Source organism: Streptomyces sp. NPDC050121 (assembly GCF_044460385.1).
Taxonomy (GTDB): domain Bacteria; phylum Actinomycetota; class Actinomycetes; order Streptomycetales; family Streptomycetaceae; genus Streptomyces; species Streptomyces soliscabiei.
This window is the reverse complement of the sequence record NZ_JBITJV010000002.1, coordinates 1-54,847: the sequence shown is the minus strand read 5'-3', so window position 1 is coordinate 54,847 and position 54,847 is coordinate 1. Positions and strand designations below refer to the sequence as shown.

48 protein-coding genes, 2 tRNA genes and 6 pseudogenes (1 of these 56 cut by a window edge) are annotated in these 54,847 nt (G+C 72.1%); 24 read left to right on the top strand and 32 right to left on the bottom strand.

The features are described 5' to 3' along the window. A protein-coding gene (locus tag ACIBTS_RS02615; protein WP_399315989.1) for a sulfite exporter TauE/SafE family protein crosses the window boundary here: on the top strand, positions 1–572 show its 3' portion. Its footprint begins 202 nt before the window's first position; only the last 572 of its 774 coding nucleotides appear in the window; the start codon falls outside the window, past its left edge; it ends in the stop codon at positions 570–572. A 53-nt stretch (positions 573–625) separates the two neighbouring features. On the opposite strand, the gene ACIBTS_RS02610 is transcribed toward ACIBTS_RS02615, so the two are convergent. The 3 genes from ACIBTS_RS02610 to ACIBTS_RS02600 form a co-directional block, all read right to left on the bottom strand. Beyond that, positions 626–1,039, bottom strand: coding sequence for a PaaI family thioesterase (locus ACIBTS_RS02610; protein ID WP_079664624.1), 414 nt, complete (start codon positions 1,037–1,039; stop codon positions 626–628). Between the two features lie 122 nt (positions 1,040–1,161). Next, positions 1,162–1,836, bottom strand: coding sequence for an enoyl-CoA hydratase-related protein (locus ACIBTS_RS02605; protein WP_399315987.1), 675 nt, complete (start codon positions 1,834–1,836; stop codon positions 1,162–1,164). 77 nt (positions 1,837–1,913) lie between these two features. Beyond that, on the bottom strand, positions 1,914–2,510 hold the full coding sequence (locus ACIBTS_RS02600) for a TetR/AcrR family transcriptional regulator (RefSeq protein WP_399315986.1): 597 nt from the start codon (positions 2,508–2,510) through the stop codon (positions 1,914–1,916). A gap of 424 nt (positions 2,511–2,934) precedes the next feature. On the opposite strand from ACIBTS_RS02600, the gene ACIBTS_RS02595 reads away from it, so the two are divergent. Next, the gene (locus ACIBTS_RS02595) at positions 2,935–3,681 is read left to right on the top strand and encodes a cobalt-precorrin-6A reductase (RefSeq protein ID WP_399315985.1); all 747 of its coding nucleotides are present in this window, start codon (positions 2,935–2,937) and stop codon (positions 3,679–3,681) included. 145 nt (positions 3,682–3,826) lie between these two features. Here the strand turns inward: ACIBTS_RS02595 and ACIBTS_RS02590 are convergent. The 3 genes and pseudogenes from ACIBTS_RS02590 to ACIBTS_RS02580 form a co-directional block, all read right to left on the bottom strand. After that, positions 3,827–4,016, bottom strand: a pseudogene (locus ACIBTS_RS02590) (hypothetical protein); the annotation flags it as partial. A 183-nt stretch (positions 4,017–4,199) separates the two neighbouring features. Further along, positions 4,200–4,973, bottom strand: coding sequence for a precorrin-6A synthase (deacetylating) (gene cobF / locus ACIBTS_RS02585; protein ID WP_399315984.1), 774 nt, complete (start codon positions 4,971–4,973; stop codon positions 4,200–4,202). Between the two features lie 44 nt (positions 4,974–5,017). Then, a complete protein-coding gene (locus ACIBTS_RS02580; protein WP_399315983.1) occupies positions 5,018–5,548 on the bottom strand; it encodes a DUF309 domain-containing protein in 531 nt (176 codons plus the stop codon). A 98-nt stretch (positions 5,549–5,646) separates the two neighbouring features. On the opposite strand from ACIBTS_RS02580, the gene ACIBTS_RS02575 reads away from it, so the two are divergent. Beyond that, positions 5,647–5,720, top strand: a tRNA-Pro gene (locus ACIBTS_RS02575). Between the two features lie 124 nt (positions 5,721–5,844). Here the strand turns inward: ACIBTS_RS02575 and ACIBTS_RS02570 are convergent. Further along, positions 5,845–6,072: pseudogene (locus ACIBTS_RS02570) on the bottom strand (carboxymuconolactone decarboxylase family protein); the annotation flags it as partial. Positions 6,073–6,237: 165 nt separating this feature from the next. Between ACIBTS_RS02570 and ACIBTS_RS02565 the strand changes: the two are divergent. The 4 genes from ACIBTS_RS02565 (at position 6,238) to ACIBTS_RS02550 (ending at position 9,946) form a co-directional block, all read left to right on the top strand. After that, a complete protein-coding gene (locus tag ACIBTS_RS02565; RefSeq protein ID WP_399315982.1) occupies positions 6,238–7,224 on the top strand; it encodes an aldo/keto reductase in 987 nt (328 codons plus the stop codon). A gap of 79 nt (positions 7,225–7,303) precedes the next feature. After that, positions 7,304–7,876 carry a TetR/AcrR family transcriptional regulator gene (locus ACIBTS_RS02560; RefSeq protein WP_079658180.1) on the top strand — a complete coding sequence of 191 codons (573 nt, stop codon included), beginning with the start codon at positions 7,304–7,306 and terminating at the stop codon, positions 7,874–7,876. Positions 7,877–8,006: 130 nt separating this feature from the next. Continuing rightward, entirely contained in the window at positions 8,007–9,185 is a 1,179-nt protein-coding gene (locus ACIBTS_RS02555) for an acyl-CoA dehydrogenase family protein (RefSeq protein ID WP_399315981.1), read from the top strand. A 2-nt stretch (positions 9,186–9,187) separates the two neighbouring features. Further along, positions 9,188–9,946 (top strand): SDR family NAD(P)-dependent oxidoreductase, encoded by a 759-nt coding sequence (locus ACIBTS_RS02550; protein ID WP_099935443.1) that lies wholly within the window; start codon positions 9,188–9,190, stop codon positions 9,944–9,946. Between the two features lie 9 nt (positions 9,947–9,955). Here ACIBTS_RS02550 and ACIBTS_RS02545 read toward each other — a convergent pair whose 3' ends face one another. Both ACIBTS_RS02545 and ACIBTS_RS02540 read right to left on the bottom strand, forming a co-directional pair. Further along, positions 9,956–10,741, bottom strand: coding sequence for a GntR family transcriptional regulator (locus tag ACIBTS_RS02545; RefSeq protein WP_399315979.1), 786 nt, complete (start codon positions 10,739–10,741; stop codon positions 9,956–9,958). 60 nt (positions 10,742–10,801) lie between these two features. After that, a pseudogene (locus tag ACIBTS_RS02540) lies at positions 10,802–10,918 on the bottom strand (5-dehydro-2-deoxygluconokinase); the annotation flags it as partial. Positions 10,919–11,228: 310 nt separating this feature from the next. On the opposite strand from ACIBTS_RS02540, the gene ACIBTS_RS02535 reads away from it, so the two are divergent. From ACIBTS_RS02535 to ACIBTS_RS02510, 6 genes are all read left to right on the top strand, one after another. Next, positions 11,229–12,248: a substrate-binding domain-containing protein gene (locus ACIBTS_RS02535; RefSeq protein WP_319674497.1), complete on the top strand. Its 1,020-nt coding sequence runs from the start codon at positions 11,229–11,231 to the stop codon at positions 12,246–12,248. Beyond that, complete coding sequence (locus tag ACIBTS_RS02530; protein ID WP_399315978.1) at positions 12,248–13,327, top strand: ABC transporter permease; 1,080 nt, start codon at positions 12,248–12,250, stop codon at positions 13,325–13,327. The genes ACIBTS_RS02535 and ACIBTS_RS02530 overlap by 1 nt, the downstream gene beginning before the upstream one ends. Before the next feature lie 5 nt (positions 13,328–13,332). After that, on the top strand, positions 13,333–14,250 hold the full coding sequence (locus ACIBTS_RS02525) for an ATP-binding cassette domain-containing protein (RefSeq protein ID WP_399315977.1): 918 nt from the start codon (positions 13,333–13,335) through the stop codon (positions 14,248–14,250). A 1-nt stretch (position 14,251) separates the two neighbouring features. Then, on the top strand, positions 14,252–15,154 hold the full coding sequence (locus tag ACIBTS_RS02520) for a sugar phosphate isomerase/epimerase family protein (protein ID WP_399315976.1): 903 nt from the start codon (positions 14,252–14,254) through the stop codon (positions 15,152–15,154). 142 nt (positions 15,155–15,296) lie between these two features. Beyond that, positions 15,297–16,547: a serine hydrolase domain-containing protein gene (locus ACIBTS_RS02515; protein WP_399315975.1), complete on the top strand. Its 1,251-nt coding sequence runs from the start codon at positions 15,297–15,299 to the stop codon at positions 16,545–16,547. 48 nt (positions 16,548–16,595) lie between these two features. Then, entirely contained in the window at positions 16,596–16,829 is a 234-nt protein-coding gene (locus ACIBTS_RS02510; protein ID WP_399315974.1) for a hypothetical protein, read from the top strand. A gap of 286 nt (positions 16,830–17,115) precedes the next feature. Here the strand turns inward: ACIBTS_RS02510 and ACIBTS_RS02505 are convergent, their stop codons facing one another. From ACIBTS_RS02505 to ACIBTS_RS02495, 3 genes are all read right to left on the bottom strand, one after another. Continuing rightward, complete coding sequence (locus tag ACIBTS_RS02505) at positions 17,116–18,120, bottom strand: Gfo/Idh/MocA family oxidoreductase (RefSeq protein WP_319674492.1); 1,005 nt, start codon at positions 18,118–18,120, stop codon at positions 17,116–17,118. A gap of 61 nt (positions 18,121–18,181) precedes the next feature. Next, positions 18,182–18,958 (bottom strand): SDR family oxidoreductase, encoded by a 777-nt coding sequence (locus ACIBTS_RS02500; protein WP_319674491.1) that lies wholly within the window; start codon positions 18,956–18,958, stop codon positions 18,182–18,184. Positions 18,959–18,973: 15 nt separating this feature from the next. Next, entirely contained in the window at positions 18,974–20,152 is a 1,179-nt protein-coding gene (locus ACIBTS_RS02495; RefSeq protein ID WP_399315973.1) for a phytanoyl-CoA dioxygenase family protein, read from the bottom strand. 142 nt (positions 20,153–20,294) lie between these two features. Here ACIBTS_RS02495 and ACIBTS_RS02490 point away from each other — a divergent pair, with 142 nt between their 5' ends. Beyond that, positions 20,295–21,329 (top strand): LacI family DNA-binding transcriptional regulator, encoded by a 1,035-nt coding sequence (locus ACIBTS_RS02490; RefSeq protein ID WP_399315972.1) that lies wholly within the window; start codon positions 20,295–20,297, stop codon positions 21,327–21,329. 81 nt (positions 21,330–21,410) lie between these two features. On the opposite strand, the gene ACIBTS_RS02485 is transcribed toward ACIBTS_RS02490, so the two are convergent. Together ACIBTS_RS02485 and ACIBTS_RS02480 are read right to left on the bottom strand one after the other, a co-directional pair. Then, complete coding sequence (locus tag ACIBTS_RS02485) at positions 21,411–22,079, bottom strand: hypothetical protein (RefSeq protein WP_319674488.1); 669 nt, start codon at positions 22,077–22,079, stop codon at positions 21,411–21,413. A gap of 147 nt (positions 22,080–22,226) precedes the next feature. Continuing rightward, on the bottom strand, positions 22,227–23,384 hold the full coding sequence (locus tag ACIBTS_RS02480) for a Gfo/Idh/MocA family protein (protein WP_399315971.1): 1,158 nt from the start codon (positions 23,382–23,384) through the stop codon (positions 22,227–22,229). Between the two features lie 121 nt (positions 23,385–23,505). On the opposite strand from ACIBTS_RS02480, the gene ACIBTS_RS02475 reads away from it, so the two are divergent. Together ACIBTS_RS02475 and ACIBTS_RS02470 are read left to right on the top strand one after the other, a co-directional pair. Continuing rightward, a complete protein-coding gene (locus tag ACIBTS_RS02475) occupies positions 23,506–24,507 on the top strand; it encodes a LacI family DNA-binding transcriptional regulator (RefSeq protein WP_399315970.1) in 1,002 nt (333 codons plus the stop codon). A 68-nt stretch (positions 24,508–24,575) separates the two neighbouring features. Next, on the top strand, positions 24,576–24,722 hold the full coding sequence (locus ACIBTS_RS02470) for an alpha/beta fold hydrolase (RefSeq protein ID WP_399315969.1): 147 nt from the start codon (positions 24,576–24,578) through the stop codon (positions 24,720–24,722). Between the two features lie 23 nt (positions 24,723–24,745). On the opposite strand, the gene ACIBTS_RS02465 is transcribed toward ACIBTS_RS02470, so the two are convergent. From ACIBTS_RS02465 to ACIBTS_RS02425, 9 genes are all read right to left on the bottom strand, one after another. Continuing rightward, on the bottom strand, positions 24,746–25,696 hold the full coding sequence (locus ACIBTS_RS02465) for an alpha/beta hydrolase fold domain-containing protein (RefSeq protein ID WP_399315968.1): 951 nt from the start codon (positions 25,694–25,696) through the stop codon (positions 24,746–24,748). 101 nt (positions 25,697–25,797) lie between these two features. Beyond that, positions 25,798–26,883 (bottom strand): class I SAM-dependent methyltransferase, encoded by a 1,086-nt coding sequence (locus tag ACIBTS_RS02460; protein WP_399315967.1) that lies wholly within the window; start codon positions 26,881–26,883, stop codon positions 25,798–25,800. Beyond that, positions 26,880–28,076 (bottom strand): glycosyltransferase, encoded by a 1,197-nt coding sequence (locus ACIBTS_RS02455; RefSeq protein ID WP_399315966.1) that lies wholly within the window; start codon positions 28,074–28,076, stop codon positions 26,880–26,882. Before ACIBTS_RS02455 ends, ACIBTS_RS02460 begins: the two co-directional genes overlap by 4 nt. Then, on the bottom strand, positions 28,073–28,888 hold the full coding sequence (locus tag ACIBTS_RS02450; protein WP_399315965.1) for an alpha/beta fold hydrolase: 816 nt from the start codon (positions 28,886–28,888) through the stop codon (positions 28,073–28,075). Before ACIBTS_RS02450 ends, ACIBTS_RS02455 begins: the two co-directional genes overlap by 4 nt. A gap of 3 nt (positions 28,889–28,891) precedes the next feature. After that, entirely contained in the window at positions 28,892–29,218 is a 327-nt protein-coding gene (locus ACIBTS_RS02445; protein ID WP_099935434.1) for an acyl carrier protein, read from the bottom strand. After that, the gene (locus ACIBTS_RS02440) at positions 29,215–33,711 is read right to left on the bottom strand and encodes a beta-ketoacyl synthase N-terminal-like domain-containing protein (protein WP_399315964.1); all 4,497 of its coding nucleotides are present in this window, start codon (positions 33,709–33,711) and stop codon (positions 29,215–29,217) included. Before ACIBTS_RS02440 ends, ACIBTS_RS02445 begins: the two co-directional genes overlap by 4 nt. Before the next feature lie 80 nt (positions 33,712–33,791). Then, positions 33,792–40,763, bottom strand: coding sequence for an SDR family oxidoreductase (locus ACIBTS_RS02435; protein WP_399315963.1), 6,972 nt, complete (start codon positions 40,761–40,763; stop codon positions 33,792–33,794). 484 nt (positions 40,764–41,247) lie between these two features. Next, the gene (locus tag ACIBTS_RS02430; RefSeq protein WP_399315962.1) at positions 41,248–41,718 is read right to left on the bottom strand and encodes a hypothetical protein; all 471 of its coding nucleotides are present in this window, start codon (positions 41,716–41,718) and stop codon (positions 41,248–41,250) included. A gap of 57 nt (positions 41,719–41,775) precedes the next feature. After that, entirely contained in the window at positions 41,776–42,354 is a 579-nt protein-coding gene (locus ACIBTS_RS02425; protein ID WP_319674812.1) for a helix-turn-helix domain-containing protein, read from the bottom strand. A gap of 114 nt (positions 42,355–42,468) precedes the next feature. Between ACIBTS_RS02425 and ACIBTS_RS02420 the strand changes: the two genes are divergently transcribed. Next, positions 42,469–43,896 (top strand): MFS transporter, encoded by a 1,428-nt coding sequence (locus tag ACIBTS_RS02420; protein ID WP_399315961.1) that lies wholly within the window; start codon positions 42,469–42,471, stop codon positions 43,894–43,896. A gap of 44 nt (positions 43,897–43,940) precedes the next feature. After that, a tRNA-Pro gene (locus ACIBTS_RS02415) sits at positions 43,941–44,014 on the top strand. Between the two features lie 99 nt (positions 44,015–44,113). Here the strand turns inward: ACIBTS_RS02415 and ACIBTS_RS02410 are convergent. Next, positions 44,114–44,953, bottom strand: a pseudogene (locus ACIBTS_RS02410) (tyrosine-type recombinase/integrase); the annotation flags it as partial. 31 nt (positions 44,954–44,984) lie between these two features. Between ACIBTS_RS02410 and ACIBTS_RS02405 the strand changes: the two are divergent. Further along, positions 44,985–45,449 (top strand): HPP family protein, encoded by a 465-nt coding sequence (locus tag ACIBTS_RS02405; RefSeq protein ID WP_399316597.1) that lies wholly within the window; start codon positions 44,985–44,987, stop codon positions 45,447–45,449. Between the two features lie 54 nt (positions 45,450–45,503). On the opposite strand, the gene ACIBTS_RS02400 is transcribed toward ACIBTS_RS02405, so the two are convergent. From ACIBTS_RS02400 to ACIBTS_RS02385, 4 genes and pseudogenes are all read right to left on the bottom strand, one after another. After that, complete coding sequence (locus tag ACIBTS_RS02400; protein WP_399315960.1) at positions 45,504–46,202, bottom strand: lysophospholipid acyltransferase family protein; 699 nt, start codon at positions 46,200–46,202, stop codon at positions 45,504–45,506. 255 nt (positions 46,203–46,457) lie between these two features. Next, positions 46,458–46,733 (bottom strand): annotated as a pseudogene (locus ACIBTS_RS02395) (hypothetical protein); the annotation flags it as partial. Between the two features lie 541 nt (positions 46,734–47,274). Beyond that, the gene (locus tag ACIBTS_RS02390) at positions 47,275–47,946 is read right to left on the bottom strand and encodes a CBS domain-containing protein (protein ID WP_399315959.1); all 672 of its coding nucleotides are present in this window, start codon (positions 47,944–47,946) and stop codon (positions 47,275–47,277) included. Positions 47,947–48,395: 449 nt separating this feature from the next. After that, a complete protein-coding gene (locus ACIBTS_RS02385) occupies positions 48,396–49,304 on the bottom strand; it encodes a hypothetical protein (protein WP_399315958.1) in 909 nt (302 codons plus the stop codon). A gap of 280 nt (positions 49,305–49,584) precedes the next feature. Here ACIBTS_RS02385 and ACIBTS_RS02380 point away from each other — a divergent pair. From ACIBTS_RS02380 to ACIBTS_RS02370, 3 genes and pseudogenes are all read left to right on the top strand, one after another. Then, positions 49,585–50,157: pseudogene (locus tag ACIBTS_RS02380) on the top strand (hypothetical protein); the annotation flags it as partial. A gap of 133 nt (positions 50,158–50,290) precedes the next feature. After that, complete coding sequence (locus ACIBTS_RS02375; protein ID WP_399316644.1) at positions 50,291–50,539, top strand: hypothetical protein; 249 nt, start codon at positions 50,291–50,293, stop codon at positions 50,537–50,539. Positions 50,540–50,610: 71 nt separating this feature from the next. Then, the gene (locus ACIBTS_RS02370) at positions 50,611–51,495 is read left to right on the top strand and encodes a universal stress protein (RefSeq protein ID WP_399315957.1); all 885 of its coding nucleotides are present in this window, start codon (positions 50,611–50,613) and stop codon (positions 51,493–51,495) included. 198 nt (positions 51,496–51,693) lie between these two features. Here the strand turns inward: ACIBTS_RS02370 and ACIBTS_RS02365 are convergent, their stop codons facing one another. Then, the gene (locus tag ACIBTS_RS02365) at positions 51,694–52,863 is read right to left on the bottom strand and encodes a PP2C family protein-serine/threonine phosphatase (protein WP_399315956.1); all 1,170 of its coding nucleotides are present in this window, start codon (positions 52,861–52,863) and stop codon (positions 51,694–51,696) included. On the opposite strand from ACIBTS_RS02365, the gene ACIBTS_RS02360 reads away from it, so the two are divergent. Both ACIBTS_RS02360 and ACIBTS_RS02355 read left to right on the top strand, forming a co-directional pair. After that, positions 52,781–53,092, top strand: a complete 312-nt coding sequence (locus tag ACIBTS_RS02360) for an NADH-ubiquinone oxidoreductase-F iron-sulfur binding region domain-containing protein (protein ID WP_399315954.1) — start codon at positions 52,781–52,783, stop codon at positions 53,090–53,092. The two genes, ACIBTS_RS02365 and ACIBTS_RS02360, sit on opposite strands and share 83 nt — an antisense overlap. After that, positions 53,080–53,280: a 2Fe-2S iron-sulfur cluster-binding protein gene (locus tag ACIBTS_RS02355; RefSeq protein WP_399315953.1), complete on the top strand. Its 201-nt coding sequence runs from the start codon at positions 53,080–53,082 to the stop codon at positions 53,278–53,280. The genes ACIBTS_RS02360 and ACIBTS_RS02355 overlap by 13 nt, the downstream gene beginning before the upstream one ends. 95 nt (positions 53,281–53,375) lie before the next feature. Here the strand turns inward: ACIBTS_RS02355 and ACIBTS_RS02350 are convergent, their stop codons facing one another. The 3 genes from ACIBTS_RS02350 to ACIBTS_RS02340 all read right to left on the bottom strand — a co-directional run bounded on the left by ACIBTS_RS02350 (position 53,376) and on the right by ACIBTS_RS02340 (position 54,606). Then, positions 53,376–53,795 carry a CBS domain-containing protein gene (locus ACIBTS_RS02350; protein WP_399315951.1) on the bottom strand — a complete coding sequence of 140 codons (420 nt, stop codon included), beginning with the start codon at positions 53,793–53,795 and terminating at the stop codon, positions 53,376–53,378. Then, positions 53,792–54,319, bottom strand: a complete 528-nt coding sequence (locus tag ACIBTS_RS02345; RefSeq protein WP_399315950.1) for a hypothetical protein — start codon at positions 54,317–54,319, stop codon at positions 53,792–53,794. Before ACIBTS_RS02345 ends, ACIBTS_RS02350 begins: the two co-directional genes overlap by 4 nt. Positions 54,320–54,477: 158 nt before the next feature. Then, complete coding sequence (locus tag ACIBTS_RS02340) at positions 54,478–54,606, bottom strand: hypothetical protein (RefSeq protein WP_399315949.1); 129 nt, start codon at positions 54,604–54,606, stop codon at positions 54,478–54,480. Positions 54,607–54,847 lie beyond the last annotated feature (241 nt).

The following is a 54,847-nucleotide window of genomic DNA, read 5'->3' as shown; positions in this document are numbered from 1 at the left end:
TCACCTACCGGCGGCACGCCCACTGGCCCACGCTGTGGCGGCTGTTCCCGGCCGTCGCGGCCGGCGTGGTGTTCGGCACGCTCTTCCTGGTGTGGGCCGACGACGGGATCGTCCGGACGTCGATCGGCGCGATCCTGCTGCTGATGGCGGGCGTCACGCTGTGGCGGCGCCGCACGGCCGACGCCACGGACCAACCCGACGCGGTGGTCACCCGGGCCGGCCGGATCAAGGCCCGCTCCTACGGCGTCCTCGGCGGCTTCACCACGATGGTCGCCAACGCGGGCGGTCCGGTGATGTCGATGTACCTGCTCTCGGCCGGATTCCGCAAACTCGGCTTCCTCGGCACCTCCGCGTTCTTCTTCCTGATCGTCAACGTCTCGAAGGTGCCCTTCAGCGCGGGCCTCGGCCTCATCGACGGCCACTCGCTGCTCCTGGACGCCGCACTCGTCGCGTTCGTCGTCCCCGGCGCCCTGCTCGGCAAGTGGGCGGTGCACCGCATCAACCAGCGGCTGTTCGAGCAACTGGTCATCGCGGCGACGGTGGTGGGCGGCCTCCAACTGCTCCTTCGCTAGGAGTACGGCACGCACCGCGTCGCACGGGGACGACAACGCCGGTGTCAGCCGTGTCAGCCGTCCGCCGGAAGGATCATGCAGGTGGTCGTCGCATGCGCGATCAGCCGGCCCTGCTCGTCGAGCACCCTGCCGTCGGCGGTGGCGGTGCGGCGGCCCACGTGGATCACGTTGCCCTCGGCGGTGAGGGTCTGCCCGTCGGTGCGGGCGGCCCGGATGTAGTTCACCTTCAGTTCCAGGGTGGTGTAGCCCGTGCCCGGCGGGAGAGTGGTGTGGATCGCGCAGGCCAGCGCCGAGTCGAGCAGGGTCGCCGCGATACCGCCGTGCACGGTGCCGAGGGGGTTGGCGAAGTCCGGCCGGGTGTCCAGCGAGACCACGACCCGCCCGTGCTCCACGTCGTCGAACCGCATGCCGAGCAGCCGCCCGATGGACGGCACGTCGCTCAGGTTCCCGGCCTGGACGAGACGCATGAGATCGAGACCGGACAGGGCGGCGAGGTCGGCGTGCGGGGTGCGGTCGGTGTGTTCGGTGTGTTCGGTGGTGGTCAAGGCGGTTCCTCGGGTTGCAGAAGGGGCTTGCCGGGTACGGGAGTTCAGCTGCCCAGCGGGTTGTCGGTGTCCCGCAATGCGGCCAGGACGGGCGTGTACAGGCGGGACTTGATGGTGCCCAGTGTGTCGCCCGCCTTGCCGGCCTGCGCCGCCGCGATGTCGACGGCGGTGGCGCGTACGGCGTCCTCGTCGACCGCGTGGTCGACGATCTCGGCGTCCAGCGCGTCCCGGCCGCCGTAGCGACGGGCCGTGACCATGGCCTCGTGGGCGGACCTCGGGGTGAGCCTGGCCTGGATGAGGGCGGACATGCCGGGAGTGAAGGGGATGTTGAGGTCGGCCTCGGGCAGGCACCAGAAGCCGCGGTCGGCGCGCATCACCCGAAAGTCATGGGCCAGCGAGAACATCGCGCCCGCGGCGAAGGTGTGCCCCTGCAGCGCGGCCACGGTCACGACGGGCAGGGTCAGCAGCCGGGCGAAGAGCTCGTGGACCGAGACGACGTAGTCCACATGCCGGTCGGAGTGGGCGAACACCCAGTCCAGATCGAGGCCGTTGGAGTAGAACTTCCCCGTGGCGGCGGTCACCAGGGCGCGCGGCCCGTCCGCCTTCTCCACCTCGTCCAGCGCGCTGCCCACTTCCGTGAGCCAGTCGGGGTGGAACCGGTTCTCGCCGTCGCCGAGATCGAGGACGAAGACGGTGTCCTGGCGGTCCAGCGTGGGCATGGCGACTCCTTCACAGCGGGGCACACGGGGGGACAGGGCACATGCATGCGTACAGGGCACGGGAGGCGGGACGCAGGTCAGGACTCCGGGCCGGCGGGCCGAAGGGCGTGCTCCAGCAGGCCGTGGAGCTCCGCCGCCGTCGCGTCGAGCGGGGCGGTGCTCTGCTCGGCCCGGCACATGACCACGGCGCCCTCGACGGCGGCCACGACGAACGCGGCCAGCCGTCGCGCGCGCTCCTCGGGCAGGCCGTGGCGCAGCAGCAGGCCGGCCAGGGCCGTCTGCCAGCGGGCGAAGGCCGCCGCTGCCGAGCGGGCGCGCTCCGGCGAGCTGTCGTCGCTCTCCACGGCGACCGCCACGACCGGACAGCCGAGGCGGAAGCCGCTGCGCAGGAGACGCTCCCGCCACAAAGCGAAGAACCCGTCGACGGCCCGCAGCGGATCGGGGTCGTCCATGGCGGCGTCGATCAGGTCGGCGATGAAGTCTCCGGCGAACACCACGGCCTCGTCGATCAGTTGGGTCCGGCCGCCGGGAAAGTGGTGGTACACCGAGCCGCGCGGGGCGCCGCTGTGGGCGAGCACCCGGTCGATGCTCACGCCGCCGGCCCCGTGCTCCCCGAGCAGGGCGACGGCACTCGTGACCATCCGCTCACGACTGTCACTCCTGCGTGGACTCACGGCACTGATTATGCGCTATGACATAGACCATGCAAAAGGTGCTCTCGGTATCGCTCCAGTGGGCGGGGCAGCGGCGGCCCGGGCGGGCGGGGGGCCTCGCGGGCGCTGCCTAGACTGACCGGCGGGCGGCGGCCGAGCCGCGGGTGAGACATCGATCGGGGCGGGGAGAGATGGCTGCTGCTGCACGTCGGGTGCCGTGGAACGACGCCGCCGCTGCGCGCGGGGTCTCCCGCGCCGCCGGGGGGCCGGCAGCCTGGTCGGTTCCGGCCGGTCCGCGGTCCGCGCGGCGCGCCCATAAGGTGCGCGGCGGCGTGCGCGGCCGCGTCGGACGCGGCGGCCCCGATTCGCGGGCGGGTGGGCGCCGTCCCGGCGGGCGGGGGCTTGCGACGTGGACGGCGGGCCGGGTCGCCGTACGGGGGACGGCATGAGCCGGCACGTCCTGGTGCTGGGCGGCACCACCGAGGCGCGGAAGCTCGCCGCCGCTCTGGCGGCTCGCCGCGGAGTCCGGGTGACCTCGTCGCTGGCGGGCCGGGTGTCCCGGCCGGGGGCGCTCGACGGGGACGTACGGATCGGCGGGTTCGGCGGCGCGCAGGGGCTCGCCGACTGGCTGCGTGAGCAGCGGGCGGACGCCGTCGTCGACGCCACGCATCCCTTCGCCACCGGCATCACCGCGAACGCGGCGAGCGCCACGGCGGCGACCGGCCTGCCGCTGGTGGTACTGCGCCGCCCGGGCTGGCGGGCGGGGGCCCGCGACCGCTGGCACGAGGTGGCGTCGCTGGAGGCGGCGGCCGAGCTGCTGCCGGGCCTGGGCCGGCGGGTCCTGCTGACGACGGGCCGGCTCGGCCTCGCGGCCTTCGCCCACCTCGACGGGCCGCACTTCGTCGTACGGTCCGTGGAACCGCCCGCGCCCCCGATGCCGCCCGACGTCGAACTGGTCCTGGCGCGCGGCCCGTTCACCGTCGCCGACGAGCTGACGCTGCTGCGGGACCGCCGGATCGACGTGGTGGTGACCAAGGACAGCGGCGGAACGGCGACGGCCGCGAAGCTCACGGCTGCGCGCGAACTGGGGCTCCCCGTCGTGGTCGTACGACGGCCACCTCTGCCGACCGGTGTGACGGCCGTCCCGGACGTGGACGCCGTCCTGGACGAGCTGGACCTCATCCTGCGGTGACGCCGTCGGCCGGCGGGCCGGCTCGCGGCCCTCAGGGCGCGAGGACCGCCTGTTCCGGCTGTGGGCGGCGCGGGGAGAAGCCGTCACCCAGGTCCTCGACCAGGAGTCGCTTGGAGATGGCGTCCACCGCTGCCCGCAGGCCGCCGCCCGCCGCCGAAGCCGCGGACCCGATGCCGTCCTTCAGGTTCGGTGTCAGGGAGTCGGTGTACAGGGTGCCGAACACGGCCGTGCCGAAGGAACTGCCCAGCGTTGCGGAAGAACGTCACGCCGGAGGTGGCGGTGCCCAGATCGGCGTACTCGACGGTGTTCTGCACGGCGATCGTCAGCACCTGCACGCATCGTCTGGTCCAGGGCCGCGAGCAGCATCCCCAGCACGACCGTCACGAAGGCGATGTTCCGGCGGTGCGCGTCCAGAACGGGCGGCTGGGCGGCGGCGTGAGCGCTTTCCTCGGTGACGGTCACGAGGTCACGATCACACCGGCACGCCGTCCGCGCACGTGGGACGGGCCGCCCGAGGGCTACCCCCGGTCCGGGTTACGGCGCAGCAGATAGGTGTCCATGATCCAGCCCTTGCGTTCGCGTGCCTCGGCCCGCAGCCGCTCGATGCGCGGGCCGGCCTCGGCGATCGGACCGGAGACGAGGATCTCGTCCGGGGTGCCTATGTAGGCGCCCCAGTAGATGTCGACATCGTCGTCGGCGTACTGGCGGAACGTCTGATGGGCGTCCAGCATCACCACCACGTCGTCCACGCCCTCCGGGAAGCCCTCGGCGAGCCGGCGGCCGGTGGTGATCTGCACGGGCCGGGCCACCCGGTTCAGTCCTGTCCGATGCCGGGCGACGAGCGCCGAGACACTGCTGATCCCGGGCACGACGTCGTACGTGAAGTCCACCGCGCCCCGGGCCAGCACCTCCTCCAGGATGCCCAGCGTGCTGTCGTACAGCGCCGGATCGCCCCACACCAGGAACGCGCCGCTCTCCTCCTCGCCGACCTCCTCGGTGATCAGCCGTTCGTAGATGTCGGCGCGGGCGCTGCGCCAGTCGCCGACGGCCGGGGAGTAGGCCGCGCCGCCGGCCCGGCGGTCCCGCTCCGGGTCCCGTGCCTCGACCACCCGGTAGCCGCCCTGCGGTATGTGCGTGGCCAGCATGTCGTGGCGCAACCGCGTCAGATCGCTCTTCACCTCGCCCTTGTCCAGGACGAAGAACACGTCCGTGCTCCGCAGCGCCCTGACCGCCTGCAAAGTGAGCTGGTCGGGGTCGCCCGCGCCGATACCGATGACATGAATCTCTCGCACGCCTCGAGTCTGCCGTACGCCACTGACAGTGACCGTGCCGGGTGTCAGCGCAGCCGCGGCGCCCGGGCCCGCGCGTCCACCGCCGTGTCCGTCCGCTCCACCGTGTCCGCCAGTGCGCGCGCCCATCCGGCCAGCCCGGCGAGGTCCATCCCGTGGGGCCGCGCCTGCCCCGCGCCCGCCGCCCATTCCTCGACGGCCCCGGCGCCGCGCCGCAGCAGCCGCGCCCCGCCCGTGCGGTTCCCCCGGGCCGCGTGTGTCAGACCCACCGCGAGCTGGGCGAGCCCGCGCCACAGGGCGCGCTCCGACTCGGGGCCCGACTTCCAGGCGTCCTCGAAGACCTCGTGCGCGTGAAACGGCTTCCCGGCGTCCAGCAGGGCCTGCGCCTCGGCGACGCTCTCCTGCGGCGTGCGGACGACGCCCTCGGGCTGCCGCTCCACCCCGGCGGTGCCGTACGGCAGGGGCCGGCCGAGCCCGTCCCGCGGCCTGGCGTTGCGCGCCCGCCCTTCGCCGTCCCGGTCCCGGGCGCCGACGGACCGGCCGCCGCGCGTACCTCCTGTGCTGCCCAAACGGTCCATACGGCGATTGTCCCGCGCCTGGCCCCCCTTCGGCGCAGCGCCCGGCGTGGGGTAAAGTGCTGTTCGCGCGATCACACGGCACGCCGTGCGAAGCGCACCGGGACGTGGCGCAGCTTGGTAGCGCACTTGACTGGGGGTCAAGGGGTCGCAGGTTCAAATCCTGTCGTCCCGACTGGAGTTCGCTCCATAGTCGCAGGTCAGGGTCTTGTTTCACTTCGGTGAGGCAAGGCCCTCGATCATTTTCCGGGCTCTCGGTGCGTACCCCACCGCCTCCCGCGCGGAGACGGGACTGGGTGGGATACCAGCGCGGCGAGCTGGTCCTCGTCGAACTGCTTGGCGGCGTTCTCCCACGTCTCGTCCGGCACCCCACCGGCCGCGTCGGCGATGCGCGTGCCCTGCTCCGTCAACTCAGGGGCGGCGCGCTCGGCATCGGTGAACACCTTCGCCTCCCGCCAGGCCGCGACCAGATGGAGGCGCTGCGCGGTCTCCCCGGCGTGCTCGGCGTCCTTGGTGTGCATGTCGGTGTCGGCGCGGCTCGATCGACAGTGCCCGCCTTCGTCGGGTTTACCGATGCATCGCTTCTCTGCCGCCAACCCTGAATCCCTTGCGTTGAAGCGCACTTCAAGTTGAAGACTCCCCTTCGAGCCGGAGAGGACGGACCGACTCCGGCCGTACGGGAGGGATCCACCATGAGGTACCGCACCATTGGCGCCGACCCGGCCACCCGCCGTGAGGTCAGCGTGCTCGCGCTCGGGGCGATGCTGTTCGGGTCGGTGACGGACGAGGAGACGTCCTTCGCGATTCTCGACCGGTATGTCGAGGCCGGCGGGAACTTCGTCGACACGTCCGACAACTACGCCTTCTGGGTGGACGGCGGCCAGGGCGGCCAGAGCGAGGAACTGCTCGGCCGGTGGCGGCGCAGCCGGGGCGTCGGAGACGAGATCGTCGTCGCGACCAAGCTCGGCGCCCGCCCCCTCGCCCCGGGCACCAGCTACATCGACAACTCGGAGGGCCTCTCGGCGAAGGTGATCCGCGAGTCCGCCGAACGCAGCCGGGAGCGGCTCGGCGTCGAGAAGCTGGACCTGCTCTACGCCCACATCGACGACCACACCGTCCCGCAGCGTGAGACCGTCGAGGCGTTCGGGGAGCTCGTCGCCGAGGGCACGGTCGGTCTGCTCGGAGTGAGCAACCAGGCCATGTGGCGCGTGGAGCGGGCCCGCGCGCTCGCCGCCGCGGCCGGACTGCCCGGCTACGAGGTGCTCCAGTACCAGCACAGTCACCTGCGTCCGCGCACCGACATCCCCGACGATCTCTTTCCGGACGGCAGCCTCGGACACGCAGGCCCGGAACTCCTCGGCTATTTGCGGGCCGAGCCCGGCCTGACCCTCGTCGCGTACTCGCCGCTGCTCAAGGGCGCCTACGCCCGCCAGGACCGGCCCCTGCCGGCGGACTACGACCACCCGGGCACCCCGGCCAGGCTCGCCGTGCTGCGCGAAGTGGCCAAGGAGACCGGCGCGAGCGTCAACCAGGTCGTGCTGGCCTGGCAGTCGGGCGGCGCGCTGCCGATCGTCTCGTTGGCCGGAGCGTCGTCGGTGGCGCAGCTGGAGGAGAACCTGGCCGCCCTCGACCTGGAACTGACCGAGGACCAGCGCGCCCGGCTGGACGCGGCGCACTGACGAGCGGACGGCGACCGGGAGACCGACCGGGGAGTCGGGGGAGTGACCGGGGAGTAACCAGGGAGGCTAGGCTGGGATCATGCCGTCCCCCCGCCGCACCGCCAGACAGGCCGACCTGCTGGAACGTCTCGTCGCGCTGCTGACGGCGGAGGGCTTCTCGGACCTCACGCTGGACGACCTCGCCGAGCGGCTGCGCTGCTCCAAGACGACCCTGTACCAGCTCGCCCGCAGCAAGCAGGGGCTGGTCGTGGAGGCGGTCAAGCACTACTTCCGAGGCGCGACCGAGGCCGTCGAGAAGCGGGTGGCGCAGACCGTCGACCCCTCGGACCGGGTCCGTGTGTACCTGACCGCCGTGGCCGAACAGTTGCGCCCGCTCTCGCGCCGGTTCCTCGACGACGTGGCGGACTTCCCGCCCGCCCGCGAGGTGTACGAGGCCAACACGCGGATGGCCGCGGAGCGGGTGCGCCGGCTGATCGCGGAGGGCGTCTCGGACGGCGCCTTCCGCGAGGTGCACACCGCTTTCGTCGGCGAGGTCGCCGCCGCGACCATGCGGCAGATCCAGCAGGGCGAGCTCAAGGCGCGCACCGGGCTGTCCGACGCGGAGGCGTACGAACAGCTCGCCTCATTGATCGTGCACGCCGTTTCCTCCTGACACCTGACACCTGATGCCCGGCGCCTGGTTCCGGGGTTCTCGCGTACTGCGAATGATACGCTCGTACGCACTCCAGTATCGTTTTCAGTGTTGTACCCGTACTCACCCGTACTCCTACGTGGAGGTCACCATGCCTGCCACTCGCGCCCTGCCGACCGAGGAAGCCGTAGAGCTCATCCAGCTCACCCGCACCCTCGCCGCCAAGGAACTCGCCCCCCGGGTCGCCGACGCGGAGGCGGACGGAGCGTTCCCCAGGGACGTCTTCCGCACTCTCGGGCGCAGCGGCCTGCTCGGTCTGCCCTTCGCCGAGGAGGACGGCGGGGCGGACCAGCCCTACGAGGTCTACCTCCAGGTGCTGGAGGAGGTCGCCGCGGTGTGGTCGAGCGTCGCCGTGGGCATCTCGGTGCACGCCCTGTCCTGCTTCCCGCTGGCCCGCTTCGGCACCGAGGAGCAGCGGCGCAGGTGGCTGCCCGACATGCTCGCCGGTGAGCTGCTCGGCGCGTACTGCCTGTCCGAGCCGCACGCCGGCTCCGACCCGGCGGCCATGCTCACCCGCGCCGTCCGTGATGGCGACGGCTACGTCCTGAACGGCACCAAGGCCTGGACCACGCACGGCGGTTACGCCGACTTCTACACGGTCATGGCCCGCACCTCCGACGACCGCGCCCACGGCATCTCCTGCTTCCTGGTCCCGGCCGACACTCCGGGACTCAGCGCCGACCCGCCGGAGCGGAAGATGGGTCTGACGGGCTCGGCGACCGCCACCATGCGCCTGGAGGGCGTCCGGGTGCCCGTGGAGCGGCGGATAGGGGAGGAGGGGCAGGGCTTGAAGATCGCGCTCGCCTCCCTCGACTGCGGCCGGCTGGGCATCTCCGCCGTCGCCACCGGTCTCGCCCAGGGCGCCCTCGACCACGCGGTGCGCTACGCCCGCGAGCGGGAGACGTTCGGCAAGCCGATCATCGAGCATCAGGGTCTGGCGTTCGTGCTCGCCGACATGGGCGCCGCGATCGCGTCGGCGCGGGCCACCGCGCTGTCCGCCGCCCGGTTGAAGGACCTCGGCCTGCCCTTCACACGGGAGGCGTCGATCGCCAAACTCGTGGCCACGGACAATGCGATGAAGGTGACCACGGACGCCGTGCAGGTCCTCGGGGGGTACGGGTACACCCGTGACTTCCCGGTGGAGCGCTATATGCGCGAGGCCAAGGTCATGCAGATCTTCGAAGGAACCAACCAGATCCAGCGCATGATCATCTCCCGTGCGCTGGACCGTGACGAGGGCGGTGTGCTCACCGTCCTCGGCAAGGAGTGATGATGCAGCTCGAGAACACCGCCGCCCTCGTCACCGGCGGTGCGTCCGGCCTCGGCGCGGCCACCGCGAAGGCTCTCGCGGAGCGCGGCGCCCGGGTCTTCGCCCTCGACCTCAAGGACGGCATCGACAAGGCGCCCGAGGTGCCGGGCGTGACCTATGTGCCCGCCGACGTCACCGACCCCGAACAGGTGGGCGCGGCCGTCGCCACGGCGGCGGGGGCCGGTGTCCCGCTGCGCACCGTCGTCAACTGCGCCGGCATCGGCCCCTCCGCGCGGATCCTCGGCAAGAAGGGCGTGCACGACCTCGCCCTGTACGCCAAGGTGATCCAGATCAACCTGATCGGCACGTTCAACGTGCTCGCGCTGGCCTCCGAGGCCATCGCCGCGACGGAGGCCGACGCGGACGGCCAGCGGGGCGTCATCGTCAACACCGCCTCCATCGCCGCGTACGACGGCCAGATCGGTCAGGCCGCCTACTCGTCCTCCAAGGGCGGCGTCGTCGGCCTCACCCTGCCCGCCGCCCGCGACCTCGCGCAGTACGGCATCCGAGTGTGCACCATCGCCCCGGGCATCGTGGAGACGCCGATGCTGGCGACGGTGTCGGAGGAGTTCCGGGCCGGCCTCGCGGCGGGCGTGCCCTTCCCGCGGCGCCTGGCCCGGCCCGAGGAGTACGCGCGGCTCGCCCTGACGATCGTCGACCACGACTACCTCAACGGCGAGACCATCCGCATGGACGGCGCCCTGCGCATGGCGCCCCGCTAGCACTGCGCCCTAAGGTCTGACCAGTAGTTGGAAGTCGAAGGCGTAGCGGGACGCGCGGTAGATGTGGGTGCCGTACTCGACCGGTCGGCCGGTGTCGTCGTAGGCCGTGCGCTGCATGGTGAGCAGGGCCGCCCCCTCCTTCTCCGTGAGGAGGGCGGCCTCCTCGGCGGTGGCGGAGCGGGCGCCGACGGTCTGGCGGGCGCTGTGCAGGGTGATGCCCGCGGAGCGCAGCAGCCGGTACAGGCCGGTGGCCTCCAGGCGTTCGGTGTCGAGGTCCAGGAGGGCCGGGGGCAGGTAGTTGCACAGGAACGCCACCGGCTCGCCGTGGGTGGCGCGCAGCCGCTCCAGGAGCGTGACCTCGCTGCCCTCCGCAATGCCGAGCGCGGCGGCCACGTCGGCGGTCGCCGGCACGCGTTCATTGCGGACGACGTGCGTGGTGGGCCCCTGTCCGGCCGCCTCCAGGTCGTCGTAGAGGCTGGACAGTTCCAGCGGCCGTTTCACCTGGCTGTGCACGACCTGCGTGCCGACTCCCCGCCGCCGCACCAGCAGGCCCTTGTCGACGAGTGACTGGATGGCCTGGCGGACGGTCGGGCGGGACAGGCCGAGGCGGGTCGACAGGTCGATCTCGTTGCCCAGGAGGTTGCCGGGGGCGAGCGCGCCGTGCTCGATGGCCGCCTCCAGCTGCTGGGCGAGCTGGTAGTAGAGCGGCACCGGGCTGGCGCGGTCCAGGGCGAAGTGCAGCGCGTCGAGCGCGGAGCCGGGCACGGCACGGGAGCGGTCGCCGGTCTTCGCCATCGGGCGCCTCCTCGGGTCGGTGGGGTGGGGGAGCGGGCGGAAGCCGGATCAGCGGCGCGCGAGGAACTTTTCGAACATCTCGACTCGCGCGAGGGGTACACCCGTTCGCAGGGGGTAGAGATCGACCCCGATGCGACCCATCATGATCAGGTCCAGGGGCTCGACCGGCTTGGCCATACGCGACGCTCCTCACGATGATCGGGGGGTCTGGCGTCTCCCAGGTGTAGGTCCCGGGGGCCCGCGATGTCAAGGGTTTGTTCTTACATTCGGACCTGCTCGTGAAATGATGTCTTAACAAAGTATTGACAGTGGGCTCGTCAAGGGATTGGATCCGGTCCCAGCAGCGCATGAGCCGGGTCCGCGATTCCTGAACAGTCGCGGACCCGGCTCCCTGGCCCCAATCTGAGTAGAAACGGGCCCCGGATCCTCGCGATCGTCCTCCTTTTCCCCCGTCGTTTTCCCCGTAGCACAGTGAGGTGCAGGAAAGATGGACAGCTCTTCTCCGTCCCGCTCGCGCAGAATCGCCCCGGTCGTGGCCATGGCCGCGGCGGTGGCCCTGACCCTCGCAGGCTGCTCCAGCAGCTCCGGCGGAAAGAAGTCCGAGGAGAGCGCGGACGGCGCCTCCGCGGGCAAGGCGAGCACACCGCAGATGACCGTCGCCCTGGTGACCCACCAGTCGCCCGGCGACACCTTCTGGGACATCGTCCGCAAGGGCGCCGAGGCCGCCGCGGCCAAGGACAACGTCAAGCTGGTCTACTCCGCCGACCCGAGCGCGGGCGGTCAGGCCAACCTGGTGCAGAACGCCATCGACCAGAAGGTCGACGGCATCGCCGTCACCCTCGCCAAGCCCGACGCTCTCAAGGACGTCACAGCCAAGGCGACGGCCGCGAAGATACCCGTGGTCGGTCTCAACTCCGGTGTGAGCGAGTGGAAGAAGCTCGGCCTGCTCGAGTTCTTCGGGCAGGACGAGACGGTCGCCGGCGAGGCCCTCGGCAACAAGCTGAACTCGCTCGGTTCCAAGAAGGCCGTCTGTGTCATCCAGGAGCAGGGCAACATCGGCCTCACCCAGCGCTGTGACGGTGTGAAGAAGACGTTCTCCGGTTCCATCGAGAACCTCTACGTCAACGGCACCGACATGCCGTCCGTGAAGTCGACGATCACCGCCAAGCTCAGCCAGGACAAGGCCGTCGACCACGTCATCACGCTCGGCGCCCCCATCGCGCTGACCGCCGCGCAGTCGGTGTCCGACGCCGGCAGCAAGGCGAAGATCGCCACCTTCGACCTCAACAAGGACCTGACCGGCGCCATCAGCAAGGGCACCGTCGAGCTGGCGGTGGATCAGCAGCCGTATCTGCAGGGCTACCTGGCGATCGACTCGCTGTGGCTCTACAAGAACAACGGCAACTACATGGGCGGCGGCGAGCAGCCGGTGCTGACCGGCCCGGCCTTCGTGGACAAGTCCAACGTCGACGCGGTGGCCGCGTACGCCGCGAAGGGCACCCGGTGATGAGCATGACCCAGCATGCCGAGCCGGCGGTGAGCAAGACACCGCCGGCCCCCGGCCGCCAGGAGAGCGACGGCCGGACCTCTCAACGCCCGCTGGCTCTACGCCTGTTGGCACGCCCCGAGGTGGGCGTCTTCCTCGGCGCGGTCGCGGTGTACGTGTTCTTCCTGGCCTCGGCGCCGCCGGTGCGCGAGGCCAGCGCGATGGCCAACATCCTGTACCAGTCGTCGACGATCGGGATCATGGCCCTGCCGGTGGCGCTGCTGATGATCGGCGGCGAGTTCGACCTGTCGTCCGGCGTCGCGGTGATCTCCTCGGCGCTCACCGCGAGCATGCTCAGCTACCAGCTCACCATGAACGTCTGGGTGGGCGTGGTCGTCGCGCTCCTGGTCTCCCTCGCCATCGGCTTCTTCAACGGCTGGATGGTGGTGAAGACCGGACTGCCCAGCTTCCTGATCACCCTGGGCACCTTCCTGATCCTGCAGGGCGTCAACCTCGCCGTCACCAAGCTCGTCACCACCAACGTGGCCACGGACGACATCAGCGACATGGACGGCTTCGGGCAGGCGAAGAAGATCTTCGCTTCGTCGTTCGACATCGGCGGCGTCCAGGTGAAGATCACCATCTTCTACTGGCTGGTCTTCGCGGCGCTCGCCACGTGGGTGCTGCTGCGCACGAAGTACGGCAACTGGATCTTCGCGGTCGGCGGCAACAAGGAGAGCGCCCGGGCGGTCGGCGTGCCCGTGACGTTCACGAAGATCTCGCTGTTCATGCTGGTCGGCTTCGGCGCCTGGTTCGTCGGCATGCACCAGCTGTTCACGTTCAACACCGTGCAGTCCGGCGAGGGCGTCGGCCAGGAGCTGATCTACATCTCCGCGGCCGTCATCGGCGGCTGTCTGCTGACCGGCGGCGCCGGCTCCGCGATCGGCCCGGTCTTCGGCGCGTTCATGTTCGGCATGGTGCAGCAGGGCATCGTCTACGCCGGCTGGAACCCCGACTGGTTCAAGGCCTTCCTCGGCGTGATGCTCCTCGGCGCCGTCCTGATCAATCTGTGGGTCAGCCGCACGGCGACCCGGAGGTGACCCGAATGACCACCAGCAACGGAACCGGCACGCACGGCGCGATCATCGCGGACACCGTCCCCGAGGACGGCGACCACGCGCTCGTCGAACTGCGCAACGCGGGCAAGTCCTACGGCAACATCCGTGCCCTGCACGGCGTCGACCTGACGGTGCACCCCGGCAAGGTGACCTGCGTCCTGGGCGACAACGGCGCGGGCAAGTCCACCCTGATCAAGATCGTCTCGGGGCTGCACCAGCACACCGAGGGCGAGTTCCTCGTCGACGGCACGCCCGTGCGGTTCTCCACCCCGCGCGAGGCCCTCGACCGCGGTATCGCCACCGTCTACCAGGACCTCGCGACCGTCCCCCTGATGCCCGTGTGGCGCAACTTCTTCCTCGGCTCGGAGATGACCAAGGGCCCCTGGCCCGTGCGCCGACTCGACATCGAGAAGATGAAGAGGACCGCCGACGAAGAACTGCGCAACATGGGCATCGTCCTGGACGACCTCGAACAGCCCATCGGCACCCTGTCGGGCGGCCAGCGCCAGTGCGTGGCCATCGCCCGCGCCGTCTACTTCGGCGCCCGCGTGCTCATCCTGGACGAGCCCACCGCCGCCCTCGGCGTCAAACAGTCCGGCGTGGTGCTGAAGTACATCGCCGCCGCCCGCGACCGCGGCCTCGGCGTCATCTTCATCACCCACAACCCCCACCACGCCTACATGGTCGGCGACCACTTCAGCGTCCTGCGCCTGGGCACCATGGAACTCACCGCCTCCCGCGCCCAGGTCAGCCTCGAAGAACTCACCAACCACATGGCCGGCGGCGCCGAACTCGCAGCCCTCAAACACGAGTTGTCCCAGGTCCGCGGCGTCGACGTGGAAGAGCTCCCGGAGGCCGATGACCTCACCGCTCCCGTGGCGGGCCAGGCGGAGGGGACGTCCTGACATGGGACAGGCTCTCGACCGCATCCGCATCGGCTCGGCCCCCGACTCCTGGGGCGTGTGGTTCCCCGACGACCCCCGACAGGTGCCCTGGGAACGCTTCCTGGACGAGGTCGCCGAGGCCGGCTACTCCTGGATCGAACTCGGCCCCTACGGCTATCTGCCGACCGACCCGGCGCGTCTCACCGACGAGGTGGCCAGGCGGGGGTTGAGCGTCTCGGCGGGCACGGTCTTCACCGGCCTGCACCGCGGCCCGTCCGTGTGGGAGTCCACCTGGTCGCACGTCAGCGAGGTGGCCGCGCTCACCCAGGCGATGGGCGCCCGGCATCTCGTCGTCATCCCGTCCTTCTGGCGGGACGACAAGACGGCCGAGATCCTGGAGCCGCCGGAGCTGACGGGCGAACAGTGGGCCCATCTCACCAAGGGCATGGAGCGGCTCGGCCACGAGGTGAAGGAGACGTACGGCCTGGACCTCGTCGTCCATCCGCACGCCGACACGCACCTCGACACCGAGCCCCACGTGGAACGCTTCCTCGACTCCACCGACAGCGAACTGGTCAACCTCTGCCTGGACACCGGTCACTACGCCTACTGCGGCGGCGACAGCGTCCAGTTGATCGAGACCTACGGCGAACGCATCGGCTACCTCCACCTCAAGCAGGTCGACCCGGAGATCCTCGCCGACGTCGTCCGCGACGGGGTGCCGTTCGGGCCCGCCGTCCAGCGCGGGGTGATGTGCGAACCGCCGTCCGGTGTACCGGAGTTGGAGCCGGTCCTGGTCGCGGCGCAGCGGCTGGGCGTGGAGCTGTTCGCGATCGTCGAGCAGGACATGTACCCGTGCGAGCCGGACGCCCCGCTGCCGATCGCCGTGCGCACCCGGAAGTTCCTGCGGTCCTGCGGGGCGTGAGCGGTCGCTGACCAGGCGCGTCGTGCCGTCGCCGACAGGCGGCGGCGCGCCCGCGCTCGTATGGTGGTGGTGATGGGCCGCATGCGGCCCGTGCCCCTTGGTGCGGCTGTGCGGCGCAACCTCCTCATGCGGGAGAGGGCCCATGACACACCCGTACATGCGACTGCGCCGGGGGATCGTCGTCGCTGCCACGGTGGGGGCGTTGGTGGTGCCGACCGCGGGCGGGGCGACGGCGCTGCCGTCCTCGCCCGCCGAGAGCGCCACAGCCGCCGAACCACCCTCGCCGTCCTCTTCCGGGGACGGCGTCGTCGAACTCACCCCCGCCGTGCGGCAGCAGGTCGACGCGGCCGTCCAGCGGGTCATGAAGCAGGCGAACGTGCCCGGGGTGAGCGTCGGCATCTGGACGCCCGACAAGGGTCATTACGTGAAGTCCTTCGGCGTCCGCGACAAGAGCACCGGCCAGAAGATGACTCCGGACCTCTTTGTACGGATCGGCAGCGAGACCAAGACGTTCACCGTCACGGCGCTCCTGCAGCTGGTCGACGAGGGGAAGATCGGCCTCGACGACCCCATCGGCAAGTACATCGACGGCGTGCCGAACGGCGACAGGATCACCCTGCGGCAGCTGGCCGGCATGCGCAGCGGACTGTTCAACTACTCCGCCGACCCGGGCTTCTACAAGGCCCTGACGACCGATCCCAAGCGGCCGTTCACTCCGCAGCAGTTGCTCGACTACTCCTTCAAGCACCCCGTGCTGTTCCAGCCGGGCGAGAAGTTCTACTACTGCAACACCAACCTGATCCTGCTCGGCCTGGTCGTCGAGAGGATGAGCGGCGCGCATCTCAACGACTACATCCACGACCACATTCTGGATCCCGCCGGGTTGCACGACACCCTGTTCCCGACCGGCAACGAGTTCCCGACCCCGCACTCCCAGGGCTACACGAACCAGACCGCGACCGGGAAGGTCGAGGACTCGGCCGACTGGAACCCCTCCTGGGGCTGGGCGGCCGGCGCGATGATCTCCACACTGGACGACCTGCGGATCTGGGCGCGCACCGTGGCCACCGGCGTCCTGCCCGACGGCCACCGGATGGTCAGCGCCGCCACCCAGAAGCAGCGCCTGATCACACCGGCCACGCCCATCCCGGGCGCCGGATACGGTCTAGGCATCTTCAACGTGCAGGGCTGGATCGGCCACAACGGTTCGCTGCCCGGCTACGAGACGCTGACGATCTATCTGCCGTCGGCGCGGGCGACCATCGTCGTCGTGCTGAACACCGACATCAACTACAAGAACGAGGAGCCGAGCACCGTGTTCGGCGACGCGATCACGACGATCGTCTCCCCGAACCACGTCTTCAACCTGCCGGCGGAACCGGCGGCGCACTGAGAACGTTCGGACAGGTGCAAGGTGTGGTGCGGGAAAGGGGAGGGTGAGATGCACGAGGACGACAAGCCCGACACCACGGAGGCCCGGCGCCGGGCCCGGTTCGGCGCGCTGCCGGAGCGGATCAGCCCGGAGGACATGGTGGAGGAACAGCCCGCCCTGCCGAAGGACCCGTCGCGCGACCACTACGACCCCGACGAAGTGGCCGTTCGCTACCAAACACTTGCCCAGTGCTCCACCCTTCAGGGTGGAGGTGTAGGGCATCCTCGCCCCGGCGGCCCGTAGGGGCGCAGCGCCATTGCTAAAGTCGCCTTGTCCGACAACGTAGTTGGCGGACCTACCGCCGGACGGGCGGGAAGTCAGGCCTGTGGAGGCCTTGTAAGACCACCTCCGGGTGGCAGAGGCTTGTGAAGCAGGAACCCGAGGGAGCACCGCGTAGCGGTGCTGACCGGAATCGCCTGCGTTTACGCAGGCGAGGGCGTCAAGGCCTGTGAGAGCCGTTCGCCACGGCCGGTGAGCGTGGCGAAGGGCGACCGGGAACAGCGTGCCCCGCTCGCCCTTCGCCACGGGCTCAGGAGGCCCGCACCTCCGCGATCGTCACGGGCCGGTGCTCGTGCAGGGACAGCGTGCAGGCGTCCGCGATCCAGCCCGCCTCCAGAGCGTCCTCGATCGTGCAGGGAGAGGGGCGGGAGCCGGCCACGACCTCGGTGAACGCGGTCAGTTCGGCGCGGTAGGCGGCGGTGAAGCGGTCCATGAAGAAGTCGTGCGGGGTGCCGGCCGGGAAGGTCACCCCGGGCTCCACCGAGCGCAGCGGCAGCTTGTCCTCCAGGCCCACGGCGATCGAGTCCGCGAACCCGTGGATCTCCATCCGCACGTCGTAACCGCGGGCGTTGTGGCGGGAGTTGGAGACCACGGCGATCGTGCCGTCGTCGAGGGTGAGGATCGCGCCGGTGGTGTCGGCGTCGCCCGCCTCCTTGATGTAGTCGGCGCCCCGGTTGCCGCCGACCGCGTACACCTCGGTCACCTCGCGGCCCGTGACCCAGCGGATGATGTCGAAGTCGTGCACGGAACAGTCCCGGAAGATGCCCCCGGACGCGGCGATGTACGCGGCGGGCGGCGGGGCCGGGTCCAGCGTGGTCGAGCGGACCGTGTGCAGCTTGCCCAGTTCGCCGGCCTGCACCGCAGCCCGCGCGGCGACGAAGCCCGCGTCGAAGCGGCGGTTGTAGCCGATCTGGATGGGGACGGCGGAACCCTGGACGGCCTTGAGGACGGCCACGCCCTCGCTCATCGTCCTGGCGACGGGCTTCTCGCAGAAGACGGGGACGCCCGCCTCCACGGCGGCCAGGATCAGACCCGGGTGGGCGTCGGTCGCCGCGGCGATCACCACACCGTCCACGCCGGCGGCCAGCACGGCCTCGGGGGAGTCCGCGACCTCGGCGCCGAACCGCTCGGCCGCGTTCTTGGCGGCCTCCGCGAACGGGTCGGCGACGACGAGCGACTCGACGGCGTCGAGTCCAAAGAGGGTCTCGGCGTGGAAGGCGCCGATGCGGCCGAGGCCGAGGATTCCGATGCGCATGGGGGTCACAGCTCCTAGCGAGTCGTACAGAGGCATACAGGGGGACGGGGGAGAAGCGGGTCTAGTCGAGCCCGCCGAGCACGTTCTGGTCCCAGTCGATCACCGAACCGGTGACCACGCCCGACCGGTCGGACAGCAGGAAGACCACGAAGTCGGCGATCTCGTCCGGCTGGCCCAGCTTGCCCATGGGCAGCCGGGCGGCGGCCTGCTCGCGCCAGTCGTCGCCGGCGCCGTGGAAGGACCTCTGGGTCGCGTCCTCGCCCTCGGTGGCCGTCCAGCCGATGTTCAGGCCGTTGATCCGGACCCGGTCGAAGCGGTGGGCGTGCGCGGCGTTGCGGGTCAGACCGACCAGGCCGGCCTTGGCGGCGACGTACGGCGCGAGGAACGGCTGACCGCCGTGCGCCGAGGAGGTGATGATGTTGACGATCGTGCCGGGCGCCTCGCGGGCCAGCATGTCCGCCACCGCCGCCTGCATGGCGAAGAACGGCGCCTTCAGGTTGATCGCGATGTGCTGGTCGAACAGCTCGGGCGTGGTGTCGAGGAGCGTCCCCCGTGACGTGAGCCCGGCCGAGTTCACCAGGCAGTCGACCCGGCCGTACGCGGCGACCGTCTCGGCCACCGACGTCTTCGCCTGCTCGGCGTCCGCCAGGTCGGCCCGCACGAAGAGCGCCTTGCCGCCCGCGGCGGTCAGCTCCGCCACCAGCGCCTCGCCCGGTTCCGGTCGCCGTCCGGTGACGGCGACGAGCGCGCCCTCACGGACCGCGGCCCGTGCGATGGCCGCGCCGACGCCCTGGCTGCCGCCGTTGACGAGGACGACCTTGTCGTCGAGAAGTCCCATGTGCAGAGGTTCCTTTCAGCTGGTGCGCCGCATGGCGCCGGCCCGCAGTTCGTCGCGGAGCGCCTGCGGGGTCCACTCCTCGCGCACCGCACGCCGGACCACGTCCGCCTGCGAGGGCGGGGCCAGGCCGTCGACGGGCGGGTCGCTGTCGAGGTTGGTGGGGAAGGGGTAGCCCTCGGCGCTCGCCGCGATCACGTGCTCCAGCCACTCCTCGCCGACGCCCTGTGCCCGGCGCTTCAGCAGCACGGGGAAGACCGCGTTCGCGACCGCCTCCCGGTCCACGGTCTCCATCGCCCGCCCGAAGGCCGAGGACACCTGGAGCAGGTTGGCCATCCGGCGTACGTCGGCGGTGCGGTTGGTGCCGGCGGCGTGCAGGACGGCCGGGTTGAAGAAGGCCGCGTCGCCCTTCGCCAGGGGCAGTTGGACGTGGTGCCCGTCGAAGTACTCCTGGAACTGCGGCAGCCGCCACGCCAGATAGCCGGGCTCGAAGGTCTGCGAGTACGGCAGGTACAGCGTGGGACCGGACTCCACCGGCATGTCGCAGTGCGCGACCGCACCCTGGAGCGTGAGCACCGGGGAGAGCCGGTGGACGTGCGCCGGATAGGCGGCGGCCGCGTCGTCGGAGAGGAACCCGAGGTGGTAGTCGCGGTGCGGGCGCTGCGCAGCGCCGCCCGGGTTCACCACGTTGACCTGGGAGGTCACCTGGTAGCCGGGGCCGAGCCAGGATCGGGAGACCAGTGCGAGGACGTCGTTGGCGTAGTACTCGGCGAATGCCTCCGGGTCGTACAGGGCGGCCTTCTCCAGGGCGTTCCAGACGCGGTCGTTGGCGCCGGGCTTCGCGAAGTGGTCGCCGGCCGTCGCACCCGAGGCATGCTGCTCGGCGATGAGGGCGTCGAAGACGGTGCTGGCCCGGTCGACGACCGCCGGATCGGGGAAGGCGCCCCGGAAGACGACGACACCGGGGCCGTCGGTCAGGGCCCGCACCAGCTCGGCGCGCACCGCACGGTCCGCTCTGCCGGCGCGCAGCCGCTCACTGTCGTAGACGAGGACGTTCTTCTCGACGGCAGTGGCGTGCGGGAAGTCGGCGGGGTCGGTCTCGCGCTCGACGAGCGGACGGAAGACGTCGAGGTCGCAGTCCTGCTCGGTCAGCCAGACGCGGTCCCCGGCATGGCCCTGCGCGGAGGTGAAGGACATCCTTGTCCCTTCGATGACAATGGCGGCTCAGCGCTGCCATTCTTGTCATGACAAAACCATCGAGCAACCAGCAGACAGCCATCAAAAACCCCTCAAGCAGACCTTCCGGCGAACCGTCCGGCAGACCTCCCAGGAGCCTTCCGTGGGCCACCCCTTCCCCATCCGTGAGATCGCACGTCAGGCGGGTCTCAGCGAGGCCACCGTCGACCGGGTCCTCAACGGCAGGGGAGGAGTGCGCCAGTCCACCGCGCAGGAGGTCCAGCGGGCCATCGCCGACCTCGACCGTCAGCGCACCCAGGTCCGACTCGTCGGCCGCACCTTCATGATCGACATCGTGATGCAGGCGCCGGAACGCTTCACCACCGCCGTCCGGGCCGCCCTGGAGGCCGAGCTGCCGTCCCTGCACCCGGCCGTGCTGCGCTCCCGCTTCCACTTCCGGGAGACCGGCCCGGTCCAGGAGCAGGTCGCGACCCTGGACCGGATAGCCCGGCGCGGTTCCCAGGGAGTGATCCTGAAGGCCCCGGACGTCCCCGAGATCACCGCCGCCGTCGGCCGGCTGGTCGCCGCCGGCATCCCGGTCGTCACCCTCGTCACGGACCTGCCCGCCAGCGCCCGCCTCGCCTACGTCGGCATCGACGACCGGGCCGCAGGCGCCACCGCCGCCTACCTCATGGGCCAGTGGCTCGGCGACCGGCCCGGCAATGTGCTCACCAGCCTGAGCAGCGGGTTCTTCCGCAACGAGGAGGAGCGCGAGATGGGCTTCCGCAGCGTGATGCGGGCCCGTCATCCCGAGCGCGCACTCGTCGAGATCACCGAGGGACAGGGGCTGGACGCCACCCAGTACGACCTCGTCCGGGCCGCGCTGGACCGCGATCCGGACATCCGCGCCGTCTACTCCATCGGCGGCGGCAACATCGCGGCCCTGCGCGCCTTCGCCGACCTCGGCCGGGAGTGCGCGGTGTTCGTCGCACATGACCTCGACCACGACAACACGCGGCTGCTGCGCGAGCACCGGCTGTCCGCCGTCCTCCACCACGACCTGCGCCACGATGTGCGCGAGGCCTGCCACACGGTGATGCGGGCCCACGGCGCGCTGCCGCCGGCCGGGCCCCTGCTGCCGTCGGCGATCCAGGTGGTCACCCCGTACAACATGCCGCCCCAGGCGGCGGCCGGCTGACGCGGGCCGCCCCCTGGGGCGCGGGCTGTGCACTGCGCGGTGCTGCTCTGTGCGGTGCTGGTCTGCTCAGTGCCGCTCTGCTCAGTGCCGCAGTGCCGGGGACTCGACCGTCGGGGTGACGCGGGCCGCGCTGCGGTACGTCGAGACGCCCACGGCCAGCAGCCAGTAGCTGAGGACGGCCCCCATCAGCGCGGTCGTGCCCCAGCCGTTCGCCGCGTAGAAGAACGCGGGGTCGTTGCCGAAGAACAGCGACGGCACGAACGCCAGGTTGATCCCGGCCAGGACGTATGCCGAGCGGCCGGTCCAGCGCGGCAGCAGGCGGGTCCGGGAGACGGCGTACCCGAGGGCGGTCAGGAACAGCGCCAGCATGAGGCGGGAGATCGACCCGTACAGGATGTAGGTGCCGCTGACGTCGATGGTCGGGTCGATCGGATGGTCGACGGCGATGACCGCGCCGGCCTCCAGGCCCATCGAGACCAGGGTGACGGTGGCGTAGACGAGGCCGGTGGAGAGGGCGATCGAGCCGACCCACTCATGGGCGGGGTCGACCCGCCGCACCAGTTCGCGGAACGCCGTCACGAACACCACCAGGCAGGCCAGCGCGACGATCCCGATGAGCAGCCGGGACAGCACGTTGCCGTCCGGCGGCGGGCCGTCGTAGACGAAGTACAGCGGCACCTGGACGATGAGGGCGACCGCGGCGACGACGGCCGCGAGGCCGGTCAGTCGGCGGGCGATGACTTCGGACATGGGGTCCCCCGAGTTCTCGGTGTGGCGGAATCGGTGTCGGCGTCCGGGTGTTCGTGCGCTTGCTCGCCGACCCTTGAAGCCTGCCGTCTCCGGGGCGCGCGGTCCCTGGGCCTGAGGACCGGACCGGGGGTGTTCCCAGGGCCACCCCTACGGGTGGACGTCCATCCAGGAGCCGCTCCGGGCGGAGTGGGTCATCGCCTCCAGCACGGTCGCGCTGTGCACCGCGTCCGCGAGCGTCGCCCCGTGCGGGGCGCCCTCGGCGATCGACCGAAGGAAGCGGTACGCCTCCACGACCTTCAGGTCGTCGTAGCCCATGGCGTTCGCCGCGCCCGGCTGGAACGCGCCGAACTCGCCGTCGCCCGGCCCGACGTACACCGTGCTGACCGGCTGGTCCTGGTACGTCGTGCCACGGCTGACGCCCAGTTCGTTCATCCTCCTGAAGTCCCAGAACACCGCGCCCTTGGTGCCGTGCACCTCGAAGCCGTAGTTGTTCTGCTCACCGACCGAGACCCGGCAGGCCTCCAGCACACCCCGCGCGCCGGAGGCGAAGCGCAGCAGACAGTTGACGTAGTCCTCGTTCTCGACCGGGCCGAGCTCGCCGCCGGCGGCGCGGCTGTGGCCCGCCGTCGCCCCGGTCGGGCGGGCCCGCTCGGGCACGAAGACCGCGGTGTCGGCCGTCAGGGACGTGATGTCGCCGAGCAGGAAGCGGGCCAGGTCGACGCCGTGCGAGGCCAGGTCGCCCAGTACTCCGCTGCCACCACGCTCCCGCTCGTACCGCCAGGTCAGGGCGCCGTCCGGGTGGGCCGCGTAGTCGCTGAAGAGGCGGATGCGGACATGGGTGACCGTGCCGAGGTCACCGGAGGCGATCAGGTCGCGGGCCGTCTCCACGGCGGGCGCGTTGCGGTAGTTGAAGCCGACCGTGCCCTGGACGCCGGCCTTGGCCACCGCGTCCGCCACGGCCCGGGCGTCCCCCGGGGTGAGGCCCACCGGCTTCTCGATCCAGATGTGCTTGCCGGCCTCGGCCATCGCGACACCGATCTCGCGGTGCAGGAAGTTCGGCGCGGTGATGCTCACGGCCCGCACCCGGGGGTCGGCGGCCACCTCGCGCCAGTCCCGGGTGGTGGCGGCGAAGCCGAACTGGTCGGCGGCCTCCTCCGCCCGGCCCGGCACCTCCTCGGCGACGGTCACGAGCTCCGCACGCAGGGCCAGCCGCGGATAGTGGTGCCGGACGCGGGCGTACGCCTGGGTGTGCACCCGGCCCATCCAGCCGAACCCGACGACGGCGACACCGAGCGAATCCACCATGACAGCCCCTCTTTGGACCGGTCCATTTACTGTCCAGGCCACCCTGAAGGCGGTCTGCCGAGGGTGTCAAGGCTTTCCGGATCCTTTGACAAGCGGTCAGTGACATGGAACGGTCCACCTCATGAGGCCGCCGACCATCCGTGACGTCGCCGAACGGGCCGGAGTGTCCAAGTCGCTGGTCTCCCTGGTGCTGCGCGGCTCAGGTCAGGTGCGCGCCGAGAAGCGGGAGGCCGTCCTGCGGGCTGTTCGCGAGCTGGGTTACCGGCCCAACGCGGCCGCGCGCAGCCTCAGCGAGCAGCGCACCCGCACGATCGGCGTCCTCCTGCACGACCTGCGCAACCCCTGGTACGTCGATCTCCTGGACGGCCTCAACTCGCTGCTGCACGCCGCCGGTCTGCACATGTTGCTCGCGGACGCCCGGCTGAACCGCCGCGTCGGGCAGGACCCGGCCGGTCCCTTCCTCGAACTCGGCGCCGACGGCCTGGTCGTGGTGGGGACGCTGCCCGACCCGGCGGCGCTGGGCGAGGTCGCCGAGCGGATCCCGGTCGTCGTCGCCGGCGCCCGGGAGCCCGTCCCGGCCGGGGTCGACGTGGTCGCGGGCGACGACGAGCAGGGCGCGCGACTGGTCGCCGAGCACCTCCTGGGGCTGGGGCACCGCCGGATCGCGCACGTCGCGGGCTACGGCGCGGTCGGCGAGCTGCGCCGGCGCAGTTTCGAGGCGGCGCTGCGGGCGCACGGGGCGGGCGAGGCCATGGTCGAGCTCAGCGACATGACCGAGGAGGGCGGCCACCGGGCCGCCGTACGGCTGCTGAGCCGTCCGGACCGGCCCACGGCCGTGTTCGCCGTCAACGACATCGCCTGCGTCGGCGCCCTCTCGGCGGCCGAGGAGATGGGCCTGCGGGTCCCCCGGGACCTGTCCGTGGTCGGCTACGACAACACGAGCACGTCCCGGCTGCGGCACCTCTGGCTGACCACGGTCGACAACGCCGGCCACGAGGTCGGACGCCGGGCCGCCCGCTGCCTCCTGGACCGGTTCGAGGGGCATGGGGGAGCGGGACGCGTGCGGCTGGCCCCGCCCGTGCTGGAGATCAGGGGTACGACGGCGTCCCCGCTCGGGGACTGAGCGCCCGCCCCCTCCCCCTCCCACACGCGCGGGGGACTCCCGTGCGCCCGATACGGCGGACAAAATTGTTGACAATCTTGTTTCGCTGGAACGAGCAGGCCTGCCCGCACGTCCGCATGGTCACCGTCGCCGACGCCGGGCACCTTCTCCTCGTCGAGCAGCCGGCCGTGGTCGCCGAGATCGTCGCGGAGGCGGCCACGGCGTCGGTGCGCTGAACGAGCGCGTCAGGCGTCCGGCATCAGGCGTCGGGCGCCTCGGGTTCCGTGGCCTGCCTGAGGTGACGGGCGATCAGGTGGTAGGTGGCGCGGGCCTTTACGTCGTCCTTGGCGTCGTAGCCGTGGTCGGCTCCGGCGACGTCGTGGAGTGCGACGAGGGAGCCTGCGGCGTCGAGCCGCTCGGCGTACCGTGTCGCCTCGTTCCTGAGCAGGTCGTCGTGGGCCGTGATCACCAGGGCCGGGGCGATGCCGTTCAGGTCGGCGGTGTCCGCGGCGCCCGCGGGCGAGACGAGCCGGTGGGCGCGCTCGCGGGGATCCGGCACATAGGAGGAGTCGAAGATCTCCCCCATCCAGGGGCGCAGCATCGGCTTGGCGACGGCGGCCTTCTTGTCTCTGGCGGGGGTCGTGAGATCCAGCGGGGGATAGTGCAGCACCTGGAGCGCGAGCGACGGACCGCCCTGCTCCAGGGCCTGCCGGGCCACGGCCGCGGCGAGCGCGCCGCCCGCGCTCTGCCCGCCCACGGTGAGCCGCCCGCCGTCCCAGCCCTGCTCGGCGCCGTGCTCGGCGACCCACCGCACGACGTCGTACGCCTGCGTGGTCGGCGCCGGGAACGGGTACTGCGGGGCGACGACGTACTTGACGTTGACCACGACCACCCCCGCCTCCACGGCGAGCAGCCGGCACAGCGCGTCGTCCATCTCCGGCATCGAGATGACGAAGCCGCCGCCATGGAAGTTGATGTGCACGCAAGGGCACGTCGCCGTCCCGGTGGGCGGTGCGTACACCGTGACCGGGGCCGGGGCGACGGATGTCGGGATCGTCAACTGCCGCACGTCGCGCGGGTATTCGGGCAGGCGGGCCTGCCAGGCGGCCGTGGAGCCGGGGCCGCCGGAGCGTCGGCTCGCCAGCCGGTTGAGGCCCTGCATCGTCGTGGCGGCGCGGGCGGCCACCGCGGGTCTGGCCATGATGGACATGCGGGTTCCGTTCGTCGTGCCGTACCGTCGATCGCCAGGATTCCTGTCGATGGAAACAGGGTGAAGCTAGCACGGCGGCACCCGCGTGCACACCCACCCCGTCAGTCCCGTCTGGCGACGATCCGGTACGCGTTGGACACGCCCAGCCGGTGCGACACCGGCCGCACCGCGAACCGGTCGAGCAGGGTGCCCGCGATCAGCGCCGGGATCCCGGCGAGGAGCAGGGCCGCGCGCAGCGTGCGGCGCAGAGCGCCCGGCCGCTCGGGCAGCCAGGGCGCGTCGTCGCGGGGCGCGGCGTGGTCCAGCGCCAGCCAGGCGGCGGCCAGCAGATCGACCGGGTCGTGCGGCTCGGCGTGCTGCTCCGCCACCACCGTGAAGCCCAGCCTCGCGAGCCGTTCCCGCAGGTTGGCCACTGGCACGAAGTGCAGGTGCTGCGGCTGGAGCCAGGGCAGCCACCAGCGGCCGAGGAGACGGGCGTAGCGGCTCTCGGGGTCCGGCACCTCGATCAGCAGATGGCCGCCGGGGCGGACCGTCTCGCGTGCGGCGCGCAGCTCACGGTCGGGGTCGGTGCTGTGCTCCAGGTAGTGGAACATGCTCACCACGTCGTAGCCGGCGGCCAGCCCGGGCGCGAGGTCGGGGAAACTGCCCCGGTAGCCGTGCTCCACCCGGCCTTCCCGCTGCGCGAGTTCGACGCCGTCGGTGAAGTCGAGCCCGTCGAACGTGGTCCCGGGCAGCACCTCCCGGGCGACCGCGCAGAAGTGACCGTGTCCGGTGCCGACGTCCAGCCAGGTCTTCGGCTCGGGGTCGTGCGGCAGCATCGACTCGGCCCGCCCGCGGTACATCTTCGTCCGGCTGCCGAAGGTGTCGCCGAGCTTCTTCTCGCCGAGCCCGTCGTAGAAGTCCCGGTAGTAGAACTCCAGGCCCTTTGCGCTGAGTCGAGGGTTCTGGAAGGTGTGCCCGCAGGCCGCGCAGAGGTCCAGGACGAAACGGCCCGGCTTGTGCTGGAGCAGGTCGGTGGTGCGCAGCCGGGTGGTCAGCTCGTCCGAGCCGCACCAGGGACAGACGGTGCTGCGGGGTTCGAAGAAGCGGTCCAGGCCGGCCGCGATGTCCGCCTGGTAGCCGGGGCGCAGCGCCGCGATGCGCTCGGCGGCCGCGGTGGGTTCGGTGTCTTGGCTCTTCTCGCTCATCTGAACTCCCTGGCCAGTCCGTCGAGATGGGCCGCGGCGGCGGAGGCGCCGCCCGCGGCGCGGAACGCCGTACGGATCCGCTCGGCCGCCGCGGAGTGGGCGGGGTCGTCCAGGACGGCGTCCAGCGCCGCGCCCAGCTTCTGCGCGGTGACCCGGCCGAACCGCACCCGTACCCCGGCCCCCGCGTCCACGACCTGCCCGGCCACCACCGGCTGGTCGTCGCGGATGGGAGCCACGACGAGCGGTACCCCGTGCCACAGCGCCTCGCACACGCTGTTGTGCCCCGCGTGGCAGACCACGGCGCCGACTCCCCGTTCCAGCAGGTCGAGTTGGGGCACGGACGGCACGATCAGCACGTCCTTGTCGTCGCCGTTGCCGTTGCCGTTGCCGCTGTCGTTGCCGTGCGGCGACAGCGTGCCGCCGGGATCGACGATCACCCCCTGCACCCGGTCGGCCCGCTCCCGCAGTGCGCTGCGGCACGTGTCGAGGAACCGGCCGCCGACGTCGGTGTTCGCGGTGCCGAGCGTGACCAGCACGGTGACCCGGCCGGGGTCGAGCCACGCCCAGGGGAAGCCGGCGGCGGACGGGCGGGCAGTGATCGACGGACCGACCCAGCGGACCCCGGAGTGCGAGGCGCCCGCCAACTCCGGTGTGCTGAAGGCGAGGACGAGCTGTGGGGAGAAGCGGGGGTCGGCGGTGCCCGCCGGATCCCCGACAGCGGCCCGGAGTTCGGCCAGCCGCTCCGCCAGCCACTGACTGACCTTGGGCAGCCCGGCGAGGGGGTCGGTGAACTCGGCCGACGTGGTCGCCGAGGTCGCCCAGGGCAGCCCCAGCCGCTCCGCGACCAGCGCGCCGGCGAAGGCCTGCTGGTCGGCGACGACCACGTCCGGCCGGAACGCCTCGACGGCCGCCCGCACCCCCGGCGCCATGGCCCGGGCCAGCGGGAGCAGGTACCACTCCCACAGGAACTTCAGAGCCTCCGGACCGCGCAGGCCGGCCGGCCGCTCACCTCGCGGGGTCCCGGCACATGCGAAGACCGCCACGGCCCCGGGACCCGCGAGCCGGCCCACCAGCTCCGGATCGGGGCAGACCCACGCCACCAGGTGCCCGTGCGCGGCGAGTTCGGCGGCGACGCCGACGGTCGGATTGATGTGCCCGGTCAACGGCGGGACGACGAAAAGGAATCGGCTCACCCGGCCACCTCCGCCGCCACCCGCCCGGCCTCCTCGACCAGGTGCAGGATGTGCCCGCCGACCGTCCCCGAGGCCTCCACGAGAACCGAGTGCTCGTGCCCCGGGATCACCACGGTCCGGCAGTCCGGCAGCACCGCCTGGAACCAGGGCGCGAGTGCGGCGAGGTCGGAGTCGCCGCCGTACAGGCCCAGCACCGGGCAGCGCACCAACGCGATCTGATCCTCCGTCAGTACCTGGCTGGCCGGGATGTCCCGGCCGAGGCTGGTCTCGCGGGCGAGCCGGGCCGCGCCCTTCGCCAGGCGGGCGGTGTTGTGGCTGCGGTTCGCGCTGATCCAGGCGATCGCGTCCGGCTCGTTGTGCGCGAGCTGCGTCACGACCCGGTCCAGGATCCCGCCGAGCTTCACCGCCCAGGCGGCGGTGGCCGGTTCGGACTCGATGAGGCTGACGCTCGCCGCCCGCTCGGGATGCCGGGCCGCGTAGCCGAACGCGATCGTGCCGCCGTAGGAGTTGCCGACGAGATGCACCGGGCCGGGCACCGCCAGGCGGTCGAGCAGCGCCTCCAGGTCGTCGACGCTGTCGTCCAACGTGTAGCCGGTGGCGGGGCGTTCGCTGCGTCCGTGGCCGCGCAGGTCGTACATGACGACGTCGAGGCCGGCGGCCGCGAACGCGGGCGCGACGGTGAAGTAGTAGCTGGCCAGGCTGTCGGTGAGCAGACCGTGCACCAGCACCACGGTGGCGGTGGCCGGCCGGCCCTCCCGGGGGCCGATCCGCTGTACGTGCAACCGGACGGTGCCGGTGTCGACCATCGCCATGGCTCAGCTCGCCCCCGCGCCCTTCAGGCTCGTCACGACGTACTCGACGAGTCGGCCGACGGTCAGCTCGATGATCTCGTCGAACTCCATGCCGGCCAGGAACTCGGCGAAGTTGACCCGGTCCCCGTACCGCTCCTGGAGCAGACCGGCCAGGGTGACCAGGTCGATGCTCTCCAGCTCCAGGTCGCGGTTGAAGGTCGTCCGCATGCCGATCTCGACGTCGTCGAGGCCGTACTCGTCCTCCAGGAGTCGCGCGAGCATGCCGGTGAGGTCGGCGAGGACGGCCTCTTCGTCGGCGGTGACGGAGGTGTGGGGGGTGGGGGAAGTCATCGGGCGTCGTGCTCCTTCGGGGTCGGGTGTCCCGTCGTCCAAGCGACCGCGTACGAACGGTCGGGCAGCCGGGGCGGGTTGGCGGCCGGGGCGCAGTGCACGGTGTAGGCGGGTGCCAGGCGGCCCGCGACGGTCAGCCGGTCGCCGGCCGGGGTCACGTCGAGGACCGTGAAGTCCCGTGGTCTGCCGCTGAATCCGGTTCCCTCCGCCTTGGCGACAGCCTCCTTCGCCGCCCAGAAACGGGCGAACCACAGCGCCTCGGATTCGCCGCTCTGCTCCAACAGGGTGCGCAGGAGGCGCAGTTCGTCCGGTCCGAGCGCGGCGGCGACGGTCTGCGGGGTGCGGTGGGTGACCTCCTCGATGTCGATCCCGCATCCGGGGCCCGGAGTGTGCGGCCGGACGATCGCGACGCCCGCCTCCGCGCAGTGGGCGAGCGACACGTCCAGCGCGGGCAGGACACGGCCGTGCACGCCGGTGACGTACGGGCGGCCCGCCTCGTCGTTGTGCACCCGCAGCTCTGCCGGGAAGACCGGGCCCTCGCCCTGGTCCCACAGCCACTGCCGGACCGCGTCCTTGACCGCGATCCGGCCCAGCAGCCACTGCCGGCGCCCGCGCGGCGCGTGCTCCGCGTACTGCGCGCGCTCCACGCCGCCGAGGGAGTTGCGCATGATCAGCTCGCGGGACGCCAGGTCCGGCCACCGCTCGTGCAGCAGCTGCCAGCCGCCCGGCCGGGTCTCGGACAGGGTGTGGAGCTCCGGGAACCGCTCGACCGGCCTGGTCGTGGGGTCGTTGTCGAAGCGGCGGTCCTGCCAGCCGTGCAGCTCCGCCCACACCGTGCCGCCGACCGTCAGCTGGACGTCGGCCTCCAGGAACGTGTCGGTGAGGTCCGTGATCCGCACCAGGCAGCCCACCTCGGTCCCCGGCGTCGGATGCGGCCCGTGGAACCGCAACTCCCGCATCCCGACCGGGAACACGACCGTCCGCTCCGTGCGGGTCGCCATGATCCAGTAGCCGAGGATCTGGCCGACGTTGTCCAGCAGCGCGCCGGGCGCGGGCGGGGTGGTGATGACTCCCCGGACGTGGCGGTCGCCGATCGCGGTGAGCTCGGTGACGCCCTGGAACGCCGGGCCGTGGAACATCCAGCGCTCGGCGTACAGCTGGGCGGCGGTGTGCTCCGGGATGCGCTCGGCGCCGGGATCGGTGGGCCACGGGGCGGGGGACGGGGCGGGATACTCCGCGGCGAGTTCCACGGTGGCGCGGGCCCGGGGACCGAAGGAGACGGCCAGACGGTCCGGGTTCTCGGGGCCCTGTGGGGTCACGGTCACCGGTACGTCGACGGCGGGGGTGGCGGTGAGCCACTCCTCGAACCGCGCGCCGTGCACGGCGACCGGCACCCTGCCGGGGGACGACTCCCGGGTCGCGTCCAGCGCCGCGTCCACGATGTGCTGCACGATCGTCGTCGCCGGGACGACCGGCCACCGGTCGGCGACGTCGGGCCAGCCGGGCCGCTGGGGGAAGAAACAGTGGTCCAGAAGGTAGGGCATGGTGTCGGGGGAGACGCGGACGGTGCTGTGCGTCGGGCCGATCGGGCGTGGCCGTACGGGAGTTGAGGCCCTGGTGGTCATGAGGGCGGCGGCCGTGTCCGCCGTCTCGCGGAGCAGGGCGCTCAACTCGGCTGCCATCGGGGAGCGTTCGACGAGGGCGTCCAGCGGCGAAGGTCCGCCGACGTCCGCCGTACGGGCCGGGGGGGCGGCGCGCAGCTCGGCCCGCAGCTCGGCTCGCAGTGCGGGGAGGTCGTGAGGTGCGAGGGACACCAGCGATCCGTCCAAGTCCAGGCGCACCGGCGGCCGTTGAGCCGAGGTGAGACCGACGGGTGTCAGGGAGGGCACCACCGTCGCCCCCGCCGTCCACAGCGCAGTGGCCACCCGGCGGAGCTGGGCGAGGCCCGTGCGGTGGGGTGAGTTGGCGGCGACGACGAGGTGGTCGTGGCCGCCCAGGGTGTCGCCGACCAGGGAGCCGAGCTGACCGGGGCCTACCTGGACGTACACACGGTGGCCGGCCGCGTACAGGGCCTCGGCCAGCTGCCGGAAGCGGACGGGTTCCAGCAGGTGCCGGAGGAACAGGGACCGTATCCCCGCCTCGTCCGCGGGGAACGGCGCCGCCGTCGTCCCCGACCAGACCGGGGTGTGCGGCCGACGCAGCCGGAACCGGTCGGCGGCCTCCTTGATCGGGCCGAGATGGGGCTGAAGCATCGGCGTGTGGAAGCCCGACCGGAACGGCAGCACCTGGCTGAGGACGCCCCGGGCGCGGAAGGCCCGCACGAAGTCCTCCACCGCCGCCTCCGGGCCGCACACCATCGACTGGCCGGGAGCGTTGTCGTGCGAGAGCACCAGGCCCGACTCCGCCCGGCCCTCGTCGCGCAGGGCGGCCAGGACCTGTTCGGCGGACGCGCCGATCGCGCCGAAGGCGAGGCCGGGGACCGTCACCGAGTCCGGGTCGAAGCCCGCCATGAACGCGTCGACCTCCTCCCCGGCGTACAGTCCGGCCGCCGCCATCGCCGTCCACTCGCCCACGCTGTGCCCGGCGACCGCGTCCGGCACGATGCCGCTGCGGCGCAGCGCGGTGTCGAGGAGCCGACCGACGGCGACGACACCGAAGCCGTGCCTGCCCACGTCGCCGGTCCGGTCCCCGTCGAGCGAGAGGGTGGGCAGGCCGAAGTGGGCTGCCACGTCGTCGACCTGGGGGGTGAAGTCGCCCTCCAGCCCGGGGAACAGGAACGCCAGCCTGCCGTGGCCGGCGCCCAGCAGGGGGCTCGGCCGGAACCAGACGTCGCTGCGGCCGTGCCAGGACCGTTGTCGCGCGATCGTGCGGCGGGCCAGGGCGAGGCGCTTGGCGGTCGGGTCGACGATGCCGAGCCGGGCCGGGCCCGCGTCCGGGTGCGAATGGCCGGGGTCGAGTCCGGCGGCCCGTACGGCGCTGTCGTCGATGTCCAGGAGCGCGGCGAGGCGGGTGGGGGAGTCCGCGGCGAGCAGCAGGACGCGCTCGGGTTCGGTGACGTCCACGACCGTCCGGGCCGGACGGCCCGGACGGGCCGGGCCGGTCGTACGGTTCCCGCGGGCGCCAGGGGCCTCCTCCAGCACCACGTGCGCGTTGATCCCGCCGAACCCGAACGCGTTGACGGCGGCCCGGCGCACGGGCTGTCCGGCGGCGCTCTCCCAGTCGGCGGCCTTCTCCAGGGTGCGGAACCGGGTGCGGGCCAGGGCGGGGTGCGGATCGTCGCAGTGCAGCGTCGGGAGCAGGGTGCGGTGATGGACGGCGAGCGCGGCCTTCACCAGCCCGGCGACTCCCGCGGCGGGCATGGTGTGCCCGATCATCGACTTGACCGACCCCAGGACCGCGTCACCCTCACCGGTCCCGAACACCTCGGCCAGCGTGGTGAGTTCGGCGCCGTCGCCCGCCGGAGTCGCGGTGCCGTGCGCCTCCAGCAGCCCGATCGAGCCGGGCGCGGCCGGGTCGAGCCCGGCGGCCCGCCAGGCCTGCCGCACGGCCTGCGCCTGACCACCCGGATCGGGGTTGACCAGCCCGGCCGCCCGCCCGTCGCTGGCCACTGCGGTGCCCCGGATCACCGCGTAGATCCGGTCGCCGTCGCGCTCGGCGTCCGCCAGCCGCTTGAGGACGACGACACCCGTCCCCTCACCGATCAGGATGCCGTCGGCGTCCCGGTGGAAGGGGCGGATGCGCTGGCTGGGGGAGAGGGCGCGGAGCTGGGAGAAGACGCTCCACAGTGTGATGTCGTGACAGTGGTGGACGCCCCCGGCGAGCATCAGGTCGCAGCGCCCCGACGCGAGGGCGCCCACCGCCTGGTCCACGGCGACCAGCGACGAGGCGCAGGCCGCGTCCACGGTGTACGCCGGTCCGCGCAGATCCAGCCGGTTGGCGACCCGGGAGGCGGCGAGATTGGGCACCAGGCCGATCGCGGACTCGGGACTGTCCGGCCCAAGCCGCTCCGTGAACGCCGTCCGCACCCGCTGGAGTTGATCGGCCGTCAGATCGGGCAGCAACTCGCCCAGCGTACGGATGAGTTGGCCCGCCGTGCGCACCCGCTGGTCCAGCCGGACCAGGCCGGGGGTGAGGTAGCCGCCCCGGCCGAGAACGACGCCGACGCGCCCTCGGTCGGGGAGGCGGTCCGTGCCGCCCGCGTCGTCCAGGGCCGCCGAGGCCACATGCAGGGCGATGAGCTGGTCGGGCTCGGTGCCGGCCACCGAGTTCGGCATGATCCCGAACCGGGTGACCTCCACCTCCGCCAGAGCGTCCACGAACCCGCCGCGGCGCGCGTACACCCGGTCCGCGACGGCCGGGTCCGACGCGCTGCCGGGACGGTAGTACTCCGCGTCCCAGCGCCCGTCCGGGACCTCGCCGATCGCGTCCACGCCGTCCCGCAGGTTCCGCCAGTACGCGTCCAGGTCGGCGGCACCCGGCAACAGCACCGCCATCCCAATGATGGCGACCGGAACTTGATGAACCATCAACCCATCGGAGCTGTAATCCGGTTGGGGTGATGTGACCGGGGCCGTCACCAGCCGGAGGCGGTGTAGACGACGGCGGTGGCCGACTCCTCGCCCCAGGCGAGCTCCCGCAGCAGCGCCGCGGTCCCCTCCTCGGGATCGATCAGCCGGACGCCCCGCCGGGCGTACTCGCGCGCCAGCTCCACTCCGACCATGCCCGCGTGACCGGCCGCGGGCGCCCACGGACCCCAGTGCACGGTCACCGCACGATGCCCCGTGCGGGCGGCGAAGGCCGCGCCGAGGGTCTCCAGCGCGTCGTTGGCGGCGGCGTAGTCCACCTGGCCGCGGTTGCCCAGCACCGCGGAGATCGAGCCGAACAGCACGGTGAACGCGGGCGCCGCGGGCAGCTCCTCCAGCGCGGTGAGCAGGGCGTCCGCGCCGGTCGCCTTCGTGCCGTAGACCCGCTGGAAGGACTCGGCGCTCTTCTCGGCGACGAGCCGGTCCTCGATCACACCGGCCGCGTGGACCACCCCGTCGAGCCGGCCGTGTTCGGCGTGGATCTCCTTCACCGCCTGGAGCACCGCCTCGGGCTCCCGGAAGTCGACGGAGCGGTAACGCACCCGGCTGCCCAGCGCGGCGAGTTCGCTCAACGTCGCCGTGATCTCCCGCTGTGCCAGCAGGAGTTCGGCGGCGCGGTTGATCTCGGCCGGCTTCAGACCGCCGCGGGCGGCGAGCGCCGCGCGCAGTTCGGCCGGGGTGCGCGCGGCGGCGGTGTCCGCGTCCTCGGGGCCGTCCGGCGCGGGGGTACGGCCGAGCAGCTCCAGGCGGCAGCGGGCGGCGCCGGCGAGCGCGGCGGCGAACTGCGCGGTGATGCCCCGCGCGCCGCCCGCCAGCAGCACCACAGAGTCCCGGTCCAGCCCGAGCGCGGCGGCCTCGGCGGCTCCGTCCCCGGCCGGGCCGGCGCCCGTGCTGCCGAGCGCGCCGAGCGGTGCCTCCGCCAGCTCGAAGCCGTGCCGGCCGCCCGCCGTGCGCAGCACGACCGGGGTACGGTCCGCTGCGACGGCCTCCGCGACCACCGCGTCCGCGACGGCGGCCGGCGAGGCGTCGGCGAGGTCGACGAGCCGGGCGAGGGTCTGCGGATACTCGCGCGCCACGGTACGGAACAGCCCGCGCAGCCCCGCGGTCCGCGCGTCGGGCGTCTCGTCGCCGCTGCCGCGGACGGCCAGCAGCCACCGCGGACCGCGCGCCAGCGCCGCCTTCAGCACCGGGAATGCGTCGGGCAGGACGGGCGTGTCCTCGGCGGCCGGAAGGGCGCCGAGGTACAGCACGCCGTCCACCGGCCCGTCCGCCTCCCCCAGAACGTGATCACGGGCGCGTACGACGACGTCGACGCCGTGCGACACCAGCCGGGCGGCGACCTCGGGGGCGTCCCCGAGGAGGGTCCAGCGGGTGCCGGAGAGGGCGGTCGGCGAAGCGGCGGCGACTTCGTCGAGCAGGACCGGCCGCAGCACGTGCCGCCTGGGCGGCTCTCCGGTCACCTCCTCCGCCGGTGCCGGTGTCTGTGCGGGTGCGGGTGCGGGTGCGGGTGCGGGTGCCTGTGCGGATGCCGGTCCGCTCAGTCGGGCCGTCAGCCAGTCGGTCACCGCAGCGGCGGTGCGGGCCTTCGTCAGCTCCTCCAGCTCGTCGTCGTCCATCGACGCCAGATCCGCGCCGGCGTCGGAGCCGGCGCCCAGTCGCTTGGCCAACTCGCCGGCGATCTCGGCCCGTTTGATGGAGTCGATGCTGAGGTCCGCCTCCAGGTCGAGATCGGGCTCGATCATGTCGATGGGATAGCCGGTGCGTTCGCTGATGATCTCCAGGACGAGCTGCTGGACGTCCGTGTTCCCGGCGGGCTCGGCGGCAGCCGACGCCGGGCTCGGGGCGGGGGTGGGAGCGGGGGTGGCCGTCTCGGGATGTGCCGCGGGGAGTTGCGGCACAGCCTCGATGACCTGCGGGGTCACCACCACGGGTGCCGCGAGCTGCGCGCCCGGGGTGGATCCGAAGTAGGTGAGCAGCACGTCCCGTTGGGCGGCGATCATCTCCCGGCTGGTGCGCAGGAACTCGCAGATCAGCGCGTCCCGGTCGGAGGGGACGCCGTGCGGGGGGTTCGTCGTCACAGTCGTCACGGTCCTTTCGACGGGGTCCACGACTCGTCGGGCCGGTGCGAGCGCACCGGGGAGGAGGGCGCCGGCGGCGGTGCGGACCAGCTGTCCGTCGACCGTCCAGCCGGGCCGCTTCGGCACTGGGGTGCGGACGGCGTCCACCGCGTCCCGGCCGCGCAGCAGCCATCCGCTGCGCACCGGCAGCCCCGCGACGGCGAGCCGGGCCAGGGCGTCGAGCCAGCCCTGCAGTCCGCCGCCGGGGCGCGGCTCGCAGGCGATCGCGCGGTGCGGGCGGTCGCCGAGGATCTGCCCGACCAGCCGGGTCAGCACCGACCCGGGGCCGGCCTCGACGAAGATGCGCGCCCCTGCCTCGTACATCGCCTCGATCTGCTCGACGAAGGCGACCGGCGCGCCGATCTGGGCGGCGAGTTCGGCCCGTACCGCGTCCGCGTCGGCGGGGTAGGGGGTGGCCGTGCGGTTGGACCACACCGGGAACTCGGGCGCGTGTACCGGCCGGGCCGCGAGCGCTTCGGCGAACCGGTCGGCGGCGCCCGCGACCAGCGGGCTGTGGAAGGCGCAGGCGACCGGGATGCGCTTGGCCCCCAGACCGGCCGCGCGCAGGAGCTGCACGGTCTCGGTGACGGCGTCGGACGGTCCCGAAATCACCGTCTGTGTAGGTGAGTTGCGGTTGGCGACGACCACGGAGTCCGGCGCGGCCCCCGTCTTCAGCACCTGCGACACCTCCTTGGCCCCGGCCGCGACCGCAGCCATGGCCCCGCCATCCCCGCCCCTGGACCCGTCCGGCTCGCCGGCGGTTTTGACCCCGGCTGCTTCGAGGATGGCCGTTGCCCGCTCCCCGCTCAGGTCCACAAGGGTCTCCGGGGTCAGTGCGCCGGCCGCGCACAGGGCGACCAGTTCGCCGTAGCTGTGCCCGGCGGCCATGTCCGGCCGTACCCCGGCCGCGGTGAGCACGGCGTGTGCGGCGAGGCCCGCGATGCCCAGGGCGGGCTGTGCCACGCGGGTGTCGGTCAGCGCGGCCTGCTGCCGGTCGCCTGCCGCGTCGTCGAAGGCGGCCGGTGGGTACAGGGCGTCGGCGTGGGCGCGGCCGAGCTCCAGGTAGGGGCGCAGTTCCGGGAAGGCGACGAACAGCTCGCCGAGCATGCCGGTGCGCTGGCTGCCCTGGCCGGGGAAGAGGAAGGCGACCTTGCCGTCGCAGGGATCGTCGGGCCCCGCCCGGTGGATCCCCCGCGCGCGAGCGGGTTCGGCGGGGTCGGCGGGGTCGGCGGGGTCGGCGAGCGCCCCTCGCAGCTTCGCGGTCAGGTCGTCCACGTCCGTCGCCACCAGCGCGACCCGTGCCGGATCCGCGCTCGCGTCCGAGCGTCGCGCGGCGCCGAGCGCCAGGTCCCGCAGGCGCCACGGCCCGCCCTGCGCCTGCGCGGCCTTGAGGAGCTCCTCCATCGCACGGCGGGTCGTGGCCTCGTCCCGCCCGCGGAAGACGAACAGTTCGGCGGGCCAGGCGTCCAGTCCGCGCACCGGCGGCACCCCGTCGGCGTAAGCGCTCAGCACCACATGGAAGTTGGTGCCGCCGAAGCCGAACGCGCTCACCCCGGCGAGCCGTTCCTGCGGGGGCGCGGCCCAGGGCCGGGCCTCCTTGTGGAAGGCGAAGGGGCTGCTGTCCGCGTCCCAGGCCGGGTTGGGGGTCTCGACGTGCAGCGTGGGCGGCCTGACGCCCGTGTGCAGGGCCAGCAGGCTCTTGATCAGTCCGGCGAGTCCGGCGGCGCACTTGGTGTGCCCGATCTGCGACTTCACCGAGCCGATCACACAGCCGCCCGGCTGCGCCCCCGCCTCGTCGAACACCTCGCTGAGGATGCGGAGTTCGGTGCGGTCGCCGACCACCGTCCCGGTGCCGTGCGCTTCGATGAGCCCGACGTCGGCCGGGGAGACGCCCGCGTTGCGGTAGGCCCGCTCCAGGGCCGAGCGCTGGCCCTCGGGCCTGGGGGCGGTGAGGCCGAGCGAGCGGCCGTCGCTGGAGGAGCCGAGGCCCTTGATGACGCCGTAGATCCGGTCGCCGTCGCGTTCGGCGTCCGCGAGGCGCTTGAGGACGACGCAGGCGACGCCCTCGCCGAGCGCGATGCCGTCCGCCGAGCCGTCGAAGGCACGGGAGCGGCCGGTCGGGGACAGGGCGTGCACGGAGGAGAAGAGGGCGTAGTCGTTGATGCCGTTGTGCAGGTCGGCGCCACCGCACAGCACCACGTCGGACGTGCCCCCGACCAGCTCCTTGCAGGCGACGTCCACCGCGGCCAGCGAGGAGGCGCAGGCGGCGTCGACGGTGAAGTTGGCGCCGCCGAGGTCGAGCCGGTTGGCGATCCGCCCGGAGATGACGTTGGCGAGCATGCCGGGGAAGGAGTCCTCGGTGAGCCGCGGAAGCTGGTCGTCCAGGGCGGCCGGGACGTGGCCGTAGTACGAGGGCAGCACGGCTCGCAGCGTGGCCGCGTTCGACAGGTCGCTGCCCGCCTCCGCGCCGAAGACCACGGACGTGCGGGAGCGGTCGAACTCCCTTCCCCCGTCGCCGTATCCGGCGTCCTCCAGGGCCCGCCGGGCCGCCTCCAGGGACAGCAGCTGCACCGGCTCGACGCTGCCGAGGGAGGCGGGCGGGATGCCGTAGCGCAGCGGGTCGAAGGGGATGCGGGGCAGGAAGCCGCCCCACTTGGACGGCGTCGACTCGCCGTGGTGCACGGCCGGATCCCAGCGGTCGGCCGGGACCTCGCCGACCGCGTCCACGCCCCCGACGACGTTCGCCCAGAAGGTCGGCAGGTCGGGTGCCTGCGGGAACATGCAGGCCATGCCGACCACGGCGATGTCCAGCGGGGCCGGGGCCGCCGGCTCCCGCACCTCCCTCTCCAGGCCCAACTCGGCCGCCCGCAGGCCGAGATGCTCGACCGCACCTGCCGTCACCGACGCATGCAGCGCCGCGAGCGTCGTGGTCGCCGAACGCAGCACGGCCACCTCCCCGGCCATGAACATCCCCTCGGCGAGCTGACGTTGCTCGTCGACGGGGGCGAGCAAGCCGTCGGAGTCCCGGGTGACGCCTTTGCTGGCGAGGCGCAGCCGGCCGACGTTGAGCCGCTCCAGCTCCTCCCAGATCCGCCGGTCCGGCACGCCCTCGGCACGCAACCGCGCCTCCTGGTCGCGGTAGCCGGCGGCGAACGGACTCGGCACACACCGTGTGGCGTGACCCGGCGCCGACTCCAGGAGCGTGGTGCGCTCGGCGGCCATGACCTGCCGCTGGAACAGCGGACGGATCGCGCCGTGCGCCACCGCCTCCTCGGTGAACAGGTACGCGGTTCCCATCAGCAGGCCGACGGCCGCTCCGCGCGCGGTCAGCGGCGCGGCGAGCGCGGCGACCATCGCAGCCGACCGCTCGTCGTGCACTCCGCCCGCGAAGAACACCTCGACGTCCGTCGCGTCGACGCCGTCCAAGTAGTCGGCCAGGACGGCCAGTTGAGCTTCCCAGAGGGGAAAGCTGCCGCGCGGTCCGACGTGCCCGCCGCACTCCGAGCCCTCGAACACGAACCGGCGCGCCCCGGCTTCCAGGAACTGCCACAGCAGCCCCGGCGACGGCACGTGCAGGAACGTCCGGATGCCGTCCCGCTCCAGCGCCTGCGCCTGGGAGGGCCGTCCGCCCGCGATGATCGCGTGCGTCGGCCGCAGCTCCCGTACGGCCTCCAGCTGGGCGGTGCGCACGTCCTCCGGCGCGAAGCCGAGCACGCCCACGCCCCAGGGCCGGCCGGCCACCGCGTCCCGGGTCTCGGCCAGCATCTCCCGCGTCCGCGCGCCGTCCGCCAGCGCCAGCGCGACGAACGGCAGCGCCCCGTCCGCCGCCACCGCCGCGGCGAACGCGGCCCCGTCGCTCACCCGCGTCATCGGCCCCTGCGCTACGGGGAGCCGGGTCCCGAGCGCCCGGCTCATCGGCGACTCGGCCCCCAGCGCCCGCGCCGCTGCGTCGTCGCCCACGGCGTCCAGGACCGCGTCCCGCAGCCCGCGCACCGTCCGCCGTACGTCGCCCCAGAGTTCGGCGAACCGGGCGGCGAGGAAACCGTCCTGGCCCACCGGGAGCAGCTGGGTGCGCGGGTCCTGCGCGCCGAGCAGTGCCGCCACCGCCTGCGGGCCGGCGCCCTCCGCGAGACGCGGGGCGTCCGGGCCGCGCCGCAGCAGAACGCGATGACCTGCCAGGACGACGGTCTCCGAGCCGTCCAGAGTGCGCAGCGCCGCGGCGGCCGGCTCGGGCAGCGCCGACTCGGCGAGCAGCGCGAGCTGGCTGTCCAGGACGACACCGGCCGCCCCGCCGGCCACCGCGGCGGCGGCCGTACGCGGGCCGATGCCTCCGCACGCCCACACCGGCAGGGTCATTTCGGGCGCGGCGAGCAGCTGCTGGAGCAGCACGAAGGTGCTCAACTCGCCGATCCGGCCGCCGCATTCGGCGCCGCGAGCGATCAGGCCGTGCGCTCCGGCGCGCACGGCGTGCCGGGCGCCGGCCAGGTCGGTGACCTCGACCAGCACGCGGTGGCGCGCCGCGAGGCCGGCGATCGACCACGGGACGGCGGAGTCCGCGCCGGTCGGCGACTCCACGGCGTCCGCGGTCAGTACGACGGTGTGCGGGTCGTCGGGGCCCAGGTCGGCGGGGGTGAGCCGACAGGATGCGCCGACCCGGACGCCGAAGCCGCCCGGCGACGCTCTGTGCAGGCGGGCGAGGGCCTCGCGGGTTCTTCGGTCGCCGGAGCCCAGGTCGAGTACACCGAGACCGCCGGCCCGGCCGACCGCCAGGGCGAGCCCGGCATCGGGTTCGCCGAAAGGAGTGATGCCGATGATCATGTCCTCGGAGCGCACAGCGGACGTCATGATTCTCCGAATCAAGGGTGAGACTGCACGGTGGGGGGTTCGGGACAGCAAAGGCGGCTCACCGGATTCCGGCGGGGAGAGGACCACCGCGGAACGCCGTTCTACAGCGCGTGCTCGAAACGCGTTGAAAGGTAGTGCGCTTGTTACTCACTGGTCAACGATCGAACGACCGGCTGGTATCCAGCCGCAATGATTCGGTCAGTCGTGGCGGGAGGGCCAGGGCGTAGGAAATCGGTTGAATTCCTTTCGGACGCCGTCCCGTTCACCCCCGACTCACATGGTGGAAACATGAACGACCGCAAGAAATGGGTTCCTTTGGACTGCATGGTCCGAATCGCAACGCACATTCCCGGCGCGAAGTAAGGGGACGGGAAATTCTGTATGTCGGTCGTGGAGTGACCGGGAAGGGCTAGTGGAGCCCTCCCTGTGGAGCGACGGGCTGCGGTCCCCAACTCGTCGCTGACCGGCACCTGGTGAAGGTGCGTCAGGCCGCGCCCGCCGTGTTCCTCGGGCACGTCGAGGCCGGTCCGGCCGCCGGAGTGCAGCAGGCGGCACCGGCGGTGCAGGAGGATGGGGAACGGCTCGTCCGGGAGGCGTGCGGGCAGCGGGTGCTCGGCGAGCCAGGCCCGGAAGGCGCCGCGCAGCCGCTCCCGGCCGGCCGGGTCCCCGAAGTCCAGGGGCGTGTGCACGGTCGTGCCGTCGCCTCCGGCTCCGCCGGCACGGGCAGCAGGTCGGCGGTAGTCGCGAGCACGGTCGCGCCCGACAGGACCTCGCGCAGATACAGATGCGCCACGTGCTCCCAGGTCTGCGTGATCCCGCCGAACACCTGCATACCGGTGTACACCGCGTCCACGGCGGAGGAGTTCACCTTGGCCTGGAAGGGAGCCGATGGGCCGCCCGTACTGGCGGCCTTCTCCGCTACCGCCGTCGCGGCCGCCTCGTCGACGTCCGTCACCGGTACCGAGGCCTCGCGGACCGAAGTGCCGAGGCCTCGCGGACCGACCGGGGCCTCTCAGCGCCCGGCGCGCACCCCGTCCAGGGCGATGGCCAGGACGCGGTCGCGCTGGGCGTCGTCCATGAACGCGGTCGCCGTGACACCGGCAACCAGGCGCAGCAGATCGCCGAAGTCCATGTCGGCGCGGGCGACGCCGGCCTGCTGTGCCCGCTCGAACAGCGGACCGCAGGTCCCGTACAGCGACTCGCGGCAGGCCTGGAAGATCTCCGACTCGCCGTCCAGCGCCTCGCGCACCGCCCGCTTGGTGACCATGTAGGTGGCGAACCGGTCGAGCCAGGAGGTGAGCGCCTCCCACGGTTCCAGGTCGGCGAACTCCAGGGCCGACCGGCACAACGCGTTGACCTCGTCGGCGTAGACGCTCTCGAAGAGTGCCCGGCGGGTCGGGAAGTTCCGGTACAGCGTGCCGATGCCGACCCCTGCTCGCCGGGCGATGTCCTCCAGGGAGGCCTCCGAGCCGTGCTCGGCGAACGCCTCGCGCGCGGCCGTGAGCAGCGCGTCGTAGTTGCGGGCGGCGTCCTTACGGGTGGGGCGCTGCACCGCGACGATCTCGCTGAGGGGGAACTGCTGGGCCGGCACTACTGCCTCCTGGGCGGACTCGGTTGAACCGGAGGGTTGCCTCCGCTACAGTGGAGGAGTGCCTCCACTTTAACAGTCCGAGGCCCTCCTCCCCTCTTTTCGAGAGGCTTCTTCATGCCCCGCACGTCCACCCGCCTCACCTTCGCGGTCCTCGCGACCGGTGCGGGCGTGTTCTCCATGCTCCAGTCGCTGATAGCGCCGGCCCTGCCGACCGTCCAGCACGCCCTGCACACCTCGCAGTCCACCGGGACCTGGGTGATGACCGCGTATCTGCTGTCCGCGTCCGTCTTCACGCCGATCCTCGGCCGCGTCGGCGACCTGATCGGCAGGAAGCGCACCCTCGTCGCGGTCCTCGTCGCCGTTCTGGTGGGCTGTCTGCTCGCCGCGCTCGCGCCGACCATCGGCGTCCTGATCGTCGCCCGCGTGATCCAGGGCGTCGGCGGCGCCCTGTTCCCGCTGTCGTTCGGCATCATCCGGGACGAGTTCGCCCCGTCCCAGGTGGCCGGCAGCATCAGCAACCTGTCCGCCGTGATCGCCGCGGGCGGCGGTGTCGGCATGGTCGCGGCCGGACCGATCGTCTCCGCGCTCGACTTCCGCTGGCTGTTCTGGATCCCCGTCGGCATCGTCGCCGCTGCTGCCGTGATCGCCCTGCGCTACGTCCCAGAGTCGCCCAACAGGGCCGAGGGCGGCGTCAGTTGGCTCGGCGCGGTGCTTCTGTCGGGCTGGCTCGTCGCCCTGCTGCTGCCGCTGAGCCAGGCGGGCAGCTGGGGTTGGGGATCGGCCCGCGTGATCGGCCTGTTCGCCCTGGCCGTGGCCCTGTTCGCGCTGTGGCTGACGGCCGAGGCCCGTTCCCGGTCCCCGCTGATCGACCTGCGCATCATGCGGCTGCCGGCCGTGTGGACCACCAACCTCGCCGCCCTGCTGTTCGGTGCGGGCATGTACGCGATCTGGTCCTTCCTGCCCGGCTTCGTCCAGACCCCGAGCACGGCCGGCTACGGCTTCGGCGCGAGCGTCACCGCCTCCGGACTGCTGATGCTGCCGATGCTCGTCGCGATGTTCGTCTCCGGTGTGCTCAGCGGTCGCCTCGAACCCCGCGTGGGCGCGAAGGCGTTGCTCACGACCGGTGCCGCACTCGGCGGACTCGCCCTGGGCTTCCTTACTCTCTGGCACGACGAGCAGTGGCAAGTCGGCCTCGTGGCAGGCGTGTTCGGCCTCGGCATCGGGCTCGCCTTCGCCTCCATGGCCAACCTGATCGTCGGTAGCGTCCCTCCCGCGCAGACCGGCGCCGCCACCGGAATGAACGCCAACATCCGTACCATCGGCGGCTCCATCGGCGCCGCCGTCACCAGCGTCCTGGTCACCGGCCGCCTCCAGCCCTCGGGTCTGCCCTACGACTCCGGCTACACCCACGGCTTCATCCTGCTGACGCTGCTCTGCCTGTGCGCGGCCCTCGCCGCCCTGTTGGTCCCCGCCCGTCGCCCCGCCCGCCGGTCGGCACCTGTCACCCCGGCGCCGACCGCCGCACCCACCCCCGTACGGTAAGGTTCACCTACGCGTTCTCGCAGCTCACCGCCGCGGAAACGCCTCGGGACGTGGCGCAGCTTGGTAGCGCACTTGACTGGGGGTCAAGGGGTCGCAGGTTCAAATCCTGTCGTCCCGACTGGAGACAGTTGCAGGTCAGGGCCGGTTTCGGAGGTATCCGAAACCGGCCCTTGATCGTTCTTGGGGACCAGTTGGGGACCGGCGTCCTTGACCGGCGTCAGCGGGTGACGACGATCGGGCTCGGCAGCGAGCGCGGCGCGCGCAGCACGCTGAGGTGTGCGGAGAGCGCTGCTCCGGCGGCCGTGATCTTGTGTACGTCCGGGTGCAGGTAGCGCTGGGTGGTGGTCAGTGACCCGTGGCCGGCGATCCTGCGGAGGACGTGCACTTGGACTCCGGCGTCGGCGAAGGTCAGTCCGGTGTGCCGGAGGTCATGGCGGCGCAGGTGCTCGTAGCCGAGCTTGGTGACCACGTCGTCCCAGTGTGTGGCGTCGCGCAGGACGGCGGTGGAGATGCGTCCGCCGCGCGGGCCGGTGAACAGGCGGGCGTCGGGATCGGGGCCGGCGGACAGGATGCGCTGGGCGACGAGGGGGCGGATCTCCTCGACGATGGGAACCTTGCGGGCCCGCTTGCCCTTGGTGCCCTTGTCGGTCAGCCCGCCGGGCGCGGGTGTGGTCTGCCGCCGCACGGTCCAGATCCACTGGGCGGTGTCGATGTCTCCGACGCGGCAGCCTGAGACCTCGCCGATCCGTGCGGCGGTGCACGCGGCGAAGATGACCACATCTCCCCAGCCGCGGTACTGGTCGTGGGAGGCGGCCACGAGCGCGTCGGCCAGTGCGACGAGGGTCTCCCAGTCGGGCAGGGCCAGCGCGCGTGGGCCGAGGAGTTCGTCCTCGGCCTGCTTGTAGAGCTTCTGCCAGCCGGTCACCCGGGCGGGGTTGACCTTGATGATGCCGTCACGGACTGCCTGCTCCATGACACGGACCAGGACGGCGATGGTGTTCTTCACCGTCGAGCGACTGTGCTCGTCGGCGATCCAGTTCTGCACGGTGCGGTCGACGGAGGTCTTGGCGCGGACGGTCGCCGACGTGATGCGCACTGCCGCGGTCACGGTCGCTGTCGACGAAACCGTGCTCGTGGCCTGGGAGTTGCTGGAGCGATCCGGCTCCCGTCACCTTCCGGTCGTGCGTCCGGACGGTCGCTGTGCCGGCCTGCTGGACAGGGCCGACGTGGCGGTCGCCTGCGCGGCACCCGCCGCTTCGCTGTCCGGCCTGCGCGTGGACGAACTCCTGCCCGGCCACCGGCCCGCGCTCGTGCACGCGGAGGAGACCGTACGCCACGCAGCCGACCTCATGAGCTGTACCGAAGTCGACACCCTCCCGGTGCTGGGCGAAGACGGACGTCTCGCCGGGGTGCTGACCGCAGCCGACATCGTGGCGGCCCTCGCCGGTCGTCCGGTGCAGAAGGAGCCCGCCGACACGCGGCCGCAGCGCCCGCCCACGGTGTTGCCCGGCCTCCCGCCCCGGCGTGGCTACCGTGGAACGGCGGTGCCCTGACGACCCACTACTGAGGCGTGCTTACCGAGGTGACACTCGGTAAGGCTTCTGGTGTCACCCGACCTCGGCGTCAGGCCCGTCAGAGCCGGGTAGGCCGGACGCGCCGGGGATCACCGGTGCGCCGATTCGTCGGGCCGCGGCGCACCAGGCCCGGGTCAGCGCGCTGCGGGCCAGGGCAAGGGCCTGTTCGCTGCCGACATACAGCGGTGCACCGACGTGCACGTGCAGTCTCGGGCGGCGCAGCGGGGCGGTGAGCAGCCTCGCCACCTGTTCGAGAGGGCTGCCTGATGCCAGTGCGCGGGCTCCGGCCTGGCCGAGGGGCACGACCTGGGCGCCGGTCGACCGCGCGAGATGGAAGAGGCCCGGATGGAAGGGGCGGGGCGGAGCTTCGCGAACGCCCTTGAGGTGCGGGAGCCCGCCCTCCGGGTAGAGCAGGACGGACCGGCCCGCGGCCAGTGCGGCTTGGGCGTCCCGCAGTGCTTGCGCGGCTCGCGGGTCGTGACGGTGAACCGGGATGTGCCCCTCCCAGGTCAGGACGCGGCCGAGCACGGGGATGCGCCACAGCCCCGCAGCCGCCAGGATGACGGGTTCGGTGCCGAGGCGGCGCAGCGCGGCGAGGACGACCGCGGGATCGCTGAGGGATGTGTGGTTGGCGATGATGATGCTGCCCGCAGGCGGTGCGGCACCGTTTTCCATGGTGACTTTCAAACGGCCGAAGACAGGTACCACGACGCCTGCGAGACGACTGAGCATGACACCACCCCCAGCGTGGGGGACAACCAGTAGCGGTCCTGTGATCGCGGCTGGGCGACGGACCGCAGGGCGTGATTGAAGCCTGGCTTTCCACGGCGGAGCGGCACCAGGTCATCGCCCGGCTGGCTTCGGACCCGGCAGGAGCACCTGGCAGTGCAGACGCATCGCGCCCGCAGCCACGACCCTCCGGGACATCACGCCGCTCACGATGTGCGGGGTCTCAGGCACGCCGGATCTCCTCCTCCGCTCGTCTTGTCAGGGCACTTCGCCCGCGCCGTGGGGCCCGCACAGGTCGAGCAGCCGCACTCGGGCGGCCCTGAGCCGGTCTGCGATCACCTCGGCGACGTAGACGCACAGTGCGTGATCGAGGGCGGGGTCCTTCGCGCACAGTGCACGGACGGCCGCCGCGTTGAACTCGTAGGCCCGTACCGGGCTGCTGGCCTCGGCCCCCAGATGCCAGTGCAGGGGAGGGATCAGCCAGGACCAGCCCAGCAGTTGCGTTCCTTTCTCCGTGCCTGGAACTGGGAGATCGGGTTTCGTATCCGGCCACGGACCGAGGGTGTCTCCATCCGGAGCCTTGGTCCTCGTCGGCGGGGGACCACCCGGCAGTCTCTGTTCGGTCGGACGGCGACCTGCGCCGATGCCAAGACCATTTCGGCGATGTGGTTGGTAGCACCCATCGCTCTGTTCCTCGTCGCTCCCGTCCCTATGACTCGACCGCCGCAAACCGGCGCGGTGCAATCCCGGCCAGGGCCGTACGTGAGAGCCGATCACAGGTGCGTCTCTTCGTTGGGGGGGTGTCGCAGCGGCTCGGACGCGCCACAGGGTGCCCTTGCGGCTCGTCCACACCTCCTTGCGGGGCCGTTCGAGGCAGGCCGCTCCTCCTTCAGCATCGAGCTTCCCGTCGAAGAGTTCATAGCGGGGTCTCGTGCAGGACCGGGCTGAGCTGGACGGGCAGCAGGATCGGCGTCCGGACCGTCGTGACGGAGCAGACCGGTCATCCGGCACTGATATCAGCCCTGTTCCAAGACGACGACCGTGTGAGTGAGCTCGTCCGCAGCATGGATGCGGGTCACCGCCGTGGTGTGCCGACTGGCGTTTCGGTCTCGGGGCGAAGGTGGTTCGTGACGTCGATGACACCGTCGACGCTCTCGGACAGGCGTACCGCGATGGGGATGAGGCTCTCCTGCGGCACGGCGCCGCTGAGCGTCACCCTGCCGTCGGTGACCTGGACGGTGACCGCGCCGGGAGCCAGGCCGAGGGTCCGGGTCAGGACATCTGTCGTGATCTCCTCGCAGATCGTGCGGTCTCGCCGCAGGAAGACGCGCAGCAGGTCGCCACGGCTGACGATGCCCACCAGCCGGTCGGCGTCGTCCACGACTGGCAGCCGTTTGACGTGGTGACGGGCCATGGCACGGGCCGCCTCCACGACCGACCATTGCGGTCGCGCGGTGACGGCCGGGCTGGCCATCAGCCCCTCGGCGGTCAGTGCCAGGGCCTTGGCGCGTTCCGCCGGCAGCAGGTGCGCGGCGGCCAGATGTCCGCCCGGATCCGTCTGGCTCTCCTGTTTGCGCAGCAGGTCCGCCTCCGACACCACGCCGACCGGGCGCCCTTGGTCGTCGATGACGGGTACCGCGGTGATGTCGTGGTCCGCGAGGTGCTGGGCGATGTCCTTGAAGCCTGTGTCCCGCCGCACACTCACCACGGCCGTGGTCATGAGGTCTCCGACCAATCGATGCAGCATGTCACCGCTCCCTCCGCAGGCGTTCGCGGCACGGGTCCTCTCTCCACTGTCCGCCCTTTGGAGGGTGTCTGCACTGTCCACGCGTCCTGCGCGCACCGGGCCGGGCGGGCGAGAGGACCACGCCGCGGTCACGTCCGCCGAGTGGCATCGGCCCGCGCTCGCGGCCCGGCACCCGCGACTCGATCACCGGGGTCGTCGACGCGACTGACGGACCCGTTGCCTGCCCCTCCGCAACGGGCGGCCAGGCCACCGGCCAGGGGAAACGCCGCCCCACGGCTGACACCTGATGCCCGGCATGTGCCCCAAAGGTCCCGGGACGTGGGCCGTTCGGCCAGCCTGGAACCGGTCCGCCGGGAGCACCGGGAGGGGCCTGCCCGGGCAGGGACGACGAGCGGGACTCCCGGCTGAACGGGATCACCGCCGGGAACCGCGCGTTCGCTGCTGCCGGGTTACGCCCCCCGGTACAGCCGGTCGAGGCCGACGAGCACTACGCCGTCGTCGGCCTCGGCCGCGCGGAGCGCGGGCGTGAATCCGAGGCCGCTGTAGCAGGCGGGCCGGGCGTGGGTGACGTCCTCGCCGTCCGTGGCGAGCAGATCGAGGAGGTGACGGAGGTGTTCCAGGTGGTGCAGGTCCATGACCTCGTTCCAGCGCGCCGCTCCCACCGACAGGAGAGCCCCGGAACGGGTGCCGACCCGGCCGCGCACGACCACTTCCGCCTCCGCGTCCGGACCGGCACGGCGCGCCGGGTCGGGCAGTGAGCCATGGGCCACCGTGGCGGGACGTGCGCCGAAGACGGCCGGGTCGGCGAAGTCCCTGACCCAGTCCCGGCAGATCCGGGCGAAGTGGGGGCTCGCCACCGCGGAGTCGAAGACGGGTCGTGCGTGGCGCCAGACCTCTGCGGGGTCCTGTTGCTCCAGCTCCGATCGGTGGGGCCATCGGTGGGGCCAGACCGCCGCGTGTTCGAAGGCCAGCAGTGGCTCCGTGATGCGCAGCCGGATCAGGTTCGGGCGGAAGGCGTCGGGCTCGTTGCACAGCAGACCGTTTGCCTGCAGGAGCGCGAGACAGTGGGAGGCGTCGGTGAGCGGAGCGCCAAGACTTTCGGCGATCTCGCCCTGTGTCGAGCAGCCCGAGGCGATGGCGGCGAGCGCGGAATGGCACAGCGCACGGTCCCAGTGGTCGGTCTCCTCCTGCAGCAGGTGATGTGCCTCCAGGAACAGCGGTGTCCGGGGGTTGAGTACGGCTCTGCACACCCAGGCGTCGAAGTCGCCCGGCCCGCGAAGACCGTCTCCGGCTTCGCGGGGCGAGAAACGTCGGACGACGACACGGCTGCTGCCCTCGTTCGGCAGCACTCCTGCCACCAGTACAACGTCGAATCCCGGACGCCGCGACAGCGGCCACACACGTCAGGCCCGTCGGGGCCGAGCCCGCATGCGTGGTCCTGCGCTCCCGGTCGTCAGGACTCCGGGTATGGCTGACCGGGGGAGCGGGCATCGGTGCGCTGTCCGGCGCGCAAGGTCGGTGGCCGCGAGGTCTACTGGAAGAGCGGAGGCGGGTTTTGGGTGTTGCCGCGAGTGGTGGCCGGGAGGCGGGGGAGCGGTTCGGGGCGATTCGAACGGGCCACAGCGATGAGGAGCGACCGTGGAGCTGACCTTTCTCGACCCCGTGTACGCAGGACCGGGGCCCTATGCCTGCGCCTACCTGGACACCTCGCGTGACGTCCCCGATCCGGAGGCGGCGATCAGCCTGCGGCGCCGGCATCTGAGTGAGGATCTGGCCGGGCAGGGGGCCGATGACACCACCGTGGCCGTTGTCGCCGACGTGGCGGGCACGGACCGGGAGGTTTCCGGCCGGCACGGGCAGGCCATCGTCGCGAGCCACGGTCATCTGGTCCTGGTGGAGGAACTGGAGGTGGACTTCCAGACGGGGAGGTGGCTGATCAGCGCCGTCGCCCCTGAACGGCGTCACCGGCGCAGCGGTCCTGCGGCGGAGTGGCCGTACGGCGCCGACGAGATCGCCGGCGAGCTGGCGGAGCTGGTCCACCGCAGCGGTGCCGAGGTGATCGTGCTGGGCGGGGAGGCGTGGGCGCGCAGCGTCCTGGCCAACCGCCTTCCCGAGCCGTTGCGTGAGCGCGTTGTCACCGTCGCGGGTGACGGGCAGGCGGCCGGTGAGGGACGGGCGCTGCTGGAGCAGGAGTTGGGGGAGGTCTTCCGGGGCCGGATGAGTGCGCGGGACCGGGCTCGGGTGGAGGCGTTCCGGGCGCGGCGAGCTCGGCACGCCGGCGCGGTCGAGGGCATGGCAGCGGTCGTGGCTGCGTTGCAGCGCGCTCAGGTAAGCGCGCTGCTGCTTGAACACGCCCGTCGATCTGCCCGTGCGGCTGTGGGCCGGCTCGGAGCCGACGCAGATCGCCCTCTCGGCCACCGACCTGGAGCCCTACGGTGTCCTCGGCTTCCAGGAGGATCCGCCCGGCGCGGCCCTGATCCGCGCACTGGTTCGCACCGGCGCCGAGCTGGTGGTCGTGGCGCGGGAGGAACTGCCTCTGGAGGACGGGGTGGGCGTGCTGCTGCGGTACACCGACCCGGGGGTGCCCGGGTGACCCCCCGTCGCCCGGCCGGAGGTGCCACACCGTGGCGGGTTCTGCTTGGCGCCGGGAAGAGCTGGTGAGGTATGTCTGAGGGGCCGGTGGTGGTGGGGACGGACGGTTCGGCCGGAGCAGCACGCGCGGTGCTGTGGGCGGCGCAGGAGGCCGCCCTACGACATCAGCCCTTGCACATCGTGTGCGCCGTCGATCTCGACCTGGCGGAACGCCTGTCCGCAGACACGGCCCGGCGGGTCCGTGAGGCGGCCCGGTCTCTGCTGGCCGAGGCTGCGGCCGCGGCCTCCGCCAGGGCGCCCGGCCTGGCGGTCTCCACCGAGGTCGGCCGGGAGCCCGCAGCCGACAGCCTCCTGCGGGCGGCCGCGTCGACGGCTCCGCACGCCGCGGGTGTTTCGGCAGCTGCGGTGACGATCGTCGTGGGTTCGCGGGGGCTGGGCGGTTTCTCCACCCTGCTGCTGGGCTCGGTCGGCCTGACGGTGACCGGACAGGCAAGGTGCCCCGTGGTCGTCGTGCGTGGCACGGAGCAGCCGTCGAGCGGGGTGGTCGTGGTGGGCGTACGGGACGAAGGGGACCTCGAGGCGGTGCACTTCGCCGCGGAGACCGCCAGGCGGCGCAAGGCATCGTTGCGCCTGCTGAGCACGTGGACCTACCTCCAGTACATCGGGACCATGGCGCCCATGGCCGACGCGGTGCGGGTGGCCGTGGAGGCGGAGGCCGCGGCGAGCACCCGCATGCTCGGCTCCGTCCGGGAGGAGTTCCCGGACCTGGAGGTGACCGAAGAGGTGGTGAGGGTCCCGTCACCGGCCGGTGAACTGGTCGCGGCGTCGATGCGCGCGGATCTCGTCGTGGTGGGCGCGCGCAGGTCCGCGCACCACGTGGGCCGTGCGCTGGGCCGGGTCACACACGCCGTGCTGCAGCACGCGCACTGCCCGGTGGCCGTCGTCCCACGCGAGTGATTCCTGCCGCTTGCCGGTGACGGGAACTGCGCGGATGGTGTCGTCCCGCGGCTAGCGCATGGCGCGGGCGCTGTTCGTTTCGTCAGGTGCCGAGCTGTCCGCCGAGTCCGGGGTGGTGGCAGGCGGGTGACGATTCGCGGTGAGCAGGTGGGTACGGCTGTTTTCGGCTGTTGGTCATGAGTCACTCGGGCATGCTGGTCATGAGCCACTTTGCTTCGTCCGTCGAGCTGATGGACTCGTCACAGGTGCGTGATCGGTAACCAGATCGGGAGCCGCCCCGCCTTGACAGGCGTGGTTCGGTGGGGCGCGGTTCTTCGTGTGTCTGTCGGGGCGCCTGGAGGGGCAGGTGTGCGGGGTACGGATGGCGAGGATGGCGATGTCGTCGTGGCCGTCGCTGGGGTGGTGGTCGGCAAGAGTCTGTACGTAGTCATCGAGTGGCAGGGCTGCATGGACGGTGGCGAGTTCGGCGAGTTCGTCGAGGCTCTGATCGATGGGATGGTCCGGGTGTTCGATGAGCCCGTCGGTGAAGAAGACGACGGTGGCATCCGGGGGCACGGGGTGGGTGTGGTCGGGGCGGGGCTGCTCGATGCCGACCCCGAGCGGTAGTCCGGGCTCGGCAAAGAGGTACTCCGCTTGCCGGTCGGGCGTGATCAGCAGTGGTGGCAAGTGGCCTGCACTGCTCCAGTGCAGCCTCCAGGCGGGCCCGGCGGGCCCGGCGGGTTCGACGCGGGCCAGGCTGACGGTGGTGACGGGATTGTCGGTGATGGCCTGCAGCGTGCGGTCGAGCTGGGCGAGGACCGCGCTGGGCGGAGTGCGTCTGTCGAACAGCAGGGCGCGCAGCATGTTTCGGGTGGAGGCCATGGCGGCCGCAGCATGAAGATCGTGGCCGACCACGTCGCCGATGACGACCGCCAGTGTGTCGTCGGGGAGCAGGATGGCGTCGTACCAGTCCCCACCGAGGGGATGAGGCTGGGCGGCGGGCCGGTAGATGGCGGCGGCGTCAAAGGGCCGCAGGTCGGGCAGAGTGGGCAGCAGAAGTCGCTGGAACTGCTCGGACCCGGCACGCGCCTGCTCGAACAGGCGGACGTTTTCGATCGCGATACCGGCGGCGCCGGCCAGGGCGACGACGATGTTCTCGTCGTGGACGTCGAAGGGCTGTCCGTCGCGTCGTTCGGACAGGTAGAGGTCACCGTAGATCGCACCGCGGACGCTGATGGCGACTCCCAGGAGGGTGCGCAGGCGCGGGTGGCCGGGCGGGAAGCCGGCGGAGGCCGGGTGGGAGCGGATGTCATCGACCGCCGCGCTCGGCCACGCCGGGCTGGTCGCCTTCGACCAGGGGGTGGCCCCGGAGGAGGTGCTGCGGCACATCTGGCGGTTCGCCGAGGCGGAGAGCTGTGGTGCTTGTTCCCCTTGCCGCGTGGGCTCGCGTCGCGGCCTGGAGCTGGCGTCCGTCGACACCCCACCCGGACCTGAATGGGAACGGCTCGGGCGTGTTCTGGCCGAGGCGAGCCTGTGCGCCTTCGGGCGGCGCATCCCACCCGCGGTGCGCAGCCTGGCCCGCGCCTACGGGGAGCGACTGGCGGGATGGGAGCTGTGAGCTGGAGCGAGGTTGAGGTCGACGGCACGGGTGTCGCCGTTCCCGAGGGAGCCTCACTGCTCTCGGCGGTACGGGCGGCCGGAATCGAGCTGCCCGCGCTCTGCTCCGACGACCGGCTCAGCCCCGCCGGCTCCTGCCGGCCCCCGGCCAGGTGTTCAGCTCCTTCCACTTCCCCGCGAGCGGGGTGAACCGCCTGACCTCCAGCTACGCGGACACCGTCACGTCCTGCCCCGAATACAAGGTCACGGCAGTACGCGTGAGAGTGCGATGACCCGTCGGCTGATCAGCGGGCCGCGCAGACGACCTCGACGAAGTGGCCCACCCGCTCCTCGGGCAGATGACGGGCGAGGTCCGCCTCGCTGATCATGCCGACGAGACGGTGGTTGTCGATCACCGGCAGCCTGCGGATACGGTGCTCCTCCATGGCCCTCAGGACCTGGTCGGCATCGGCCTCGGCGTCGATCGTGACCGGCTTGCCCTGTTCGAGCAGGCCCGAGGTCATGGTCTTGGGGTCCTTGCCCTTGGCAACGCACTTCAGCACGATGTCACGGTCGGTGATGATCCCGTGGAGCCGGTCGTCCTCGCCGCAGATCGGGAGGGCTCCGACGTCCAGTTCCTGCATCTTGCGTGCAGCGGCTTCCAGCGTCTCGTTCTCCTGGATGCAGGTGGCACCGCCGTGCATGATCTCCCGGGCAGTGGTCATGGTCGTCTCCTTCGAGCGTCGTGACCTGCGGGGGGAGAGCCCATGGAGCCTGGCTTCACCCCGGCCGGTACTCCTACAGACCAGTGTGGATTCCGCGTCTGCCGTGCGCATGCCGGGCGGGGCGCTCTCGAGCCTGCGGTGGGCCCCCGCGCGGTGGGCGTTCCGGTTTCAGCCGGGCCTGGAGACGCATGACGACATGGCCGAGGCCGGACACCACGGCGACGATTGCCAGGTCCGTGGGCGGCAGTGGCTCCGTGCCCAGCAGCTCCCGCAGGGGCGGCAGATAGACGCCCGCCGCCTGGACGGCGTGCCAGCGCCTCTGCCTGTGCGGCCGCTCGGGCGAGCGCTTCCGGGCCGTCGGCCAGGATCTGCGGCCGGAGCACGGATTCCGGCGCCCCTTTGCACGCGACCCACAGTCCTGACTCCGGCCTGCGGTGCACGGTCGTCATCCGCTTGCGCTCGCTGTCGAACGGGATCTCCTCCAGTCGCGGCAACTTGCGGTCCAGCGCCGCTCGGCACGCCATCGTCCGCCGGCTGCCAGCAGGGCCGGGAAGCCCGCCGCGGTGGACACCCGGTCGACCGCTTCGCCGAGGGGGTCGCTGATCGCCGTGTCGCGTGAGGTGTGCAGTGCCACGGTCTTCTCCACGGCGACGGGTGCACGAGGAGCGGGCCTCCAGCCGCCTCACGTGGCGAGATCGTCAGCCTGTTGGCGGCGAACGACGTCACCGCCGTACTCGTGGTGGACGATCTGGAGCACCTCATGGGTGTGGTGTCCGAGGCCGACCTCGCTACGCAGGAGTGCCGACGTCACGCGACTGCGCGTGGCGGAACGGCTCGCGTGCCGGTCCGACGTCGCCGGCGTTTCCCCCTCGGCACCTGCGGGACAGTCGGCGCCGGCGGCTCACAGACACGCCGACTGTGGTCGCACGAGGCCGACGACGGAACCGTCGCCCCTCAGGGGGGTGCCTCTATGTCTTTCGTCAAGCGAGGCGTGGGGTTCGGGGTTCGTAGAAGGTGCCGTCGCGGAGCATCGCGAACAGCACGTTGATCCG

Bases quoted from the DNA above. Each gene is read 5' to 3' on its own strand.
- ACIBTS_RS02610 (WP_079664624.1), bottom strand. From the start codon at position 1,039: ATGCGTCTCGTCCAGGCCGGGAACCTGAGCGACGTGCCGTCCATCGGG.
- ACIBTS_RS02605 (WP_399315987.1), bottom strand. From the start codon at position 1,836: ATGCCCACGCTGGACCGCCAGGACACCGTCTTCGTCCTCGATCTCGGC.
- ACIBTS_RS02595 (WP_399315985.1), top strand. From the start codon at position 2,935: ATGAGCCGGCACGTCCTGGTGCTGGGCGGCACCACCGAGGCGCGGAAG.
- ACIBTS_RS02580 (WP_399315983.1), bottom strand. From the start codon at position 5,548: ATGGACCGTTTGGGCAGCACAGGAGGTACGCGCGGCGGCCGGTCCGTC.
- ACIBTS_RS02565 (WP_399315982.1), top strand. From the start codon at position 6,238: ATGAGGTACCGCACCATTGGCGCCGACCCGGCCACCCGCCGTGAGGTC.
- ACIBTS_RS02560 (WP_079658180.1), top strand. From the start codon at position 7,304: ATGCCGTCCCCCCGCCGCACCGCCAGACAGGCCGACCTGCTGGAACGT.
- ACIBTS_RS02555 (WP_399315981.1), top strand. From the start codon at position 8,007: ATGCCTGCCACTCGCGCCCTGCCGACCGAGGAAGCCGTAGAGCTCATC.
- ACIBTS_RS02550 (WP_099935443.1), top strand. From the start codon at position 9,188: ATGCAGCTCGAGAACACCGCCGCCCTCGTCACCGGCGGTGCGTCCGGC.
- ACIBTS_RS02545 (WP_399315979.1), bottom strand. From the start codon at position 10,741: ATGGCGAAGACCGGCGACCGCTCCCGTGCCGTGCCCGGCTCCGCGCTC.
- ACIBTS_RS02535 (WP_319674497.1), top strand. From the start codon at position 11,229: ATGGACAGCTCTTCTCCGTCCCGCTCGCGCAGAATCGCCCCGGTCGTG.
- ACIBTS_RS02530 (WP_399315978.1), top strand. From the start codon at position 12,248: ATGAGCATGACCCAGCATGCCGAGCCGGCGGTGAGCAAGACACCGCCG.
- ACIBTS_RS02525 (WP_399315977.1), top strand. From the start codon at position 13,333: ATGACCACCAGCAACGGAACCGGCACGCACGGCGCGATCATCGCGGAC.
- ACIBTS_RS02520 (WP_399315976.1), top strand. From the start codon at position 14,252: ATGGGACAGGCTCTCGACCGCATCCGCATCGGCTCGGCCCCCGACTCC.
- ACIBTS_RS02515 (WP_399315975.1), top strand. From the start codon at position 15,297: ATGACACACCCGTACATGCGACTGCGCCGGGGGATCGTCGTCGCTGCC.
- ACIBTS_RS02510 (WP_399315974.1), top strand. From the start codon at position 16,596: ATGCACGAGGACGACAAGCCCGACACCACGGAGGCCCGGCGCCGGGCC.
- ACIBTS_RS02505 (WP_319674492.1), bottom strand. From the start codon at position 18,120: ATGCGCATCGGAATCCTCGGCCTCGGCCGCATCGGCGCCTTCCACGCC.
- ACIBTS_RS02500 (WP_319674491.1), bottom strand. From the start codon at position 18,958: ATGGGACTTCTCGACGACAAGGTCGTCCTCGTCAACGGCGGCAGCCAG.
- ACIBTS_RS02495 (WP_399315973.1), bottom strand. From the start codon at position 20,152: ATGTCCTTCACCTCCGCGCAGGGCCATGCCGGGGACCGCGTCTGGCTG.
- ACIBTS_RS02485 (WP_319674488.1), bottom strand. From the start codon at position 22,079: ATGTCCGAAGTCATCGCCCGCCGACTGACCGGCCTCGCGGCCGTCGTC.
- ACIBTS_RS02480 (WP_399315971.1), bottom strand. From the start codon at position 23,384: ATGGTGGATTCGCTCGGTGTCGCCGTCGTCGGGTTCGGCTGGATGGGC.
- ACIBTS_RS02475 (WP_399315970.1), top strand. From the start codon at position 23,506: ATGAGGCCGCCGACCATCCGTGACGTCGCCGAACGGGCCGGAGTGTCC.
- ACIBTS_RS02465 (WP_399315968.1), bottom strand. From the start codon at position 25,696: ATGTCCATCATGGCCAGACCCGCGGTGGCCGCCCGCGCCGCCACGACG.
- ACIBTS_RS02460 (WP_399315967.1), bottom strand. From the start codon at position 26,883: ATGAGCGAGAAGAGCCAAGACACCGAACCCACCGCGGCCGCCGAGCGC.
- ACIBTS_RS02450 (WP_399315965.1), bottom strand. From the start codon at position 28,888: ATGGCGATGGTCGACACCGGCACCGTCCGGTTGCACGTACAGCGGATC.
- ACIBTS_RS02445 (WP_099935434.1), bottom strand. From the start codon at position 29,218: ATGACTTCCCCCACCCCCCACACCTCCGTCACCGCCGACGAAGAGGCC.
- ACIBTS_RS02440 (WP_399315964.1), bottom strand. From the start codon at position 33,711: ATGGCGGTGCTGTTGCCGGGTGCCGCCGACCTGGACGCGTACTGGCGG.
- ACIBTS_RS02435 (WP_399315963.1), bottom strand. From the start codon at position 40,763: ATGACGTCCGCTGTGCGCTCCGAGGACATGATCATCGGCATCACTCCT.
- ACIBTS_RS02420 (WP_399315961.1), top strand. From the start codon at position 42,469: ATGCCCCGCACGTCCACCCGCCTCACCTTCGCGGTCCTCGCGACCGGT.
- ACIBTS_RS02405 (WP_399316597.1), top strand. From the start codon at position 44,985: ATGCGCACTGCCGCGGTCACGGTCGCTGTCGACGAAACCGTGCTCGTG.
- ACIBTS_RS02400 (WP_399315960.1), bottom strand. From the start codon at position 46,202: ATGCTCAGTCGTCTCGCAGGCGTCGTGGTACCTGTCTTCGGCCGTTTG.
- ACIBTS_RS02390 (WP_399315959.1), bottom strand. From the start codon at position 47,946: ATGCTGCATCGATTGGTCGGAGACCTCATGACCACGGCCGTGGTGAGT.
- ACIBTS_RS02370 (WP_399315957.1), top strand. From the start codon at position 50,611: ATGTCTGAGGGGCCGGTGGTGGTGGGGACGGACGGTTCGGCCGGAGCA.
- ACIBTS_RS02360 (WP_399315954.1), top strand. From the start codon at position 52,781: ATGTCATCGACCGCCGCGCTCGGCCACGCCGGGCTGGTCGCCTTCGAC.
- ACIBTS_RS02365 (WP_399315956.1), bottom strand. From the start codon at position 52,863: ATGTGCCGCAGCACCTCCTCCGGGGCCACCCCCTGGTCGAAGGCGACC.
- ACIBTS_RS02355 (WP_399315953.1), top strand. From the start codon at position 53,080: ATGGGAGCTGTGAGCTGGAGCGAGGTTGAGGTCGACGGCACGGGTGTC.
- ACIBTS_RS02350 (WP_399315951.1), bottom strand. From the start codon at position 53,795: ATGACCACTGCCCGGGAGATCATGCACGGCGGTGCCACCTGCATCCAG.
- ACIBTS_RS02345 (WP_399315950.1), bottom strand. From the start codon at position 54,319: ATGGCGTGCCGAGCGGCGCTGGACCGCAAGTTGCCGCGACTGGAGGAG.